This is a genomic window from Micromonospora arida, from assembly GCF_003857035.1.
Taxonomy (GTDB): domain Bacteria; phylum Actinomycetota; class Actinomycetes; order Mycobacteriales; family Micromonosporaceae; genus Micromonospora; species Micromonospora arida.
In genome coordinates this window covers 1-57671 of sequence record NZ_QGSY01000157.1, presented here as the reverse complement: position 1 = coordinate 57671, position 57671 = coordinate 1, and the positions used below count along the sequence as shown (strand labels likewise).

Annotated in this window: 44 protein-coding genes and 2 pseudogenes (1 of these 46 running past the window's edge); 20 read left to right on the top strand and 26 right to left on the bottom strand. The window is 70.1% G+C overall.

The window, feature by feature from the left end:
- The 8 genes from DLJ58_RS11540 to DLJ58_RS11505 all read right to left on the bottom strand — a co-directional run.
- Positions 1-961, bottom strand: part of the annotated coding region (locus DLJ58_RS11540; RefSeq protein WP_124855654.1) for a non-ribosomal peptide synthetase (this coding region is incomplete at its 3' end). Its footprint begins 3825 nt before the window's first position; 961 of its 4786 annotated nt are in view.
- Positions 958-5955 (bottom strand): non-ribosomal peptide synthetase, encoded by a 4998-nt coding sequence (locus tag DLJ58_RS11535; RefSeq protein WP_124855652.1) that lies wholly within the window; start codon positions 5953-5955, stop codon positions 958-960. The genes DLJ58_RS11540 and DLJ58_RS11535, both read right to left, overlap by 4 nt.
- Before the next feature lie 48 nt (positions 5956-6003).
- Positions 6004-6210, bottom strand: a complete 207-nt coding sequence (locus DLJ58_RS11530) for an MbtH family protein (protein ID WP_124855650.1) — start codon at positions 6208-6210, stop codon at positions 6004-6006.
- Between the two features lie 10 nt (positions 6211-6220).
- Positions 6221-7243: a 2,3-diaminopropionate biosynthesis protein SbnB gene (sbnB, locus tag DLJ58_RS11525; RefSeq protein ID WP_124855648.1), complete on the bottom strand. Its 1023-nt coding sequence runs from the start codon at positions 7241-7243 to the stop codon at positions 6221-6223.
- Positions 7237-8205, bottom strand: coding sequence for a 2,3-diaminopropionate biosynthesis protein SbnA (gene sbnA, locus DLJ58_RS11520; protein ID WP_208741032.1), 969 nt, complete (start codon positions 8203-8205; stop codon positions 7237-7239). The genes sbnB and sbnA overlap by 7 nt, the downstream gene beginning before the upstream one ends.
- A 212-nt stretch (positions 8206-8417) precedes the next feature.
- Entirely contained in the window at positions 8418-9773 is a 1356-nt protein-coding gene (locus tag DLJ58_RS11515; protein ID WP_124855644.1) for a condensation domain-containing protein, read from the bottom strand.
- Positions 9770-10024, bottom strand: coding sequence for an acyl carrier protein (locus DLJ58_RS11510; RefSeq protein ID WP_124855642.1), 255 nt, complete (start codon positions 10022-10024; stop codon positions 9770-9772). Before DLJ58_RS11510 ends, DLJ58_RS11515 begins: the two co-directional genes overlap by 4 nt.
- Before the next feature lie 41 nt (positions 10025-10065).
- Entirely contained in the window at positions 10066-11022 is a 957-nt protein-coding gene (locus tag DLJ58_RS11505) for a beta-ketoacyl-ACP synthase III (protein WP_124855640.1), read from the bottom strand.
- Positions 11023-11201: 179 nt separating this feature from the next.
- On the opposite strand from DLJ58_RS11505, the gene DLJ58_RS11500 reads away from it, so the two are divergent.
- Entirely contained in the window at positions 11202-12089 is an 888-nt protein-coding gene (locus DLJ58_RS11500; protein ID WP_124855638.1) for an SDR family NAD(P)-dependent oxidoreductase, read from the top strand.
- Here DLJ58_RS11500 and fabG read toward each other — a convergent pair.
- From fabG to DLJ58_RS11480, 4 genes are all read right to left on the bottom strand, one after another.
- Positions 12061-12807, bottom strand: a complete 747-nt coding sequence (gene fabG / locus DLJ58_RS11495) for a 3-oxoacyl-ACP reductase FabG (protein WP_124855636.1) — start codon at positions 12805-12807, stop codon at positions 12061-12063. The genes DLJ58_RS11500 and fabG overlap by 29 nt on opposite strands.
- Complete coding sequence (locus DLJ58_RS11490; RefSeq protein WP_124855634.1) at positions 12804-13268, bottom strand: 3-hydroxyacyl-ACP dehydratase FabZ family protein; 465 nt, start codon at positions 13266-13268, stop codon at positions 12804-12806. The genes fabG and DLJ58_RS11490 overlap by 4 nt, the downstream gene beginning before the upstream one ends.
- Positions 13268-13636, bottom strand: coding sequence for an ApeI family dehydratase (locus tag DLJ58_RS11485; RefSeq protein ID WP_124855632.1), 369 nt, complete (start codon positions 13634-13636; stop codon positions 13268-13270). The genes DLJ58_RS11490 and DLJ58_RS11485 overlap by 1 nt, the downstream gene beginning before the upstream one ends.
- Before the next feature lie 68 nt (positions 13637-13704).
- Positions 13705-15525, bottom strand: coding sequence for an AfsR/SARP family transcriptional regulator (locus DLJ58_RS11480; protein WP_158629571.1), 1821 nt, complete (start codon positions 15523-15525; stop codon positions 13705-13707).
- A gap of 280 nt (positions 15526-15805) precedes the next feature.
- Between DLJ58_RS11480 and DLJ58_RS11475 the strand changes: the two genes are divergently transcribed.
- From DLJ58_RS11475 to DLJ58_RS11465, 3 genes are all read left to right on the top strand, one after another.
- Positions 15806-18985, top strand: coding sequence for a type 2 lanthipeptide synthetase LanM family protein (locus tag DLJ58_RS11475; protein ID WP_124855628.1), 3180 nt, complete (start codon positions 15806-15808; stop codon positions 18983-18985).
- Positions 18982-19236 (top strand): hypothetical protein, encoded by a 255-nt coding sequence (locus DLJ58_RS11470; RefSeq protein WP_124855626.1) that lies wholly within the window; start codon positions 18982-18984, stop codon positions 19234-19236. Before DLJ58_RS11475 ends, DLJ58_RS11470 begins: the two co-directional genes overlap by 4 nt.
- Before the next feature lie 123 nt (positions 19237-19359).
- On the top strand, positions 19360-22263 hold the full coding sequence (locus DLJ58_RS11465; RefSeq protein ID WP_244218893.1) for a LuxR family transcriptional regulator: 2904 nt from the start codon (positions 19360-19362) through the stop codon (positions 22261-22263).
- A 459-nt stretch (positions 22264-22722) separates the two neighbouring features.
- Here the strand turns inward: DLJ58_RS11465 and DLJ58_RS11460 are convergent.
- Positions 22723-22983 (bottom strand): annotated as a pseudogene (locus tag DLJ58_RS11460) (hypothetical protein); the annotation flags it as partial.
- A 273-nt stretch (positions 22984-23256) separates the two neighbouring features.
- Here DLJ58_RS11460 and DLJ58_RS11455 point away from each other — a divergent pair.
- On the top strand, positions 23257-23820 hold the full coding sequence (locus tag DLJ58_RS11455; RefSeq protein WP_124855622.1) for a GNAT family N-acetyltransferase: 564 nt from the start codon (positions 23257-23259) through the stop codon (positions 23818-23820).
- A gap of 461 nt (positions 23821-24281) precedes the next feature.
- Here the strand turns inward: DLJ58_RS11455 and DLJ58_RS11445 are convergent, their stop codons facing one another.
- Positions 24282-24605 carry a cupin domain-containing protein gene (locus tag DLJ58_RS11445; protein WP_124855618.1) on the bottom strand — a complete coding sequence of 108 codons (324 nt, stop codon included), beginning with the start codon at positions 24603-24605 and terminating at the stop codon, positions 24282-24284.
- Positions 24606-24676: 71 nt separating this feature from the next.
- Between DLJ58_RS11445 and DLJ58_RS11440 the strand changes: the two genes are divergently transcribed.
- Positions 24677-25636, top strand: coding sequence for a helix-turn-helix domain-containing protein (locus tag DLJ58_RS11440; RefSeq protein WP_124855616.1), 960 nt, complete (start codon positions 24677-24679; stop codon positions 25634-25636).
- A 109-nt stretch (positions 25637-25745) separates the two neighbouring features.
- Here the strand turns inward: DLJ58_RS11440 and DLJ58_RS11435 are convergent, their stop codons facing one another.
- Positions 25746-26309, bottom strand: coding sequence for a CGNR zinc finger domain-containing protein (locus DLJ58_RS11435; protein ID WP_124855614.1), 564 nt, complete (start codon positions 26307-26309; stop codon positions 25746-25748).
- 89 nt (positions 26310-26398) lie between these two features.
- Between DLJ58_RS11435 and DLJ58_RS11430 the strand changes: the two genes are divergently transcribed.
- Together DLJ58_RS11430 and DLJ58_RS11425 are read left to right on the top strand one after the other, a co-directional pair.
- Positions 26399-26848, top strand: a complete 450-nt coding sequence (locus DLJ58_RS11430) for a VOC family protein (protein WP_124855612.1) — start codon at positions 26399-26401, stop codon at positions 26846-26848.
- 91 nt (positions 26849-26939) lie between these two features.
- On the top strand, positions 26940-27719 hold the full coding sequence (locus tag DLJ58_RS11425; RefSeq protein WP_158629570.1) for a pyridoxamine 5'-phosphate oxidase family protein: 780 nt from the start codon (positions 26940-26942) through the stop codon (positions 27717-27719).
- Here the strand turns inward: DLJ58_RS11425 and DLJ58_RS11420 are convergent.
- Positions 27714-28643 carry a LysR family transcriptional regulator gene (locus DLJ58_RS11420; RefSeq protein WP_124855608.1) on the bottom strand — a complete coding sequence of 310 codons (930 nt, stop codon included), beginning with the start codon at positions 28641-28643 and terminating at the stop codon, positions 27714-27716. The genes DLJ58_RS11425 and DLJ58_RS11420 overlap by 6 nt on opposite strands.
- A 79-nt stretch (positions 28644-28722) precedes the next feature.
- Here DLJ58_RS11420 and DLJ58_RS11415 point away from each other — a divergent pair, with 79 nt between their 5' ends.
- Positions 28723-29679, top strand: coding sequence for an EamA family transporter (locus DLJ58_RS11415; RefSeq protein ID WP_124855606.1), 957 nt, complete (start codon positions 28723-28725; stop codon positions 29677-29679).
- Between the two features lie 134 nt (positions 29680-29813).
- On the opposite strand, the gene DLJ58_RS11410 is transcribed toward DLJ58_RS11415, so the two are convergent.
- Complete coding sequence (locus DLJ58_RS11410; protein ID WP_208741026.1) at positions 29814-30707, bottom strand: LysR substrate-binding domain-containing protein; 894 nt, start codon at positions 30705-30707, stop codon at positions 29814-29816.
- A 172-nt stretch (positions 30708-30879) separates the two neighbouring features.
- Here DLJ58_RS11410 and DLJ58_RS11405 point away from each other — a divergent pair, with 172 nt between their 5' ends.
- A complete protein-coding gene (locus DLJ58_RS11405; RefSeq protein ID WP_124855602.1) occupies positions 30880-32094 on the top strand; it encodes an MFS transporter in 1215 nt (404 codons plus the stop codon).
- A gap of 85 nt (positions 32095-32179) precedes the next feature.
- On the opposite strand, the gene DLJ58_RS11400 is transcribed toward DLJ58_RS11405, so the two are convergent.
- Positions 32180-33625 (bottom strand): MFS transporter, encoded by a 1446-nt coding sequence (locus DLJ58_RS11400; RefSeq protein ID WP_124855600.1) that lies wholly within the window; start codon positions 33623-33625, stop codon positions 32180-32182.
- 29 nt (positions 33626-33654) lie between these two features.
- Positions 33655-34299, bottom strand: coding sequence for a hemerythrin domain-containing protein (locus tag DLJ58_RS11395; protein ID WP_124855598.1), 645 nt, complete (start codon positions 34297-34299; stop codon positions 33655-33657).
- 163 nt (positions 34300-34462) lie between these two features.
- On the opposite strand from DLJ58_RS11395, the gene DLJ58_RS11390 reads away from it, so the two are divergent.
- Together DLJ58_RS11390 and DLJ58_RS11385 are read left to right on the top strand one after the other, a co-directional pair.
- Positions 34463-34873, top strand: a complete 411-nt coding sequence (locus tag DLJ58_RS11390) for a MarR family winged helix-turn-helix transcriptional regulator (protein WP_124855596.1) — start codon at positions 34463-34465, stop codon at positions 34871-34873.
- 228 nt (positions 34874-35101) lie between these two features.
- Complete coding sequence (locus tag DLJ58_RS11385) at positions 35102-35458, top strand: nuclear transport factor 2 family protein (protein WP_124855594.1); 357 nt, start codon at positions 35102-35104, stop codon at positions 35456-35458.
- A gap of 150 nt (positions 35459-35608) precedes the next feature.
- Here the strand turns inward: DLJ58_RS11385 and DLJ58_RS11380 are convergent, their stop codons facing one another.
- From DLJ58_RS11380 to DLJ58_RS11370, 3 genes are all read right to left on the bottom strand, one after another.
- Positions 35609-36505 carry an NAD(P)-dependent oxidoreductase gene (locus tag DLJ58_RS11380; RefSeq protein WP_124855592.1) on the bottom strand — a complete coding sequence of 299 codons (897 nt, stop codon included), beginning with the start codon at positions 36503-36505 and terminating at the stop codon, positions 35609-35611.
- Between the two features lie 118 nt (positions 36506-36623).
- Positions 36624-37256, bottom strand: coding sequence for an NAD(P)H:quinone oxidoreductase (gene wrbA / locus DLJ58_RS11375; RefSeq protein WP_124855590.1), 633 nt, complete (start codon positions 37254-37256; stop codon positions 36624-36626).
- 50 nt (positions 37257-37306) lie between these two features.
- On the bottom strand, positions 37307-40579 hold the full coding sequence (locus DLJ58_RS11370) for an AfsR/SARP family transcriptional regulator (protein ID WP_244218892.1): 3273 nt from the start codon (positions 40577-40579) through the stop codon (positions 37307-37309).
- A 168-nt stretch (positions 40580-40747) separates the two neighbouring features.
- Here DLJ58_RS11370 and DLJ58_RS11365 point away from each other — a divergent pair, with 168 nt between their 5' ends.
- Complete coding sequence (locus tag DLJ58_RS11365; RefSeq protein ID WP_124855588.1) at positions 40748-41971, top strand: MFS transporter; 1224 nt, start codon at positions 40748-40750, stop codon at positions 41969-41971.
- Positions 41972-42072: 101 nt separating this feature from the next.
- Here DLJ58_RS11365 and DLJ58_RS11360 read toward each other — a convergent pair whose 3' ends face one another.
- Positions 42073-43047 carry a zinc-binding dehydrogenase gene (locus DLJ58_RS11360; RefSeq protein ID WP_124855586.1) on the bottom strand — a complete coding sequence of 325 codons (975 nt, stop codon included), beginning with the start codon at positions 43045-43047 and terminating at the stop codon, positions 42073-42075.
- On the opposite strand from DLJ58_RS11360, the pseudogene DLJ58_RS35125 reads away from it, so the two are divergent.
- The 3 genes and pseudogenes from DLJ58_RS35125 (at position 43046) to DLJ58_RS11340 (ending at position 45154) form a co-directional block, all read left to right on the top strand.
- A pseudogene (locus DLJ58_RS35125) lies at positions 43046-43815 on the top strand (aldo/keto reductase). The gene DLJ58_RS11360 and the pseudogene DLJ58_RS35125 overlap by 2 nt on opposite strands.
- A gap of 163 nt (positions 43816-43978) precedes the next feature.
- Positions 43979-44938, top strand: a complete 960-nt coding sequence (locus DLJ58_RS11345) for an arginase family protein (protein ID WP_208741024.1) — start codon at positions 43979-43981, stop codon at positions 44936-44938.
- A 45-nt stretch (positions 44939-44983) separates the two neighbouring features.
- Positions 44984-45154, top strand: a complete 171-nt coding sequence (locus DLJ58_RS11340; protein WP_208741022.1) for a hypothetical protein — start codon at positions 44984-44986, stop codon at positions 45152-45154.
- A gap of 344 nt (positions 45155-45498) precedes the next feature.
- Here DLJ58_RS11340 and DLJ58_RS11330 read toward each other — a convergent pair whose 3' ends face one another.
- Complete coding sequence (locus DLJ58_RS11330) at positions 45499-48609, bottom strand: AfsR/SARP family transcriptional regulator (RefSeq protein ID WP_244218891.1); 3111 nt, start codon at positions 48607-48609, stop codon at positions 45499-45501.
- Between the two features lie 420 nt (positions 48610-49029).
- Between DLJ58_RS11330 and DLJ58_RS11325 the strand changes: the two genes are divergently transcribed.
- Positions 49030-49584: a hypothetical protein gene (locus DLJ58_RS11325; protein ID WP_124855580.1), complete on the top strand. Its 555-nt coding sequence runs from the start codon at positions 49030-49032 to the stop codon at positions 49582-49584.
- A 91-nt stretch (positions 49585-49675) separates the two neighbouring features.
- Positions 49676-50896: an AfsR/SARP family transcriptional regulator gene (locus DLJ58_RS11320; RefSeq protein ID WP_124855578.1), complete on the top strand. Its 1221-nt coding sequence runs from the start codon at positions 49676-49678 to the stop codon at positions 50894-50896.
- A gap of 377 nt (positions 50897-51273) precedes the next feature.
- Here DLJ58_RS11320 and DLJ58_RS11315 read toward each other — a convergent pair whose 3' ends face one another.
- Complete coding sequence (locus DLJ58_RS11315) at positions 51274-52044, bottom strand: SDR family NAD(P)-dependent oxidoreductase (RefSeq protein WP_208741020.1); 771 nt, start codon at positions 52042-52044, stop codon at positions 51274-51276.
- 225 nt (positions 52045-52269) lie between these two features.
- Here DLJ58_RS11315 and DLJ58_RS34525 point away from each other — a divergent pair, with 225 nt between their 5' ends.
- The gene (locus DLJ58_RS34525; RefSeq protein WP_124855574.1) at positions 52270-53454 is read left to right on the top strand and encodes an MFS transporter; all 1185 of its coding nucleotides are present in this window, start codon (positions 52270-52272) and stop codon (positions 53452-53454) included.
- A complete protein-coding gene (locus tag DLJ58_RS11305; protein ID WP_244218894.1) occupies positions 53346-55940 on the top strand; it encodes a BTAD domain-containing putative transcriptional regulator in 2595 nt (864 codons plus the stop codon). The genes DLJ58_RS34525 and DLJ58_RS11305 overlap by 109 nt, the downstream gene beginning before the upstream one ends.
- Here DLJ58_RS11305 and DLJ58_RS11300 read toward each other — a convergent pair.
- The coding region (locus DLJ58_RS11300; RefSeq protein WP_148097985.1) for an ABC transporter ATP-binding protein at positions 55904-57671 on the bottom strand (1768 nt) is incomplete at its 5' end. The genes DLJ58_RS11305 and DLJ58_RS11300 overlap by 37 nt on opposite strands.

Here is a 57671-nt window from a genome sequence, read left to right as displayed (position 1 = left end):
TGTGCAGCTCCGCGCGGCTGCGCGCGGACGACACCGTACCCACGGCGAGGTCGGTCCGGCCGGTGTAGCGCGACAGCAGCACCTGGAAGGCGCTGAGCAGGGTGACGAAGACGGTGGTGCCGGCGTCGCGGGCGACGCCGCGCAGCGCGGCGGACAGATCGGCGCTCAGGGTGAACGGCACCGACGAGCCCCGCCAGTCCCGGCTCTTCGGCCGGGTCCGGTCGGCCGGCAGCTCCACCGGCGTCAGCCCGGCGAGCTGGTCGCGCCAGTAGTCGAGCGACCGGGCCACCGACTCGGCGCGCGACCGGCCGCGCTGCCAGGCGGCGAAGTCGGCGTACTGCACGGGGGGCACCGGCAACCAGGGCTCGACGCCGGCCCGCAGGGCGGCGTACAGCTCGGCCAGCTCCCCGGTGAGCACCGCGACCGACGGCGCGTCACAGGCGATGTGGTGCAGCACCAGGGCCAGGACGTGCTCGTCGGTGTCCAGCCGGACCAGCACGGCCCGCACCGGCCACTCCCGGGCCAGGTCGAACCCGTTGCGCGCGCTGTCGGCGAGCACAGCGTCGAGCGCCGCCTCCCGCTCGGCGCGGGGCCGGTCGGTCAGGTCCACCACCGGCAGGTCGCGGTGCGCCGGCGGGTCGATCACCTGGACCGGAGAGGTGCCGGCGAGGGCGTAGCGGGTGCGAAGGATCTCGTGCCGGGCGACCAGGGCGTCGAGTGCACGGCCCAACGCGTCGGCGTCCAACTGCCCGTGCAGCCGCAGCGCGGAGGAGACGAGGTACTCGGCGCTGGTGGGGTCCATCCGGTTGAGGAACCACATCTGCTGCTGGCCGTACGACAGCGGCAGCTCCCCGGACCGGTCGACGGTGGGAATCCGGTCCCGGCGGCCGGTACGACGGCCGGCCAGGCGACGCTGGACGAGTTCTTCACGCAGGTTCGGCTCGTTGGCGATGCTGGTCATGCCGGGTACTCCTCGGATCGCGAAAGGTCGTGGGTGAGGTCGGCGGCGTCCAGCGCGTCGACCTCCGCTCGGATCAGGTCTTCGATGGCGATCGCCTGGGCGCGCACCGTGGGGTGCTCGAACACCAGCCGGATCGGCAGGTCGAGGTCGAACTCCTCCTGCAATCCGGCGATCAGCCGGGCGGCGAGCACCGAGTGGCCGCCCAGGAGGAAGAAGTCGGTGGTCGCGCCGATCCGCGCGTCGAGCAGCTCCGCCCAGTTCGCGGCGACCCGCTTCTCGACCACGCTCTGCGGTGCGACGAATTCGGTGGGGTCGGCGGTGCCGTCGGCGAGTGCCGCGTCGAGCCGGTTGCGGAGGGCGTCCCGGTCCACCTTGCCGTTGGCGTTGAGCGGGATCCGCTCCACCGGCACGAAGAGACTCGGCACCATGAAGTCGGGCAACTGCCTGGCGCAGTACGCGGCCAGGTCGGTGGCCTCGCCGCAGTAGAAGGCGACCAGGCGGTCCTGGTGGGCGAGGACCACGCAGTCGCGTACCCGGGGATGTTGGGCGACGACAGCGCCGATCTCGCCGGGTTCGATGCGGTAGCCGCGGACCTTGACCTGGTCGTCCGCCCGGCCGACGAACGCCATCGTGCCGTCGGGTCGCCAGTGGCCCAGGTCGCCGCTGCGGTAGAGGCGGGCGCCCGGCGGGCCGAAGGGGTCGGGCACGAAGCGGTCGGCGGTCAGCCCGGGCCGCCCGACGTAGCCGGTGGCCAGGCACTCGCCGCCGATGTACAGCTCGCCGACGGCGCCGACCGGCAGCAGCCGCATCGCGTCGTCCAGGATCCGCACCACGGTGTTCGCCATCGGTCGGCCGATCGACACGATCTCGCTGGTCTGTGGTGCGACGACCGGGTACGCCGACATGATCACGGTGGTCTCGGTCGGACCATAGGAGTTGATCAGGCCGCCGGGGCCAAGCCTGTCGAGCCACTGGTTCGCCACCGACCCGCGCAGCACCCCACCGGCCACCCAGAGCTGACCGGCCAGCCGCTGCGCCTGCGCGGCGTCGACCTGCGCGGCCAGCAGCTCCAGGTGCGGCGGCGTCATGATGAACCGGTCGTACGGGCCGGCGGCCAGCAGCAGTGCGCCGAGTTGGGTGAGGTCGAACTCCTGCGGAAGCAGGGTCACCGGCTGCCCGGCCACCAGCGGCCCCCAGAGGTTGGAGATCGACAGGTCGAAGGCGATGGTGGAGAACAGCGGAGCCCCGCCGCCGGCCGGGCGGCCGCCCCGGTCGCCGAGCGCCTCGGTCTCGGTGGCGCAGGCCAGGAAGTTCGTCACCGCGGCGTGGGAGAGCAGCACCCCCTTGGGGCGGCCGGTCGATCCGGAGGTGAACAGCACGTACGCCGTCTGCGCCGGGTCGAGATCGCGGGCCGGCGCGGTGTGCGGTTCGGCGCTGACCATCAGCCGGTGGGTGTCCACCTGGAGGGTGGGCACCCCGAACCGGTCGGCGTATCGCGAGTCGGTGATGGCGAGGCCGACGCCGGCGGTGTCGAGCAGGTAGCCGATCCGCTCGGCCGGGTACGACGGATCCAGCGGAAGGCATGCCGCACCCGCCTTCCAGCACCCGAGAATCGCGGCGACCAGGTCCGGTCCCCGCGCCAGCAGTACGGCGATTGTCGCGCCCGACCCGGCGTCGGAGCGGCGCAGATGGTTCGCGAACTGGTTGGCCCGGTCGTCCAACTCGGCGTAGCTGGTGCGCGCGTCGCCGTGGCGCAACGCCACGGCCTGCGGTGTCGCCGCGCGGCGCGCCTCGAACAGGTCGACCACTGTGGTGGCCGGCCGGGGCACCGTCGGCCCGTTCCACTCGTGCAGCAGGCGCTGCCGCTCCTCGGCCGAGAACGGGTCGAGCTGGTCCAGGCGGGCGTCCGGCTCGTCGGCGGCGGCGCGCAGCAGCCGGACGAAGTGGTCGGCCAGTCGTCGCACGGTCGCGTCGTCGAACAGCGCGGTGGCGTACTCCACGGCGCCGGCGAGGGAGCCGTCCGGCTGCGGCCACAGGTGCACGGTCAGGTCGGTCTTGGCCACTGTGGACGCCTGTCGCAGCGCCTCGATCGTGATCGGGTCGTCGGCCACCAGGCCGGTGATCCCGCCCTCCTGGTAGTTCAGCGCCACCTGGTAGAGGGGGGTGCGGGACAGGTCCCGCTCGCCGACCAGGTCGTACACCACGCGGTCGAAGGGCAGGTCCTGGTGGGCCAGGGCAGCGACGGTACGGTCGCGGACTCGCCTGACCGCCTGAGTGAAGCCGGACGCCGGGCCCAGGGTGCAGCGCAGCACCACCGGGTTGAGGAAGATCCCGGCCGCCTGGTCCAGCTCGGTGGGCCGGTGCCCGGAGGTGGGGGTGCCGATCGGCACGTCCCACTGCCCGGTATAGCGGGCGAGAAGCGTGGCGAAGCCGGTGAGCAGGGTCATGAACGGGCTGGCCGCGCAGCGCCGGCCCACCTCGGTCAGGGCGCCCGCGACCTCCGCGTCGACGGTGAAGCCGAGCATCCTGCCCTGCGCGTCCCGCCGGGCCGGACGCGGACGGTCCAGCGGCAACTCCAGCTGGGGCATCCCGGCCAGCGTCTCCCGCCAGTACGCCAGCTCCCGCCCGACGACCTCGTCGGTGAGGTGCCGCTGCTGCCAGACCGCGTAGTCGGCGTACTGCACCCGCAGCTTTGCCAGGTCGGCCGGCCGTCCCTGCGCGGCGGCGTCGCACAGCTCCCGCAGGTCCCGTTCGAGGACGTCGGCGCTGCCGGCGTCGGACGCGATGTGGTGCACGGCCAGCACCAGCAGGTGATCCCGGCCGGCGGCGACGGCGAGCCCGGCCCGCCACAGCGGACCGGTGTGCAGGTCGAAACCCCGGCCGAGCTGGTCGGTGATCAGTTCGGCCAACCCGCCGTGGCTGACGTCGCGCACCTCCAGGTCGACATCTCCCGGCGGTACGACCTGCTGGCGGGCCACGCCGTCGACGACCAGGTAGCGGGTGCGCAACGGCTCGTGCCGTGCCTCGAGCGCGTGCAGGGCCACCCGGACGTGGTCGGGGTGGATGGCGGCGGGCAGCCGTACGTGCACGGGGACGACCCACTCCTTGCTGCGCGGGTCGAGCTGGTCGAGCATCCAGAGCCGGTGCTGGGCGGCGGAGAGCGGCAGCGGCCGGTCACGACCCACGGGCAGCACCGGTGGAGCCGCCGGGGTGGCCGCCTCCACCAGCCGGGCCTGTGCGGCCACGGTGGTGTGGGTGAGCAGGTCGCGCAGCGTCACCGCGCCGCCCGCCCCGCTGAGCCGGCTCTCCAGCGCCAGCGTCACCAGTGAGGAGCCGCCGAGCTGGTAGAAGTCGTCGTCGACGCCGACCTCGTCGACGCCGAGCAGGTCCCGCCAGATGGCCGCGACAGTCTGTTCGGCGGCGGTCCGCGGCGACCGGAGCGCCGGGCGGTCGAGAGGGTCGATCGCCGGCAGGGCGGACCGGTCGATCTTGCCGCTGGCGGTGAGCGGAAACTCCGCCACCGGCTGGAACACGGCAGGCACGAGCGCCTCGGGCAGTCGACCGACGCAGAACGCGCGCAGGGCCGCCGGGTCTAGTGACCGGCGACCGGCGACGTACGCGGCGAGCTGCCGGCGACCGGCCGGGTCGGTGTGCCCCACCACCACCGCCGACTGGACGTCCGGGTGCGCGGCGAGCACCGCCTCCACCTCGGCCGGTTCGATCCGTACCCCGTTGACCTTGAGTTGGTGATCGGTCCGACCGACGAACTCCAGGCTCCGGTCGGCGCGCCACCGGACCTGGTCGCCGGTGCGGTAGAGGCGCTCGCCGGGCGGCCCGTACTCGTCGGGCACGAACCGTTCGGCGGTCAGATCCGGCCGGTGCAGATAGCCCCGGCCCAGGTTGGCCCCACCGATGTAGAGCTCGCCGACCACACCCACCGGCACCGGCCGACGGTCGGCGTCGAGGACCTGGACGCGGACGCCGGGCAGCGGGCGCCCGATCGGCACCGGTCCGGCCGGCTGGGCCGGGTCCACCGGGTGGGCGGTCACGTCGATGGCGCACTCGGTGGGGCCGTAGGTGTTCCACACCCGCACCTCGGGCGTGACCGTCAGCCGCCGGCACAGGTCGGCGTGCAACGGCTCACCCGCCGAGAAGATCAGCCGCAGGCTGGTGCAGTCGGCCCAACCGGGCTGGTCGACCAGCCGACCGAACACCGACGGCACTCCCTGCAGGACGGTGATCCCGTGCCGGACGACCGCCGCGACGAGGGCGGCGGGATCCCGGTGTGCCCCATCCGGGGCGAGCACCACGGTGCCGCCACTGGCCAGCGGGGCGAAGAACTCCCAGCCCGCCGCGTCGAAACTGACCGAGGTCTTCTGCAACACCCGGTCGCCGGGGCCCAGGCCGTGCTCCCGGATCGTCCAGGTCACCCGGTTGCCGATACCGCGATGGGTGATCAGCACTCCCTTGGGTTCGCCGGTGGACCCGGAGGTGTAGATGGCGTACGCCACCGAGTCCGGGTCGGGTGACGGCACCGCCGGGGTGTCCGTGCAGGCCGCGATCCGCGCCCGGTCGGTGTCCAGGCAGACCACGCGACAGGGCGCCGCCTCGTCGCGCAGCGCGTCACGGGTGAGCAGCACTCCGGCCCCGCTGCCGGCGAGGAGACGCCGCCGCCGCTCGGCGGGGTGGGTCGGGTCCAGCGGCAGGTACGCGGCACCGGCGCGCCACACTCCCAGCAGCGCGACCACGAGGTCGACGCCGCGGTCCAGGTTGACCGCGACAAGCGATTCCGGGCCGACGCCCAGCTCGGCCAGGTACCGACCGAGTTGATTGACCCGCCGGTCCAGTCCGGCGTAGTCCAGCTGCTCGGACTCGCCGCTCACCGCGATGGCGCTGGGGGTCAGCGCGGCCTGCCGGGCGATCAGCTCGGACAGGGTGCCCGCCCCCTGGGTGGCGGCTGCGGCTGCGGGCGCCGCTGGCGGAACGATACTCATGGTGCTCCTCCAAGGGACCGGGCGCGGGCGCGGGATCGGGTCAGGTGGTCAGGCCGTGGCCTGGGACTCCATGCGCTGGCGCAGGCTCAGCGGCCGCATGTCGGTCCAGATCTCGTCGATCCGGGCCAGGCATTCGTCGCGGCTGCCCTCGGTGCCCTCGGCACGCCAGCCGGCGGGCAGGTCCCGGTCGGTCCACCAGACCGAGTACTGCTCCTCGTCGTTGAGCACCACGCGGTAGCTGCGGTTGTCGGTCATTGCCACTCCTTCAGAGAGATCCGGCGAACGCCCCGGTGGCGTCCCCCACGGGTAGGAAGTCGTCAACGCGTACGCCCAGGCGTCGCTGGTCGGCGGTGGCGCGGACGTGCTCGGCGAGCACGAGGTCCAGCACGCCCAGGCCGAACGGGGACACCACCACTGGCACGTCGTCGGCGGGCAGTCGCACCTCGCCGCCGGCCAGCGCGCCGATGGTGGCGTGAATGAAGTCCCGGCCACCGGTGAGCTGCTCGGCCAACTGCAACGAGGTGCCCTCACGGCAGGCGTGATCGGCGTCGTCGACCACGTTGCGCGCGGCCAGCAGCCCTTCGGGGAGCAGGTCGCGCAGGGACAGGTGCAGCACCACCGCGCCGGGCCGGCAGGCGGCCAGGTCGAGGTGGGGCTCGGTGGCGGTGGTGGCGATCGAGACCAGCCGGTGCGCGGCCATCGCCTCCTCGGCGGTCCCGGCCAGCGTCGTCGGCATTCCCGGCAGCAGGGTTCGGGCGGTCTCGGCGAACGCCTCGGCCCGACGCCGGTCGGTGTCGAATACCGTCAGCGCCGGCGGCGCGGCGAGAGTGCCCGCCACGAACCGCAGCACCTGCTGGTTGATCAGCCCGCAGCCGATCAGGGCCAGGCCGTCGGGGCGGCGGTCCGCGGTGAGCAGGCCGGCCGCGAGCGCGGCGCTCGCCGCGGTACGTCGGGCCGAGATGACCGAACCCTCGACCAGGGCCACCGGGTGGCCGGTACGCATCGAGTTCAGCAGGATCGCCGCGCTGGCCCGTTCCAGGCCCATGGCCAGGTTGCCCGGGAAGGAGGAGATCCACTTGATCCCGCTCACCGGCGGGTCGCCGCCGAGGTGGGCGGGCAGGCCGATGATGCGGTCGCGGGGTCGCTGCGGGAAGCGCAGGAAGACCGAGTGCGGCAGGCTCGTACGGCCCTGCTCGTGCAGCAGGTACGCGTGGCGGATCAGATCCACCACCCGGGCGTCGTCGCCGTCGAGGATGTCCCGCACAACAGCCCGACCGATGATCAGCACGTGGCGTCCTTCCACAGGTGGGTGATCTCCCCGAAATGCTGGGAAACCCATAGATCCGAATAGATGGTGTCGAGGTAGCGGTCGCCGTTGTCGGGCAGGATCAGCACGGCCGTGGCACCAGCCGGGATGTCCGCCATCCGTCGGCGTAGGGCGGCCACGGTGGCGCCGGACGACCCTCCGGCGAGGATGGCCTCCCGGTGCAGCAGCAGCCGGCAACCGACCACGCAGTCCAGGTCGGAGACGTGCATGATCTCGTCGGGTGTGGCATCGGCGGCCAGGGGCGGCACTATTGAGGCGCCGTGCCCGGGGATCAGCCGGGTCGCTGGCTCGTCGCCGAAGATGGCACTGCCGACCGCGTCCACCGCCACCACCCGCGTGGACAGCCCCTGCTCGCGCAGGTAGCCGACGCAGCCGACCAGCGTCCCGCAGGTGCCGGTGGAACAGAACAGATAGTCGATCTGCCCGTCGAGCGCGGTCACGATCTCGGCCATCGTCTGCCGTTGCGCCGCGGCGTTGAGCGGGTTGGCGTACTGGTCCGGGCGGTAGGCGTACGGGACCTGCTCGCACAGCTCGCGGACGCGGCGCTGCCGGGCCGGCAGGTATTCGCCGGTGACCGGGTCGGGGTGCTCGACCATCTCGATCTCCGCGTGGTACGCGGTCAGGATCGCGAGGTTCTGCCGGGTGGTCTTCGGGTCGACCACGCAGATGAACCGGATCGCGTAATACGCGCAGAACTGCGCGAGGCCGATGGCCAGATTGCCCGAGCTGGACTCGACGACCACCGATCGGCCGGGCACCAGCTCCCCGGATTCGACCTTGGCGCGCAACATGCTCAGCGCGGTGCGGTCCTTGATGCTGCCGCCGGGATTGAACCGTTCGAGCTTCACGAACAATCGGGAGGGGAACTCCGGAAACAACCGGACCAGCTGTACCAGCGGTGTGTTCCCGACCGTCGAGAGGATGCCCTCGCGCACCGTTCCTCCCTCCACAAGTGATCCACCAACGCCACGACGTTGTCAATCGGCGCTATACCGGCCCTATACCGGTGCTCGGGCGGTCAGTGCCGGGCCTGGACCCGGCCGGCGACGGGGGTCGCGCCGGCCGGACCCGGCCCGTACGGCGGGCACACCGCCCCGGTGGCACCAGAGGCGCCACGGGGCCACGCCGCGCCGGTCTATGAGGTGCCGAGCGCCAGGAGTTCGCGCAGTTCCGCCTGGTCGACCATCGGCGCCTGGGACACCACCGTCTCCGGCGTCGTGCAGGCAACCCGCAGCATCTGGAGGAAGTGCCCGGCCAGCCGCTGCACGGTCGCCTCGTCGAACAGGTCGGTGTCGTAACCGAACTCCGCCTGGAGCCGGCCGTCCTGGTACTGGGTGAGGGTCGTCGACAGGTCGAACTGGCCCTCGTCGTACGGGATGTCCAGCAGCCGGATCTGGTGCCCGGCGAACGCGTGCCGCTGGCTTGTGTAGTTGTCGCCGTGCTGGTGAGCCAGCAGGGTGACGGTCACCCGCACCGGCGGATCCTGGTTACGTCGGCCCGATCGGAGCAGCGGGAACGGGTAGGCGGCGTGGGCCACGGCGTCGGTCAACTGTCGGCCGGCCGCGGTGATCGCCGTAGCGAACGTGGTGTCCGCGTCGAACGACCCCCGCAACGCGATCGTGTTGATCAACATGCCGACCACCCCGCGCAGCGCCCGTCCCCGGCGCAGCGACGCCGGACAACCGACGGTGAACTCCCCCAGACCGGTGTAGCGGTACATCGTCGCCTGAAACGCGGCGAGCACGACCGCGTACGGCGTCACCCCGGCCGCCGCCGCGGTCTCCCGCAGCCGGGCGGCGAGGTCGTCCGGGAGTTCCTGGCTGAATGCGCCGCCACGGAACGAACGCACCGGCGGACGAGGCCGGTCGGTCGGAAGGGTGGCCGCCGTGGCACCGTCGCAGACCCGATCCCAGTACGCGCGCAGCCGCTCGCCGCGCTCGCCGGCCAGCGCCGCCCGCTCCCGGGCCAGGAAGTCGTCGTAGCTGCCGGAGGCCGGCGGCAACTCCACCGGCCGCCCGGCCTGCAACGCCCCGTACGCGGCGTCCAACTCCTGCCAGACGATCCGCTGCGAGTGGAAGTCGGTGGCGATGTGGTGGATGACCACCACCAGCACGCAGTCGGTACGCCGCCGCAGCAGCGCCACCCGCATCGGACCGTCCCGCTCGAGCCGGAGCGGCCGGTCGCCGAACTCCTGGCAGCGGCGCAACAGCCCGTCGTCGTCCAGGTCGGGAACATCGTGGACCTCGACCTCGCACCCGAGGTCGGGATCGACGACCCGCACCGGCCCCTGCTCGGTCTGCACGAACCGGGACCGGAGCAGGTCGTGGCGCGATCGCACCGCCGCCACCGCCCGGCGTACCACGTCCGGGTCGAGCAGGGGTTCGACGTGCAGCCCGTGGACCACGTTGCTGGCCGGGCTGTCCGGGGCCAGCCGGTGGACCAGCCACAGCGCCCGCTGCCCTACCGACAACTCCCGGACGTCCTCGGTCACACCGCAGACCGGGCGGAGAGGACGAAGTCGCTGAGATCCTGGACCTTGGCGAAGCTGCCGACCATCTCGTCCGGCACCTCGATGTCGAAGTGGGTCTCCACGGCGGCGAGCAGGTCGACGAGCTTGAGGCTGTCCAGACCGAGCTCGACGAAGGTGTCGCCTACGTTGATCTCCCGGTCGACGTTCTCGGTCATCAGCTTGCGGGTGAGCGATACGACGTCGAGGGACACCTGGTTCACGGTCAGCGTCATGGTGCTTGTCCTTTCGAAGGAAGGGGTCGTGATCGGAGTGGTCAGGGCATCCGGATGAGCTGACCGGCGTAGGCCAGTCCCGCCCCGAAGCCCAGCAGCATCACGCGGTCGCCGGGGGTGGTCTGACCGCTCTCGTACAGACGGCTGAGCGCCAGCGGCACCGACGCGGCTGAGGTGTTGCCGGTGTCGATGATGTCCTTGGCGACCTTCTCGTCCGGGATCTGGAGGATCTCGGCCAACTGGTCGACGATGCGGAGGTTCGCCTGGTGCGGCACGAACCAGTCGATGTCCGAGAGCTCGACACCGGCCAGGGCGCACACCTTGCGGGCCACCCTCGGCACGTTCTTGGTCGACCACCGGTAGACCAGGGGGCCGTCCATCTTGGCGAACTCGCGGCCGTTGGCGTCCCACTTGGTGCCGAGGATGTCGGACCGCGCGCCGTCGCTGCCCCACACTGTCGGGCTGATGCCGTCGACCTCCGCGGGGGAGACCACCGCGGCACCCGCACCGTCACCGAAGATGACGTACGTCGCCGGGTCCTCCGGGTCGATGAACCTGCTCAGTTGTTCCGCTCCGACGACCAGCACGTTGCGGGCGCTGCCCATCCGGATCTCGTTGGCCGCGATGCCGATCGAGTAGGCGAAGCCGGCGCAGGCGGCGTTCAGGTCGAACGCGCCGGTGGCGGTGATGCCGATACGGCTGGCCACCTCGGGCGCCCCGCCCGGGATGCGGTCCTTCTTCGTCGCCGAGGCGAGGATGACCAGGTCCACGTCGGCCGGGTCGACGTTCGCCATGGCCAACGCCTTCCCGCCGGCCTCGGCGGCCATCATTGTCACGGATTCCTCCGGCCCGGACCGGTAGCGCGACCGGATGCCGGTCCGCTCCTCGATCCACTCCGGAGTCACCCCGGCTTCCTCGGCGATCTCCTCGTTGGTGATCAGCCTGCTCGGCCGGTACGCCCCCAGCCCGGTGATTGCCGCACCTGTCATCTGTGCCATCGCCTCCTCCGCACCACGCCTGGTCGGCGTCCTGGTGGCACCGTCCGGAGGCAGTGTTCGGCGGGGCTCTCATAACTTCTCTACATCGCGCCCGGTATGGAAAAGAGATAGCCCGGCACCGGACCGTTCGGGGGACGTGTGTCGCCGCGGGCGGGCACGCCCATTCCGAGGGAGCGCGCATGGAGGAGTTCCGAACAAAGGTCGCGGTCGTCACCGGAGCCGGTTCGGGCATCGGCCGGGCACTGGCGGTCGAACTGGCCGCCCAGGGCGCCCGGTTGGCCCTCTCCGACGCGGCGGAGGAGGGCCTGGCGCAGACCGCGGCGAGCTGCGCCGAGCGGGGAGCCGAGGTCCGCACCTACCGGTTGGACGTCACCGACCGGCTGGCGGTGCAGGCCCACGCCAAGGAGGTACGCGCCGACTTCGGCGGCGCCGACCTGGTGATCAACAATGCCGGGGTGACTCTGCTGGCCTCGATCACCGAGGCCGAGTGGGACGACATGCGGTGGGTGCTGGACGTCGACTTCTGGGGCGTGGTGCACGGCACCCGGGCTTTTCTGCCGCTACTCGTCGCCTCGCAGGGCCACCTGGTGAACATCTCCAGCATGTACGGGTTGACCGCGGCACCTGCGCAGAGCGCGTACAACGCGGCCAAGTTCGCCGTCCGGGGTTTCACCGAGGCGGTGTTGCAGGAGATGCGGGTCGGCGACGTGCCGGTGAAGGTCAGCTGCGTCTACCCGGGCAAGGTGCGGACCGACATCTTCAGCAACGCCCGGGCCGCGAAGGGGCTCGGCTACGGCGGGATCCGGGAGCGCTTCGCCCGCGAGGCGACGACCTCGGCCGAGCAGGCCGCACGGCTCATCCTGCGCGGGGTCCGGCGCAACCGGGTGAAGATCATCGTCGGGGCGGACGCGCGACGGGTCGACCTGCTCACCCGGTTGCTCGGCACGGCCTATCCCCGGATCACGGCGCGTCGGGCCCGGACGCAGGCGAGCCAGGTCCGCCTGGAGGCCATGCGGACCCGGCTCGCGGCGCAGCGGGTCAGAACGTCAGACCACCGTCAACTGTGACGACCTGCCCGGTCAGGTAGGAGGCCCGCTCCGACAGCAGGAACGTCACCACCGGGGCGATCTCCTCCGCCTGGCCCAGCCGGCCGAGGGCGGTCCGCTGCTGGACGCCCACGGCCAGGCCGGCCGGCAGGTCGTTCAGCATGTCGGTCTCGATGAAGCCCGGGGCCACGGCGTTGACCCGGATCCCGTACGAGCCGACCTCCTTCGACAGCGCCTTCGTGAAGCCGATGATGCCGGCCTTCGAGGCCGAGTAGTTGGTCTGGCCCGGGCTGCCGGTGATGCCGGCCACCGAGGACACCGTGACGATGGCGCCACCACGACGCCGCATCATCCGGCGGATCGCCGCCCGGCACACGTTGTGGACACCCCCGAGGTTGACGTCGATCACCGACTGCCAGTCCTCGTCGGCCATCATCGCCAACGGCCGGTCACGGATGATCCCGGCGACGGTCACCAGTGCCGCGATCTCGCCCAGGTCCTGCTCCGCCCCCGTGACGAAGTCGCGCACCTGCGCGGCATCGGCGACGTCCACCTGCCGGGCCAGCACCCGGGCACCGGTCTCCAGCGCCTCTGCGGCCACCTTCTCGGCGGCCTCCCGGTTGCTCTGATAACAGAAGGCCACGTCGTACCCGTCTGCGGCGAGCTGCCGGACCACGGCCCGACCGATCCCTCGGGATCCGCCACTGACGAGGGCGACCGGTCGTCGAATGTCACTCATGTCGACTCCTTGACGTCGGGGACCCCGGCCGGGACGGCGGGGCGAAGCGCAGCGGCCGGGCGTACCGCGCCGACCAGACGACCGACCTGCATGACCACCTCGGTACCGACCACGCTCTCGCCCCGCACGAAACCCGTGTCGGCGATCAGCCGGATCAGCTCGACCCGGTGCTCGACCGTCTCACCGGGCAGCACCGGCCGGCCGAAGCGGATCCCCTCGAATGCACCCGCGATCGGCACTCCGTCGGTCAGTACGGTGGGCATCGGCCGGTCGTGCCTGATCAGCACCAATGCCGCCTGGCCCCACGACTCCAACAGCAGCACGGTCGGCAGCGGCCGGGTCCCGGTCACCGTGTAACTGCCCACCAGCCGACTTCGGGGTACCAGTTCGCTGACTCCGTCGACCAGGAGCATCGGTGGTCGGTGCGGGATGAGCCGTCGAATGTCGTCGCGGTCGAGCATCAAGGGTTTCCTTCCTGATAGCGCAACACCACCTCGGCGGCCGGTACACCGGACACGGCGACCGTGCCCCGGCGTAGCCCGCCGTCGCGCCGGATGGTGATGACCAGCTCGTCGTCGAGATCGATCGTTCGGAGGAACCGGCAGGACACCAGCTCGGCGAGGATCTCCGACGGCATCGCCGCGAGGACGGCGCGGTGCACGTACTCGACGATGTAGACACCGGGCAGCAGGGGGAAGCCGGGATAGTGCCCGGCGAAGACCGGGTCGTCCCGGTCGGGCCGAACTCGGCCGACGATCTCGTCCCCGCTGGCGTGGTCGAGGTCGATCCGCGCGTTGGTCGCGCACTCGGGCGGGATCAGGATGGTCACTCACTGACCGTGCTGGCACCGGCTATATCTTCTCCATACGCCGGGAGCACGCGGAGGCGCAGGCGCGGCTACACCGGCAACGCTGATCGGGCGGTCACCACGCGGTGGTCCACCGGGTCGGCCTTCTCCCGCGCGAAGACCCGCACCAGGTCGTGGAAGCGGTGTCGCTGCCGCCGCCCGCCGTCCGAGCCCGCGATTTCCAGCAGCCGGGCGTCGACCAGGCTCTCGGCCACCTCCTCCCCCACCCGGGGCGTCACGCCGAGCACCCGGGCGGCGGCGCCGATCGGGAAGTCGGCAGTGTTCAGCAGTGCCAGCCGGCGCAGCGCGACCTGGCTCTCGACCTCCAGTTCCTGGTAGCTGCCCTCGATGCGGGCCCGCACGTCCAGCGTCCCCAGCCGTAGTTCGTTGAGACGGAACCGTTCGTCGGCCAGCCGCTGCGCGAGGTAGCCCAGCGACCAGTGCGGCCGAGCGATGAGTCGCGCCGCAGCCACCCGGATGCCGATCGAGAGCCGCCCACACAGCTGCACGATCCGGTGTGCGGCACCGGGCTCGGCGGCCACCCGCGGCGAGCCGACGATCGTGGCGAACAGCTCCAGCGCCTGCGCCGGGTCGAGGATGCCCACTTCGACGCGGGTGACACCGGGCAACTCGGAGAGGCGGCCACGACAGGTCAGGATCACCCGACAGGACGGGTCACCGGGCAACAGCGGGCGGACCTGCGGATAGCTGGCGGAGTTGTCGAGTACCACCAGGACCCGCCGGCCGGCCAACTGGCTGCGGTAGAGGCACTCGCGTTCGTCGAGGCGCCTCGGGATGGCCTCCTCGGCATTGCCGAGGCTCCGGAGGAACCAGCCCAGCACGTCGCCCGGGTCGATGGCGTTGCCCCGGGTGCCGCCGAGGTCGGCGTAGAGCTGCCCGTCCGGGAAGTCGCTGCTGCACAGGTGCGCGGCCCGCAGCGCCAGCGCCGACTTGCCGACGCCGGCCATCCCGGTCAGCAGCGTCCGTTGCGGAGCGGACGGCGACGTCTCGGCGAGCAGCCCGGCCAGCGCCCGCAGCTCCTGCTTCCGGCCGCAGAAGTCCTGCGCCCCGGGCGGCAGCATCGCCGGTCGGACGTCGCGCCAGCCCGGTCCGGGCCGCAGTGCGACAGCGGCGTCGGGCGTCCCGGGGCCGGCCAGCACCGTCTGGTACGCCTCGGCGAGGGCCAGGCCCGGATCGGCACCCAACTCGTCGGCGAGGACCCGCCGGCCCTGGTGGTAGACGGCCAGCGCGTCGGCCTGGCGGTCACATCGCAGCAGCGCCGTGATCAGATGGCTGCGCAGCAACTCGTGCAGCGGCTGCGCGGCGACCAGATCGCTCAGTTCCACCACCAGGTCGGCCTGTCGGCCCAGCATCAGGTCGGCCGTGATGCGATCCTCCAGGGCCGCCATCCGCACCTCGGCCATCCGGGGCGACTCCGCCTCGATGAGGTGGTCGGTGACGTTGCTGAGCGTCGCTCCGCTCCACAGCGCGAGCGCCTCGTGCAGGTGCCGCGCGGCCTCCTCGTGCCGGCCGGAGCGCAGTGCGTCCCGACCCAGCCCGGCCAGCCGTTCGAACTCCTCGATGTCGAGTCGGCTGTCGCGCATCCGCAGCAGGTACCCGGACCACTGCCGGACGATCTCCACGTCGTCGCCGAGATACTTCCGCAGCCGGGAGACGTAGTTGTAGAGCTGGGCGGCGAATGTCGCCGGCGGCTTCTCGTCCCACAGCAGCTGGCAGAGACGCGTGTCGGAGACTGTTCGCCCTCGGGCGAGCAACAGGACGGCCAGGACGGTGCGCTGCTTGGCGCCGTCCAGCGGGACCTCGCCGCCGTCGCGCCAGGCGCTCACCGGCCCCAGTACGCGAAACTCCACAGTCGCTCCGATCGGGTCAGCCCAACGAACAGTCGGAGAGTCGACCACCGCCGCGCATCGACACATCTGTGCCCGCCACCCAAGTTCCGTCGTCCGCACCCACGTGTTGTCGCCACACCACCGACACCGGCCTCCGGTCCCCACCCTCCGGGCGGTCATCACCGACTGTCGTCCGGACCGCACCGGACAGTGCGCAAACTGCGGCGACCAGCCGGACCGACAAGAATTTGGGTGGATCCCACGCATGAGATACCCGTCGTCGCTTGGCACCCTCAACTCGATGAACACCACGGACGTCGACGGCCCACCCAGCCTCGCTCCGGCCGAGTCGCCCCGACTCCGCCGCGGCTGGTGGATGCGGGGCCTGGCGCTGCACGAGCGGGTGACCGCCGGCGGCGGCACCGACCCGGTAGACAGCGAGCGGTTCGGGCACGCACGGTCGCGGCTGGATCTGTGGCGGGCCGACCGTGGGCCGGAGCTGGACGTCCGGCTGGGCGAGCTGGGCGTCGACGAGGACCGGTTGCTCACCTTCCTCGCCGAGGACGACGAGCACCTCGCCGCGCGAGTCGACCCACCGCCCTGGGCGGTCCTGATCGAGTCCGCGGTGCACGCCGCCGCACCGCCTCCGCCGGTGCCGGTCCCAGCGGACTGGAGGGCGGCGTTCGCCCTGCCGTTGCGCCCGTTGGTCGACGAGGCGAGGGCTCGCTTCCGCCGGGGCTCCGGCCCGGTGACCGACGCCCAGGTCGACCTGGGCGCGCTGGACGCCGCGTTGGGGGCCGCCCTGGAACGGCGTCTGGCCGCGCTGGCCGCCCGTACCTTCGTCGAGGAGCTGCACCGCCGCAGGATCGCCGGCCTCCTCCAGGGTGCCGACAGTCGCGCCCGATTCATCGGCTTCGTCCGCCAGCTTGCCACCCCGGCAGGGCTGGCTGCGCTGTTCACCGATCTTCCGGTCCTGGCCAGGCTGCTTGGGCAGGCCACCGCGCACGCCACCGACGCGATGCTGGAGCTGCTCGCCCGGTACACCGCCGACCGGGACTGCCTGGTCGACAACCTCCTGGGCGGCGTGGACCCCGGCCCACTGGTGGCCGTCGACGACAGGCGGGGTGACCCACACCGGGCCGGCCGGACCACCACCGTGGTCCAGTTCGCCGACGGCCGGCGGTTGGTCTACAAGCCCCGGGATCTCACCTACGACGACCGGTTGGCGGCCTTCGTCGGCTGGATGAACCGGATGGTGCCCACCGTCGGCATGCGGACGGCCGCCTGCCTGGTCCGCCCGGAGTACGGCTGGACCGAGTTCGTGACCGCGGCACCGCTGGCCGACCCGGACGGCGCGGACCGCTTCTATCGACGACAGGGTGCACTGCTGGCGCTCGCCCACGCCCTCAACACCACCGATCTGCACTACGAGAACGTGATCGCCAGCGGCGAGGACCCCGTCGCCATCGACGCCGAGACGTTGTTCAGCCCCAGTTGGCGGCCCGCAACCCAGAGCGGCGATCCAGCCGCCGACCTGCTCGCCGCCTCGGTGCACCGAACCGCGTTGCTGCCGCTGATCGTCGTCGGTGAGCAGGGCATCATGGACCTGTCCGGCGCCGGCGGCGACGAGGGCCGGCAGAGCCCGGTCAGTCAGATCGACTGGGCTGACCCGGGCACAGACCAGATGCGCCTGGTACGTCGCGCGTCCACCTTCGACGGCGCCTCGAACCGGCCCCGGCTCGGCGACCGGGTGATCGATCCGGAGGACCACGAGGCGGCGATGCTGGCGGGTTTCCGGCTCGGCTACGAAGCAATCGAGGCCCATCGCGAGGACTTCGCCCAGCTGGTCAAGGCGTCGTCGGCCATGACGGTGCGACTCGTCGTGCGGCCCACCTGGGCCTACCGGACGCTGCTCGACGAGGCCACCCATCCGAGCCTGCTGCGCGACGGTCTGGACCGGGATCGCTTCCTCGGGCGGCTCTGCGGCCGGACCACACTGCCCGGCGACCCAATGTTCGCCCGCCACGAGATCGCGGCCCTGTGGCGCGGTGACGTGCCGTACTTCCACGCCCGGGCCGACAGCCCCCAGCTGGCAGCCGACGGGGAGCCGACCGCGGTGCCGCTGTACCGCAGCGGCGTCGACGCGGCACTGGACCGGATCGCCGGGCTCGGCGAGGCCGACCGGCAGGACCAGGAGTGGGTCATCATGGCCAGCCTGGCCACCCGCCGGCCGGTCGGCGCGCATGGCGACACGGCGCCAATGGAGGGCGCGTCGCACGGAATCGCCGCCCCACCCGAACGGCTGGTCTCGGCAGCCTGTGCGATCGCCGACCAGATCGTCGCCCGTGGCGCACCGGGCCGGGACCGCGTGAACTGGCTCGGCCTGGAGCTCGTCGACAACCGGCAGTGGCTGCTGCTCCCGATGGGGGCCGGCCTGGCCAACGGGTACCTCGGCGTGGCGCTCTTCCTCGGCCAGCTCGCTCACATCAGCGGCGTGGCCCGCTACGGCGACGTGGCCCGGCGGGCGGTCGCCGCGACGCCGGGGCTACTGCGCCTGCTCTCGGATCGACCCGAGCTGGTCAGGGCGATCGGCTGTGGCGGGCTCCACGGCCTCGGCGGACTGGCCTACGGGCTGGCTCGGCTGGCCGTGCTGCTCGACGACCCGGAGATCGGTCGGTGGGTCGACACGGCTGTCGAACTCGCCGAGGTCGCGGTCGCCGGCTCCACCACCGACGACTGGGCCACCGGCAGGGCCGGCTGCCTGGCCGCGATGACATCGATCCACGCCGAGCTGGGTCTCGATCGGGCGGCGGCGCTGGCCCGGACCTGCGCCGACCAGCTGGCCGGTACGACCGTGTCCGATCACCCCGCCAGTCCAGCTGGCTTCGCCGATGGCACCGCCGGCATCGCGTACGCCCTGCAACGGTTCGTCGACGTCGGCGGCGGCTCACCGCAGCATGCGGACGCGGCAGACAAAGCCCTGCGGCACGCCCGGCAGACCCCGACCAGCTCGTCCGGGTGGTGTGCCGGCACCGCCGGCCTGGCACTCGCCCTCGCCGGTCGACACGACGCGGACACCTCGCCCACAGACCTGGACGCGCTGGCTCACCTCGTCCGGCGCTTGGCCGATCGGCCGCTGTCCCGCGACCTGAGTATCTGCCACGGCGAGTCCGGTATCGGTGAGGCGCTGACCGTGCTGGCCGCGGGGCCGGCTGGCCCTGCGGCCGCCGCCGCGCTACGGCAGCGGACCACCCTGCTCCTCAACTCCCTGCAATGGCAGACGCGCTACTGCGGCACACCCGACGGAGTGCTCACACCGGGACTGCTGACCGGCCTCGCCGGCATCGGCTACGGACTGCTGCGCTCCGCCCTGGCCGCACGGATTCCGTCCGCGTTGCTCCTGGAACCCACCCCACAGCCAACCGGACCCGACTGGCTGTCGCTCACCAACCCGTTCACCACGAGGAGAGAAGAACAATGATGTCTCAACAGCTCACCGCCGACGTCACCCACGTCGAGACCGCCCACGTCGAGACCGCCCACTTTGAGGACCCGAACCCCGCCGGGGAGCCAAAGGTCAGCCCGATGGTGGCCTTCGGCCTGCGTACTGCGGCCCTGGCCGGTCTGGCCATCCCGGTGGGCCTCCTGGTGGGACACCTGGTCGCTGGCGACGCCGGAACCGTCGACGCCGCCGCCCCGCTCACCACCTGCTGCCCCACCTTCGCTCTGTGACCCTGGGCGGAAACCACCCGGTCAGCGCGGCGATCAGTCCGGTCGGACGATAATCCCGCCAGGCTCGGTGCGCCTGCTGTCTGACCCTGGTCATCGATGAAGTGCCTCGCTATCGTTGCCGCCGTGCAACGATCACGCGTCCTGGTCGGCCGAGATGCGGAATTCGGTGTGCTGATCGGCATGATCGAGGCTGCCCGCGTCGGGCGCGGGGGCGCGGTCTTCATCGTCGGAGAGGCCGGCGTCGGCAAGTCGCGGCTCGCCGCGGCGGCCGCCGAGTCCGCCTACACCGCCGAAATGAGTCTGCTGCGGGGGCGGGCCAGCGCACTCGGCACCGGAGTGCCGCTGCGCCCGCTCACCGAGGCGGTTCTCTCCCTGCTCCGATCGTCCACTGTGGACATCGCGGCGCTCGGCCCGTACGGGCCGATCCTCGGCCGGTTGGTGCCCGACTGGGGCACCCCTCTCGCCGACCAGGAGACCGCTTCGGTGGTGATCCTGGCCGAGGCGGTGCTCCGGCTGACCGGTCTCGCCGGCCAGGACCGCGGGTGCCTGATGGTCCTGGACGATCTCCAGGACGCCGACGCCGAGACGCTCATGGTGGTCGAATACCTGATCGACAACCTCGACCAGCAGCCCACCCTGCTGGTCGGCGTCCTCCGGGCGGACGACTCCCCCGCGCTGGAGGTCGCTCGGGCAGCAGCCCGCCGCGGCCGGTGCACCGTGATCGAGTTGGGCGGTCTCGGGCCCGAGGACCTGCGCGCCATGGCCGGGGCCTGCCTCGGCGTGGCGGCGGATGAGCTGCCCACGGCCGCGGCCGAGCTGCTCTGGGGCGGCAGCGGCGGCAACCCGTTCCTCATCGAGGAGATCCTCGCGGCGATGGTGGAGAACGGATTGCTCCGGCACGGTCCACAGGGGTGGCTCGTCACTCCAGAGGCGCCCACCACGCTGCCCACCGCCTTCGCCAGAAGCATGGCGCACCGGATCGAGAAGCTGAGCCCGCAGGCCCGGGAGCTGCTGTCCTGCGGCGCCCTGATCGGGCAACGCTTCTCGGTGGCCGTGGTGCAGTCGGCGACAGGGCTCAGCGACCGCGACCTGTTCAACCATCTGCACGGCGACATCGTCGCCCAGCTGGTGGCACCGGACGACCAGTTGACCGACTGGTACACCTTCCGGCACCGCGTCACCCGCGAGTCGCTGCTCGCCCTGGTCGAGCCGGCCAACCGACGGACGTTGGCCCACACCGTCGCCGAGGCCGTCGCGAAGGTCCACCCGGAGTTGCCCGGTGAGTGGTGCCAGATCTCCGCCACCCTGCGCGTCGAGACCGGCGACGCCCTGTTGGCCGGTCGGCTCTTCGCCGAAGCCGGCCGGAGGGCCCTCGCGCAGGGTGCCGCCACCTCGGCCGTCGCCCTCCTCGACAGGGCCTGGGAGCTCCAGGCCGACGGGCCGGCCGAGGCCCGCGCCGACACCCTGGAGACACTCCTGCAGTCACTCGGCGAGGCTGGCCTGGTCCGGCGGGCACTGGAGCTGGTCAACAGTCCGGACCAGGTGGCCGGTCTCCCCGCTCGACGGCAGGCCAGGCTGCACACCCGGCTGGCCTGGACCGCGGTGTTGGCCGGGGAGCTGACCGACGCGCTGGCCCAGGTGGAGATTGCCCGTGAGCTGCTCGGCCCGGACCCCGCGGCGGAGGACGAAGCCCCGATCGACGTCGTCGCCGCACACCTGGCCCTGGACACGCCAGGGCGGGACCAGATGGAGGTCGCCGAGACCCTGGCCCGCCGGGCCGCCACGGTCGGCGCCGCCGTGCCGCTGCCGGTGGTGGCCTGTCAGGCCTGGCAGTTGCTCGGTGCGCTCGTCCGGCATCGCGACCCGGCCGAGGCTACCCGCTGCCTGGAGCAGGCACGGTCCATCGCCGCCGAGCACGGCCTGCCGATCTGGGAGGTCCACGCGCTGATCCGGCTCGGCAACGACGACGCGTTGCTACACGGCACACTGGACCGGCTGGAACAAGCCCGGGAACGAGCGCTGCGAGCCGGGGCGGTGACTGCCCGCCAGCAGGCCGAGGCGAGCATCGCGCTGCACCTGATCATGCGCGGCGAGTACCCGGCCGCACAGAACCTGATCGACCAGGTCCTCACCGCGACGACCCGCCTGAAGCTGATGGAGACCACCCAGTACGTGCTGCTGCTCAGCGCGGTGCTCGCCGCCCACCAGGGCCGGCGGGTGGAGATGCAGGACGCGCTCGCCGAGTTCCGGCGCTGGGGCGGTGACGAGAGCCTGCACACGCAGCGGGTCCACGGGCTGGCCGGCACGTTCTGCGCGCTGCTGGAAGAGAACCGCCCGCGGGCGCTGGACGAGCTGTCCCTGGCGGTACGGGCGGAGGAGACAAACCCGACCGTGTTCCACCTGGGTGGACGGCTCGGCCTCCAGTTGCTGTTGCGGGCGATGGCCGGCGAGGTCAGCTTTTCGGCGTACGAGGCGATCGTCGGCACACCGGCGAGCCAGCTCCGGTGGGACCGACAGTTCGCTCTCTTCGCCCGGGCGGTCCTGCTTGGCCGCGCGGGTCAGCACGACGCCGCGACCGCCACCCTGGCCGAGGCCCTGGAGGTCGGCGCGCTGTACGCGATGGGGCGACACCTCGCCCTGCGGCTGGTCGCCGAGTCGGCGCTCGCCGATGGCTGGGGCACCCCCGTCGAGTGGCTGCGTGCCGCCGAAAACTACTTCCACCAGGCGAAGGTCGCGCCGGTCGCCGGGGCGTGTCGCACGCTGCTGCGCCAAGCTGGCGCGCGGGTCACCCAACGTCGGCGCGGTGCCGCAGAGATCCCACCCGAGCTGCGGGCGGCGGGCGTGACGGTACGGGAGTGGGAGGTGCTGCAGCTGCTCACCGGCCGGCTGAGCAATCGCGAAATCGCCGAGCGACTACACCTGTCACCGCGCACGGTGGAGCGGCACGTCTCCAGCCTCATCACCAAGACCGGCGGGCCAAACCGGATCGCATTGAGCGATATCGCGACCGATTTCGACACTGGCTGACCACTCCCTGAGCTTCCTGGCGCTGGCCACGTCGGCAGCCGTTGACGCCGATGCTGGTCATTCGAGCGGCATCCTGGCAGACAGCTCGTAGTGTCTGCTGCCGGCCTGACGGACCAGCCTCACTTCAGGTGCGGGCGAAGAACCGGTTCCCATCGTCTCCTTGAACGACGAACCTGGTTGCCGACCCGGTAGATGGGGAGTTTCCGGGGGGCGGTTCAAAACCCCATAGACAAACTTAAACCCTGACCAGCATTTCCGCTGGTCAGGGATTTTTGTCTGTCGGGACGGCCGGACTCGAACCGACGACCCCTTGGCCCCCCAGGCAACCATCAACGGGCCGTGACCTGCCGTCACATCGAGGTTGAATTGCCGCAACGGTCCTTCGGCGTCCGTAGGCGTTCATGATTGCCTGCACCGATCGTCACCCAGTTAGTCACCCGCCAACGGACAGCACTGTGCCTAGCCGGCCAACCGTGGATCGGCCAGCAGCACGACACGGTCGGCGTCGACATCAAAGCCGAGCACCGGATGCTGGTAGTCACCCTCGGAAGCCATCAAGACCGGCTTGTCCAGCCTGCGCCCGATCAATGCAAAGAACCCGCACAGCATGTCCAGCCGCTGCTGACCTTGCAGCTCCCGCAGGTCGATGTCGAAGTCGATCTCGACCGCCGAGTATGGCCAGAAGTTAATCAGAACACCAGGAGCCAGCCACACGCGCAAGATCGGCAGCATGGAACGGCGGCGGAGAGCGCTCTTTCGTGATTTGAGTGTGAGCAAAACATCAACTCTCGTCAATTAGATGTCGTCGCGGCAGCGATTGGGAAACCTTCCAGACCTGCCACAACGCCTTCCGGCGCTGCCCGTTGCGTATGGATCGCGGTTCAGCTCCGGCCCTGCGGATGATCGAGCACCCGGGATGGCCAGGCGCTGCCCCTGGCTATGAGACGTAAGGGCCTCGGGAGGCACCGAACAGGGAGGTTGATACTGGGCGCCATGGCCGAACTGGCACTGCCGATCCGTACCGAAAGACTGGTCCTGCGCGCGTATCGCCCCGACGACGCGGAGGCCCTGCTCGCGTATTACAGCGATCCGCTCGTCGCTCGGTACATCCCGTGGGAGCCGTGGTCGCGGGAGTTCGCCGACAAGGTGGTTACCCGGCGGCTCGTCAGCACCGCGATCACCGGCCCGGAAGCCCGCTTCGCGGTCGTGGCGGAGCATGCGGGCAAGGTCGTCGGCGACGTGATCCTCTGGCCGGCCGACGACACGCTCTCGCGCGGCGAGTTGGGATGGGCCTTCCACCCGGCAGTCGCCGGTCATGGGTTCGCCACCGAGGCGGTCCGCGCGGTCATCGGTGTGGCGTTCGCGCACTACGGCATGCACCGCGTCATCGCCCGCGTCGACGGGCGCAACAAGGCATCGGCGCGGCTCTGCGAGCGGGTGGGCATGATCCGGGAGGCACATCTGCGCCGCGACGAGTGGGCGAAGGGCGAATGGACCGACACCCTGATTTATGGACTGCTCAAGGAGGAATGGCCGGCTTCCACGGAGCAAGCCTGATCACAAGGCCCGAAAATCTACGGTTGCGGCTGGCCGGTGACAGCATCGGCGCGAACGACCACAGAGGTGGTTCGCCCCGTCGCCGGCTTCGACCCCACACGGGAGCGAGTTCCTTCCAGGCGGTGCCGATCCCGTCCCGCCACGCTGCGCACCGACAGCGGGCGCAGCACGCATGAGCGGCCGGTGAGTGGCAGCACGCTCAGGCCGCCGGCTTCGGGGTAGAGCACGGTCTGGATGCTCGGGTACTTCGCCAGCGTGCCAGTGCTGCCGGTCGGTGACCAGATAGTGACCGCGTACCAGCGGGCGGTCCACCGTCGGGGCGGGGGCGGCCTGCACGTGCGGCTTGAAGAAGCCTTGCGATGACACTGTGAATCTTTCGACCCGATGTGGGCCGATACTCTGCCCTTGAGTCGCCGGAAGATCACGAGCCCGGTCTGCGACAACGTGTTCGGCATTGCCGGCTACGTCGCGACGATGCTGATGCCGATCATGCGTGCGCCGGTTTCGGTACGCGGGCGGTGCGTGCTGCCCGGAGCAAACACCACGTAACTGCCCGGGCCCAGACGGTGGCCTCGATCGATGAACTCACCCGACACCACGTAGTAGCGTTCCTCGCCCTCGTGCACGTCCACCTCTGGCCACTCCGTTCCCGGGGCGAAGTCGTACATCCAGCCACGGGCCCGCTCGGTCGCCGGCAGGCGCCGCCGGATGATGCCGGGCACGACCTCGACGGGTTCCACCTCGTCGACCTGCAAGATCTGTACATCATCGGACGCATTAGTCATGCAGCCATGATCGTCGTGTCCGGGTCGCACCGGCCAGTGTCTGCAATGACGTTGACAGGTACATTCCTGCCATGATCATTCATCGGGTGGTCGCCCTGGTTCTGCCGCCGCAGTCCACCTTCGAACTGGCCTGCGTCGCCGAGGTGTTCGGCGTGCGGCGCCCCGGTCTACCAGTCAATTACCGGTTCGACGTGTGTGCCGAGCAGCCGGGCATCGTGCCCACCATGGCTGGCTACGACATGGCGGTCACCAGCGGGCTGCACGCGCTCGAGACCGCGGACACTGTGGTGCTTCCGGGTTGGCAACGCCGCGAGCAGCCCGCGCCGGCCGCCGTGATCGATGCGCTGCGGCGCGCTCACCGGCGCGGTGCCCGCATCGTCGCCATCTGCTCCGGCGCTTTCCTGCTCGCCCACGCCGGCCTGCTCGATCAGCGCAGGGCGACCACTCACTGGCGGATGGCCACCGAGTTCGCCGCCCGATTTCCAGACGTGCATGTCGAAGCCGACAGGCTGTACATCGACCTCGGCGACGTCGCGACAAGCGCGGGTACCGCGGCCGGCATCGACCTGTGCCTGCACCTGGTCCGCAATGACCACGGCGCCGCTCACGCCGACCAGATCGCCCGGCACATGGTCATGCCGCCACATCGCGAGGGCGGGCAGCTGCAGTACGCGGCAGCACCCCTGACCGCGCACACTCCGATGTCCCTGGGCCCAGTGCTCGACTGGGCCACGAAGAGACTGCAGGATCCGCTGACCGTCAACGACCTCGCCACACAGGCCAGATTGTCCCCGCGTACGTTCGCCCGCAGATTCACCGCGCAACTGGGTACCAGCCCAGGACAGTGGCTGCTCCAGCAACGAATCACGGCCGCACAAGCGCTGTTGGAGGAGACCGATCTGCCGGTCGAGACGATCGCGACCAGAGTCGGCCTGTCCACGGCCACCAACCTGCGCCGCCGTTTCCGCACCACGCTGAAAACCACACCAGCCGCCTACCGCCGCTCCTTCGGCCGCGCCGGGAGCACCTAGACCGCACGCCACCACATGGCCCAAGCTTCCCGTTCGGCACGTGGAGAGCGGGGGGCCCTCGCGCCCGTGGTCCCGGTCCGGCACCACGATTTCGCCAGGCCCTGGCGTCTCAGACCGCCTCGCCATCCGAAGCGGCGTGCCTACGGCGGTCGTAGTGGCGCGCCACTCGCACCCGGTTTCCGCAGGAGTTGCCGCACCATTCGCGGTTGGGCCGATCACGGAGGAACAGCAGTACGCATCCGGGTGCCGCACACGTACCCAGGTGGCCGGCGGCGACGAGGGCGACAGCGTCGGCGGCAACCTCGGCGATGGCACCGGTCATGACCGGTGCTCCGTGTCGCGTCGTCAGTCGTGGCTCCGTATCGGCAAAGGCGAGCTCCTGCCAGCGCGGTGCCATTCGGGCGGCGGCGTTCAGGCTCTCGACGTCCGCCGCGGCGGGAGTCTGGCTGGCCGAGACGGCACCAGCGATGGCACGGATGGCAGTTCGGATGCCTCGGGCGGCAGCCAGCTCGGCGGAACCTACGGTGCTCAGCGCCTCGTCGTCGACCGGCACGGCGCACAGGAAGCGGACGCGGCCAAGCCAAGCGGCGAGATCCGCAGGCGTCTGAAGCTCGTCACAGACCGCGCCCCGACGAGCGCGGACGGTATTGGCGAGCTCGATCGCAAGATGCACGAACTAATGATACCTGCCGCCTGTGGCCATTAGTTCACCATGTTAACTTCTAACGGCCACCAGGGGAGCAACCATTAGGAGGGCTGCGAATGACCGATCAGAGCATCACCACGGGCCACGTCGGGTTGAACGTCACGGACCTTGACCGCTCGCTCGACTTCTACAGGCAGGCGCTCGACATCGAGGTCATCGGCCGCTCAGATGTCGACGGTCGGCGCTACGGCTTCCTCGGCCGCGACGACCTGCTCATGATCACACTCTGGCAGCAGAGTGGCGCGCCGTTCGCGGCTGACCGCGCCGGCCTGCATCACCTCTCGTTCCAGGTCGCCGACGTCCCGGCCCTGAACGAGGTCGAGCGCCGGCTGCGCGGGCTGGGTGCCGACATCCGCGACGACAACGGTGTGCCGGGTGAGCTGGCCGCCGCCGGGCAGCTGTTCTGCTACGACCCTGACGGCATCCGCCTTGAGGTGTACGCCGTCCAGCGTCCGCCCCGGCCGGCGACCGCCACCGGCGACGGCCCGCCGTGCGGCTTCTTCTAGGGGGTTTGGTATGAGAAGTCATCCAGGCGAGGTGTACGTCCAACGCAGGTCCGGATACACACGCGAAGGGCTCGGCTCGGCCAGCATCGGCGTGCGCCTTCCGGAGATCGCGCGCCAGTTCCTCGTCCGCCAGCGCATGGTGGTGATCGGCGGACACGACACGGCCGGGGCGTTATGGGCGAGCCCGTTGTATGGACCACCCGGCTTCCTGCGTGCCAGCGGCGAGCGCGGTGTGATCGCGGACGCCGCGCCCGCCGCAGGCGACCCACTGGAAGCGGCGTTCGCCGCCCCAGCTCCTCTCGGTGCGCTCGCCATCGAGCCGGCCACCCGCCACCGCATGCGCATCAACGGCACAGGTCACATCCAAGGGGGTCGGCTGATCATCACGGCCGACCAGATCTTTGCGAACTGCCCGAGGCACATCACCCGCCGGGAAGCCCACGGCGACGTCACCACAGGTACCTTTGCGGCCCCCAGCGACCGGCTCTCCGACGAGCAACTGCGCGTCGTGGCCGGTGCCGACACCTTTTTCATAGCCACCAGCGCCGACGGCCAAGGAGCGGATGTCTCGCACCGCGGCGGCAGCCCCGGGTTTGTCGTCGGCCGCAGCGCCACGACGGTGTCCTGGCCGGAATACCGCGGCAACGCCATGTACATGACCCTCGGCAATATCCAGGTACAACCGCGTTGCGGCCTGCTGTTCATCGACTGGACCGGCTCCCGACCTGCCCTACAGGTGACGGGCAGTGCCTCCATTGACTGGGACCCCGGCCGGCTGGCAGATCACCCGGGCGCCGAGCGCATGGTCGATGTCGTCATCGACAGTGTCGTCGAGACGCCGGGACACGCGCTGATGTGGCGCTCGCTATGAGTTGGCCCGCAAACCTTCCATGCCCGACCGGGATGCCGTGCCGATCGGCGACCCGGGCGGGATCTTCAGAACATCGAGAAAAGCCTCTACCGCGGGGGTTCGACCCAGGTGGCTCCAGACGAGGTACTCGACACGGGCCGGCGCATCGGCCACCTCAACGGTGCTCACGCCGCTGAGCCGTGGCACGTAGGCAGAGGGGAGCATGGCGACGCCCAGACCCGCGGCGACGAGCTCAGCCATCAGGTCGGCGGCGGTCACCTCGAACGCGACGTCGCGGACAAGGTTGGCGGCAGCGAACGCATGATCGGTCTGGGCCCGCCCCGCGCTCCCGGCCGGAAAGTCGACGAAAACCTCGGCAGCGAGCCGGTGGAGGTCGACTGCCGGTTCGCGCGTTAGCGGATGATCGGGGGCGATCACGGCGACGAGCCGGTCCCGGGCGAGTTCGTGAACGTCAACGCCCTTCGGCGGAACCCCTCCCGGCAGTCCCACGAACGCGATGTCGATGACGCCCTGCGTGATGTGCTCCACGAGTTCGTCACTCCCGCCGACACGCAGTCTGACGCGCACGTGTGGGTACCGCTCCCGGAACGCGCGGAGCGTGGCCGGAATGTCGACGGCCGCGACCGTGGGGATCAGACCCACGGTCACTCGTCCCCGCACCTCCCCCACCGCCGCCGCGACCTCGGCGGCCGCGCGCTCGGCGGCGTCCAGACACTGGCGGGCGGCGGGGAGAAAAGCCATCCCCGCCGGGGTCAGCCGCACCCGGCGGCTGGTCCGCTCGAAGAGCCTCGCGCCGAGCTCCCGTTCCAGGCGCGCAATCTGGTGACTCAACGCGGACTGGACGACCAGGCACCGTTCGGCGGCCCGGGTGAAATTGCTCGTCTCGGCGACGGCGAGAACGTACCGCAACTGATGGAACTCCATTGATCCATCTTTCCTGTTGATCGATCGGATGACAAACATGTGTTGGAGTCATCGATAGGCACGTGATCAGACTTTCGACATGACAAGTTCCGGAGCGGAGATACTCCCCCGCGCAGCCGGCGGCGGCACGTTGCCCAGCAACCTGCCGCGCACTGCCCTGACCGCGCTCGCCCCGCTGGCCTGGGGCACCACCTACGTCGTCACCACCGAGCTTCTCCCGCCCAACCACCCGCTGTTCGCGGGACTCCTGCGCGCATTGCCCGCCGGTCTGGTGGCGCTGGCGGTGACCCGCACGCTGCCGAAAGGTGCGTGGTGGGGAAAAGCAGCCGCGCTCGGTGTACTGAACATCGGACTCTTCTTCCCGCTGCTCTTCGTCGCAGCCGAGCGGCTGCCGGGAGGCGTCGCGGCGACCCTCGGCGCGGTGCAGCCGCTCATCGTCGCCGTCATGGCCACGGCGGTCCTACAGGAGCGACTCTCCGTCTGGCGTGCCGTCTGGGGCGCGACCGGGGTGTTGGGGGTCGGCCTCGTGGTGATCGGGCCAGATGCCGCACTCGACCTGGTGGGGATCGTGGCCGGCCTCGTCGGCGCGGCCACGATGGCGCTCGGGGTGACGCTCACCAGGCGCTGGGGACGTCCCGCCGGGGTGAGCCCGATGGCCTTCGCCGGCTGGCAGCTCAGCGCGGGCGGTCTCTTCCTGACGCCCATCACCTTCCTCATCGAGGGGGCGCCACCAGTGATCGACCCGCCCGCCGTACTCGGCTACCTCTGGCTGGGCGTGGTGGGCGGTCTGGCCGCGTATGTCCTGTGGTTCCGCGGCGTCACCACGCTGCCCGTGACCGCCGTCGCCGTTCTCGGTCTCCTCTCGCCCCTGGTCGCCGCGCTGCTCGGCGCCGTCCTGCTCGATCAGACGCTCGGCCCAATCCAGCTTTGCGGGCTCGGGCTCTCGCTCGCCGCAATCGTCGCGGGACAGCTTCCCACGCCAGCCGGCCCACGCCAGACGGGCGTGCAGGTTGGACCGGACGGGGCAGCTCGATGAAGATCGCCCCAGTCGGAGCCGCGAAAGCTCGTCGAGGGTGAGTTGCGGCTGACGGCTCGTCGCAGGCCCGTGCTGGCACCCGTCGCGTCCGGTGCGCGGGCGATGGCAATGCCTACGGCGGTGCCCAGCGAGCGTCACGCGTGGCTTCCGGTGCCCTTGCCCTGGATGTCGAGGAGTGCGAGGAATGCCTTCGCCGCGGGCGTGAGCTCGGCCCGGCTCCAAATGACGTGCTCGACGCGGGTCGGCGCGTCCGTGACCTGGATGGTGGTGACGCCGGTGAGCTGCGGCGCGTAGGCGGACGGAAGCATCGCCACGGCAAGCCCCTGCTCGACCAGCCGGGACGTGAGGTAGGCGTTGGTCACCTCGAAGGCGACGTCGCGACTGAGACCGGCGGCTGCGAATGCCTGATCGGACTGGATTCGCCCGGCAGTCCTGGCCGGCAGGTCGACGAACACTTCGGTGGAGAGCCGACGCAGGCTGACCGCTGACTCTGCGGCGAGGGGATGGTCCGGGGCGACCACGGCGACGAGCCGGTCGCGGGCGAGCTCCCGGGCGTTGACGCCGTCGGGGCGCGCGGTGGTGGGCAGGCCGAGGAAGGCCGCCTCGACGGTGCCCTGCTTGACCTGCTCGATGAGTTCTTCGCTGGCACCCGCGCGGAGGTTGATCCGGACGGAGGGGTACCGCTGACGAAAGTCTCGCAGGACGCCGGGAAGGTCGACTGCGGCGACGGTGGAGATCAGGCCGATCACGAGCCGTCCGCGTACCTCACCGACGACCCCCGCGACCTCGGCGGAAGCCCGCTCTGCGGCGTCCACGCACTGACGGGCGGCTGGCAGGAACGCGGCGCCGGCTTGGGTCAACCGGACACGTCGGCTGGTGCGCTCGAAGAGCTTCGCGCCCAGTTCCCGTTCCAGGCGCGCGATCTGGTGACTGAGCGCGGACTGCACCACCAGGCAGCGCTCGGCGGCCCGGGTGAAGCTGCTCGTCTCGGCGACCGCGATCACGTAGCGCATCTGCTGTAGCTCCACCGATCCATCTTCTTTCACGATCGATGAGGTGACAAGCATGTGTTGGACTCATTGATTCATTCGGGTGAGGCTTCGAGGAGAACCGACACGGCACAGCCGGCCGTCAGCGGAAGCCGGCCGATTTCACACGCGCCATCGCCGACCGCTGTCCCCTCCCGACAAGAAAGAAGACATGACCACAATCGATGAGCACCCGTACTCGACCCGGAGGTCATGGCTGGGTGTAGCCGTCATCACCGCCAGCCTGTTCACCTTCGTCACCACCGAACTGATGCCCGTCGGCCTGCTCACCCCGGTGAGCGCGAACCTGGATGTGTCCGCGGGCGTCGCCGGATTGATGGTCACCCTGTACGGCATCTCCGCCGGCCTCGGCGTGCCGTTCATCGTCGCGTGGACCAGGCGCATCAACCGGCGCATCCTGCTGTCGGTACTCCTGGCGATCCTGGCGTTGGGTAACCTGCTCACCGCCGCCGCACCGAACTTCGCCCTGGTCCTCACCACCCGGCTCGTCATGGGATTCGCCAATGGCGTCTTCTGGGCCATCGGTGTGAGCATGGCGATGCGCCTCGTACCCGGACGTCTCGCCCCCCGAGCCTCGGCGGTCGCGCTGTCCGGCATCTCGACCGCCGCCGTGGTGGGTATTCCACTCGGCACCTTCCTGGATAGCCTCACCAACTGGCGAGCCACATTCCTCATCTGGGCCGGCCTCAGCGCGCTGATGTTCCTCGCGGTCACCGTGGCGATTCCCTCGCTGCCCTCGCAGAACGCCGTCCCGGTCCGGGATGTCTTCCGACTCCCTTTCCAGTACCCGCAACTGCGCCTGGTGATGGTCGCCGTGACGCTGTACGTGCTCGGCCACTTCGGCGCGTACACCTACATCCGGCCCTTCGCGGAGGAACAGGCGTCGGCGTCGGCCGCCTTCATCACCGTGTTGCTCGTGATCTACGGTGTCGGCGGTACGGCCGGCAACTTCATCGCCGGCCACACGGTGACCAAGAATCTCTGGGTCAGCTTCGTCCTTGCCTGTGCAGGACTCGTGACGGCGATGTTGCTGCTGCTCACAATCGGGCACACACGGCCCGGACTGATCCTCGCCGTTGCCCTCTGGGGAGCGTCCTTCGGCGCCGCGAACCTGTGCCAGATCAACCTGATGCTCGGCGCCGCACCCGGGAAGTTCGAGGCAGCCATGTCCATCAACACCATGGGCTACAACACGTCCATCGCGCTGGGCGCGCTGTTTGGTGGATGGTTCGCCGACAGTCTTGGCGTCGACAGCGCCCTCTGGTTCGGTGTGGCGCTGACGGCCGCCGCGTTGCTCGTCACCGTCGCCATCCGTCGGACGACCAGTGCGACGGTCTCCGAGGACGAGTTGGCCACCACCGGGTGACATGTTGACCGGCAGAAGGGCCAGCCCGCCCTCACCAGCGGAGCTGCCGCCCGGAAGAGGGAAACCGGGCGGCAGCCGCGTGGTGTCAGTGCGATGCCACCACGCGTGCGTTCATCGTCACGGCCGCGACGATCGCGGCCACCAGGAAGACCGCTCCGCCGAGCAGCAGCCCGTCGACGTACCCGCTGGTAAGTGCGTCCGGGAGGGCGGTGCCCGAGGGCTGGGCAGCGGTCACTGCGGCGGCCACGCCGCTGAGCAGCGCAAGGCCGAGTGCGCCGCCGATCTGTTGACTGGTGTTGACCACGCCAGAGGCGATACCGGTGTCCTGCGGAGTCACCCCGTTGATCGCGACCACTGTGGTGGCCACGAAGGTAAGTCCCAATCCGAAGCCGGCGACCAGCTGAGCTGGCAGCAACGCGGTAAGGGCGCTCGACGTCGGGCCGAGCGCCCCGAACCAGCCCATGCCGATGGCCGCCAGCACCAGGCCGCCCACCGTCAGGGCGCGGGCCGTCAGCCGGGACAGCAACTGGGGACCGACGCCGCCAGCCGCCACCGCGATGCCGACGGTGAACGGCAGGTAGGCCAGGCCGGTCCGCATCGGGGGGTAGCCCTTGACCACCTGCATATAGAGAGTGAGGAAATAGAACAGGGCGAACATGCCGCCGCCTACCAGGAACATGGTGACGTACGCGCCGGTCCGTGCCCGGTCGCTGAGGATCCGGCCGGGCAGCATGGGCGCCGCTGCGGAGCGCTGGACGAGGACGAAAGCAATCAGCAGAACCGCGGCAGCGATCAGAAAGCCCAGGGTGACGGTGTCACGCCAGCCGTGCAGGGCCGCGTGGTTGATGGCGAACACCAGTGCGGCGAGCCCGGCGGTGGCGGTGGCGGCACCGGAGAGGTCCGCCCGACCACGCTCGCGCTCTCCCCGTGGCAGCACCGACGTGCCGAGCAGCACGAGCACGGCGATGGGCACGTTGACGAACAGGACCCACCGCCAGCTGACGTACTGGGTGAGGGCGCCGCCGAGCAGGAGGCCGACCACCGAGCCCAGGCCGCCCATCGCCCCGTAGACACCCAGCGCCTTGTTCCGTGCCGGCCCGGCGGGGAACGTCGTGGCCAGCAGCGACAGCGCGGTAGGCGCCGCGATGGCGGCGCCGACGCCCTGCAGCACCCGGGCGGCGATGAGGACGGTGCCGGACCAGGCGAAGCCACCCAGCAGTGAGGCGACGGTGAACAGGACCAGGCCGATCCGGAAGACCCGCCGTCGACCGAACAGGTCACCGGCTCGGCCACCGGCTAGCAGGAGACCGCCGAAGGCGAGCGCGTACGCGGTGATCACCCAGTTGAGGTCGGCGGTGGCCATCCCCAGTGCCCGCTGAATGCTCGGCAGGGCCACGTTCGTAATGGTGTTGTCCAGCACGAGCATGAGCTGGGCGGCCGCGATGACCAGCAGTGCGAGGCCGAGTCGTGGTGGTGGGCCCGTTTCCGGCGCCACCGCCAGCGAGGCCTTCGATTCTTCGTAGACAGGCATTGATTTTCTCCAGAGTCGGCGTTTGCGGATCAGCGAATGCGGGGGTTCCAGGGGCGGACGTCGAGGTACTCGGCCCGCCACTCGGTGGCGTACGCCCTCTTGATCTCCTCCGGCATGCGGCCGAGGATGGCGGCGACGGTCTCCGGCGACGCTCCCTGGAGCAGCCAGGGCAGGTAACGCGCGGAGTCCGCGCCGACGCGGTTCCGGTGGTCCTGACCGAACGCCGCCCACTGCCCCGGCGTGAGCACCGACTCGACGAGGCGCAGGCCCTCGTCCTCCTCGTGCCGCAGGTGCCCGGCGACGCTCAGATAAAGGGCGTCGACCACGTCGCCGAGGCGCTGCGGCCCGGACTCCCGGTCGGCGATGGCGGCGTCCACGGCGTCGAGCAGCGGATCGATCGCCGCGTGTTCCGCCTCCATGGCGTCGAGCAGTGCCCTGTCCGGCTGGTCGGCCAGCCGGGTCTTCATCGGGCCCCAGACCGCGACGTCCTCGGAGGTGTGGTGCACCCGCAGGAACGACTTGAACATCTCCCAGCCGACCGCCGCACGCAGGATCTGCCGTGGATCGTCGTCGGTGGTGGCGGAGACCCGGGCCAGCTGGGCCAGGTCTCGGCGCAGGGCGTCGTGCACCGCGAACATCATGGTCATGTCGAGGGTGTGGGTGGCCTCGCTCATGGTTCGTCACCTCACGATCAGTTAATTCATTGGTTGGCCAAACGTTAGGGCGCCCAACGGTATCAAACCGTAGGTGGCACCAACAGACTGGTAGGGTGGGTCCGTGGATCCATCCGTCCAGGACGAGACGCCGGCCCGACTCAGCGGACTCACCAGCTGGTTGATGACGCAGACCGCCGCTCACGCGGGGCGGCTGGTCGCGGACGGGTTCGCCCGGGCCGGCGCGCGGGGCTACCACTATCGGGTGCTGGCCTCGCTGGACGAGTTTGGTCCGGCCAGCCAGGCCGCGCTGGGGCGGCGAAGCGGCATCCACGTCAGCGACATCGTGGCGACGATCAATGAGCTGGCCCAGACCGGGCTGGTGGAGCGCACGCCTGACCATGCCGACCGACGGCGCAACGTCATCACCGTCACGCCGGCCGGCCGCCAGCGGCTGCGCTGGCTCGACGAGCAGGTCCTCGACATCCAGAACGATCTGCTGGCGCCATTGTCCGAAAACGAGCGCACGGAGCTGCGGCGGCTGCTCGGTCGATTACTGAGCCACCACCGGGCTGAAGCGAAGCAGGAGCCCTGAGCCCAACCCATCGGTCCAGGCTGGTCCCCGGACGGCGCGAGCGCACGCCGCGACCGCCGACGCCATCCGGAACGACAGTGGGCCGGTACTGCGATGCACGGACCAGTCGTACGGTTTCACTGATTCGGGCACCTGCGGAGAGACTCACGCCACTACCGGGCTGCCGTCGCCGTTCTGCCGCAAGCGAACCCGCTTGTCTTGTTGGGGCCCGCTGCGGAGGATCGGTGGATGGATCTCCTCACCGCCGAACGGCAACTTCAAGCCGCCCAGCGCGCCGCTGACGTCGAGTCCCTCGACGCGCTACTGCACCCGCAGGTCGTGGGTGCCGGACCGGACGGCACGGTCTTTACCAAGGAAGACGACCTGGCCGGCTACCGCTCCGGTGCACTGCGGATCACCGGCCTGGTGGAGGAGTCACTCGACATCCAGGAAGACGGCCAGACCGGGGTGACTCGCATGGTCGCTGCGGTGGATGCCGTTCAGGGCGGTTCCGCTGTGTCCGCGCGGTTGCGCTACACCCGACTCTGGGTGCGTGAGGACGACAACTGGCGGGTGTTGGCCGCCACCTTCGTCCCGGTCCAGTGAGTCCGTCCACGAAGGACGATGAAGGAGTGCACGATCGCGGTGGCGAGGCGTAGTCAGCAACGCAGTTGAACGACCGGGCGCGGGGCGCATGCCGGATGGCACGCGCCCAGCCCCAGTCAACGTCTCAGAACGGGTGCTGAGAGACCGCCCTCAGGGCTTTGTCAGCAGCTCGAACAAGCTCGAGAACCCCTGAGCGCCGAAGCCGTCAGCGATCCGGCGGTTCATCAGGTCCCTGACCTCTCGCATCCGCACGGCTTCCACGCCGATGGATTCCCGATGGCTGATCATGTCGTCCATCAGGGCGGCCTGGACGTTGAGCGGGCCGAGATCCGGCGGGTATTCGCCGGCCTTGACCGCGTTGCCGATCGAGGTCAACAGCGGGGGCAGCGCGGCGACGGAGCTGGCGGCACGCTCGGCGAACTCCGCTACGTCGACTCCTTCTGCCTGCACCAGCCTCAGGGTGTGCAGGAACCCGATCAGGATCTCGTAGCCCATCGCGACCTGCGCCATGAACTCAATGGCAGCCAAGCCGGCTTCTTCCCCGTGGTAGGTGACGGTGCCCAACTCCCCCAGCGTTGACCCGTGCACATCGATGGCCTTGCGGGAACCACTGAACGACAACATGACCTGCGGCGTACCGACGTCTGCCGGATCTCCCATGATCTTGCCATCGAGGTATGTGGCCCCGCGCTCTCTCGCCCAGCGATCGTTGGCCCGTGCCTGATGGGGAGAGCTACTGGTCAGGTTCACCAAGACCTTGCCCGCGACTGCGGCGTCCACGGAAGCGAGCACCTCGTCGACCGCCGCACCGTCGAGCAGACACACCACGACGAGCGGGCTGGCGGCCGCAGCCTCCGCGGCGCTCGCGGCAGCCGTGGCGCCAGAGTCGACCATCGGCAGGGCCTTGCTCACGGTCCGGTTCCAGACCGTCGTACGGTGTCCGCGATCGATGAACGTCTTGGCGATCGCCGAGCCCATGTCACCAAGACCGAGCACGGTGACCCGGCTGGCCTGTTCGGTCGGATCAGCGGCGGTTGTTGTCAGCATGATTTCTCTCGTTTCTACTCCGTGATTCGATGCGTCAGGTGGCGGGAACAGGCATCCGTCGCCCGGAGGCGACTACTCGTGATCTCGCCCGGATGCCACACCGCTCGTCGCCGGGCTTCTACCCGAGGTGGCTCTCCAAGCGGACGGCGGCTGTCAGGCGGGTGAGGCGTGCGCCCTGAAAGCGGGCCGTCTCGAGGACGGCTCTGGCGTACTCCGGATCCCGGCCGGCGCGACTCTCCACGAGGCTGACGCCGTACGGGTTCCCGCCGGCGGCGTGCGCGGTGTCGTAGTTCAGGTAGCCCGTGGGCAGGATGACCGCCCCCCAATGATGGAACGTCTGGTAAAGGCTGAGCAGGGTCGACTCTTGGCCGCCGTGCTCCTCGTAACTGGCCGTGAAGCCGGTCGCCGGCTTGTCGGCCAGTTCCTCTGCCTGCCAGGGGGCGGTCGTGGTGTCGATGAATTGGCGCAGTTGGGAGCAGACGTTGCCGAAACGTGTCGGTGTGCCGAAGGCGTACCCGTCCGCCCACCGCAGGTCGTCCAGGGTGGCGAGCGCAACATCGGCGGTGGCGTCGAGGTGGGCCCGCCACTGCGGCCTGGCATCGACGACGTGATCCGGTGCCAACTCCGCCACCCGGCGCAAGCGGACCTCCGCGCCGGCGTCGGCCGCTCCGTCCCTGAATGCCTGCGCGAGCCGGTGCACACTGCCGGTGGCGGAGTAGTAGATGACGGCGATCCTGGCAGCGGTCTGCACGGTTACCTCCTGGGTCGGGCTCGGTTCTCGGTCAACCGTGCCGAGCAGGCTTACCGTTCGCTGACCATCCCCTTACCGATGCCGCTGAAATCCTCTTTGTCCAGGTCGAGCTGTACGCCGCGGCTCATCTCGGCAGCGAGTTCCTCGCTGCCCAGCGCCGTGCGGAGGCGAGAGGTGATGCGCTGGACGTCATGCTGCTCACCGGGGGGCAACGGCGCTCCGGCACCCGCGCGAAGCGTGCGGGCCGCGCCAAGCAACCGTGCGGCGAGGCGATGGTCACCGCCGAGGCTGGTCGCACCGGCCAGGCCCTCAAGGGCCAGGGCGACAGCCCTGGTATCCCCGGTGGCGTGCGCCGCGTCGAGCGACTCGCGGTGGTGGCGCTCGGCGAGGACCGCATCGTCGCGGTGCTCCGCGATGAACCCTAATTCGGCAAGGGCAAGCGCGTAGCCGGGCAGGTAACCGGCGTGCCGGTTCCAGTCGAGTAGGTCCCGCTGCTGGGTCTCGGCGGCGTCGAGGTCACCCCGGCGGCGAGCGATCATCGCCAGGCCCGTGCCGGCGAAGGCGGCGGCGGACCGGCTCGACTGTTCCCGCGCGACCTGTAGCGCGCGGTCGTGGCAGGCGGCCGCCTCGTCGAGGTCGCCGCGCAACAGGGCGATCCGTCCGATACACGCCAACTGCCGGGACACCGACGTCCACAGCCGCAGATGTTCGGCGATGCGCAACGCCTCCCGGTACCGCGTGGCTGCGCTGTCGTAGTCGCCGTTGATCTCGGCCAGGGTGCCCAACAGGCTCGTCGGATGCACCTGCCCCCAGCAGTCGCCCAGTTGCACGAACAGCATCCGGCTGGTCTCGCAGTCACGCAGCACACCGGGCAGGTCGCTGCGGTGTACGAGCGCGAGGTCCGCCCGAGTGGCGCAGGCGGCAGCGATGCCCCACTGGTCCCCGTTGGCGCGGAACGTCGTCAGCGCCGCGTCGACCAGGGCGGCAGCCTCAGCCGGATCTCCGGAACCGAGCATCATGGAGGCGAACAACCACTGCGCGAACGCCTTCTCCGGCCCGTCGGCGTCCTGGTGGCATTCGAGGATCCGTTGCCGGGGAGCGTTCGGGTCACCGTCACGGGTGGCCAGGGCGGTCAGCCACACATCCGCACGTCGTCGCAGGGCGTCCGGCGCGACGTCGTCCGCACTCTTCGGGGCGATGTCCAACGCCGTTCGCAGCGACCGGCGCATCTCCCCGAGCCGACCCCGGAGCAGCCGGTACCAGGCCAACGAGGTCGCGAGCGCCAGGCCCACGCGAGACTGACCGTCGGTGGCGGCGACGTCGAGTGCCGCCCGCAGGTTCGCATTTTCGGCGTCGAGTTCCCGTAGCGCGCGACTCTGGTCATGACCCCGTAGCCGCCCCGCGGCCTGCTCGGCGAGACGGACGAAACACGCGGCGTGACGGCGACGGGTCGCCGGGAGTTCGCCGGCACTGTCGAGCTGTTCGAGACCGTAGGCAGCCACCGTCTCCGCGAGCCGATAGCGTCGTGGACTCTCGCCGTGGCGCGTCAGGACCAGCGATCGGTCGATCAGTCGTGCCAACACATCGAGCACCTCGTCGGACGCCACGTGTCCGCCCGCGCACACCTGCTCGGCGGTAGCCAGGGTGGCACCGTCGGCGAAGACCGCCAGCCGGCGCAGCACCGCCCGTTCGCCGGGCGACAGCAACTCCCAACTCCAGTCGATCATGGCGCGAAGCCCCTGCTGGCGAGGGGGCGCGGTACGCCGACCGGATGACAGCAGTCGGAAGCGATCGTCGAGCCGTGCCGCCAACTCGCCCGGGTCGAGAACGGGCAGCCGGGACGCGGCCAGTTCCAACGCCAGCGGTACGCCATCGAGACGCCGGCAGATGGTGGCGATTGTGTCCGTGTTCCGCTGATCGACGATGAAGCCCGGCTCGACGGCGCGGGCACGGATCTCGAAGAGCCGAACCGCCGGGGCTGCGGCGATCTGTTCCGCGGTCGCTCCCGGCTTCGGCAGCTCCAGCGGCGGCACCGGCAAGACGACCTCGCCTGGGATCCCCAGCGGTTCACGGCTCGTCGCCAGGATGCGCAGGTCGGCCGCGGCGCCGAGAAGGCTCTCGGTCAGTTCAGCGATGGGCGTCACCACGTGGTCGCAGTTGTCGAGCAGCAGCAGCATCCGCCGCTCCCGCAGCGCGGCGAGCAGCCGATCCATCGGCTTACCTGGCCGATCACCAGGCAGGCCGGCCGGGGCGTCGTCGCGGATCTCAAGAGTCGCCGCCACTACGTCGACAACCTCGGTAGAGGCCGCTTGGCCGTCGCAGTGCGGCTGGCCCGCCAGCTCAACGAGCCACACTCCGGCGGGGAACGTGTCGGCCAGCAGACGAGCGGCCTCGAGCGCCAACCTGCTCTTACCCACCCCACCCATTCCGGTAAGGGTCACCAGCCGCCCGTTCGCCAGCCGCTCCCGTACCGCCTCGACGGCCTCGTCACGCCCGATCAATCCGCCGTACGGACCAGGTGACAGAGGCACCGGCAGGTTGGTTCGGACCGGAGACGACGGCGGTGCCGGCGGCTGCAGCGCGCGGTCCTGGCGCAGGATAGCCCGATGCAGCTCGGCCAACTCCTGGCCGGGATCGATGCCGAGTTCATCACGCATCTGCCGACGGAACTGCTCGTAGGCGGACAGGGCTTCACGCTGGCGTCCCGAGCCGTACAGGGCGCGCAGGTGCGCGGCCCGTAGCCGCTCGCGCCACGGGTGACGGGTGACCAGGTCGGCCAGCTCACCGGCGAGCAAGTGATGCTCACCGAGATCGAGCCGGGCCTCGGCCAACTCCTCCAACGCCGCCAGGCGCTGGTCGTCGAGCCGCTCGACCGCCTGACGGACGAATCGCTCGTCACCAAAGTCGGCGTACGGGGAGCCACGCCACAGCGACAGGGCCTCCGTCAGCTCCGCGGCCCGGCCCACTGGCTCCCGCTGCGCCCGCGAGCGCGCCAACAGAGCCGCGAAGCGGCCAGCGTCGACCGATTCCGGCGAAATCCGCAGCCGGTAGCCGGCATCACCGGACTCGACAAGCGCACGGCCACCCGCCTCACCCGACTCCAACGCGCGGCGCAACTGCGACACCTTGGCCTGGAGCGCACCGAGCGGGTTGCCCGGCGTCCGGTCACCCCAGAGATCCTCGATGAGCCGGTCGGAGGACACCGGATGCCCCTCATGGACCAGCAGGTCAGCCAGGAGAGCCCGAACCTTCAGGCCGGGTACGGCGACGGGTTCGCCGTCGGGCGCCCACACCGCGATCTCGCCCAGCACCCCGAACCTCACCGCTTCACACTAGCCAGTCGGCTGTCCCGCCCGCGAAACGTCGATCGACAGTCGGCCCCGCTCACCGGGACGCGACGCCGACGCCACCGAGGCGAACGTCAGCCGACGAGCAGTCGGCGGTAAGTGACCCCGGCGAGGCTGAAACCGAGCCGACACCGGAGGAATGACATGGACTATCTAGAGCGGCACCGAACCGCCAACGGTCACGGACAGGTCGCACCACGGCGGGTGGCCACGCCCTGGCTTGCCCTGCTGGCCGGTCCGCTGTCGTACGGGATCGCCGCGCCGGCCCTGCTGCTCGACGAGCTGGCGCGCGCGACGGGCACCGGGGAACGGGCCGCGGCGGCCGGCGTGACCGCCTTCGGCTGGGGGATCGCGTTGGGTACGCCACTGCTGGCGGCGCTACTGGCCCGCTGCGGCGTACGGACGGCCCTGACCGCCTCGGCCGCGCTGCTGGCCGCGGGGACGATCCTCCTCGTGCTGGTGCCGACACTGCCGGCGTTGGTGGCCGGCGCGGCGGTGCAGGCACTGGGGTCCGCCGGCCTCAGCGTGACGGCCATGAAACTGGCCGATTCGCCTCGGCGGATGGGGGTGGTCGCCGCGTCGCTGGCGGTCGTGGGGGCCACCGGTCCGCTGACCGGTGCACTGGTAGCCGACCTCCTTTCGTGGCAGGCGGCGCTGGCGTTGCCCCTGCTGGCGGTGGCCGCCGTGCCTGCGGCCCGCCGCGACGCCACACCGCCGGACGCGATGCCGGCGTCGTTCGATCCGCTCGGCATGGCTCTCCTTGCCATGCTGGTCACCTCGGCAGTTCTCACTCCGCACCGTCCGCTGGTGGCCGGCCCGGTCACCGTCGCGCTGCTGGTGTTGCTCGTGGTCCGGACGAACGTTCGCCCCGACGGCTTTCTGCCCGCCGCAGTGGCGCGTAACGGCCGGTTCCTCACGGCGTGCGTGCTGGTCTTCACTGTGGGCCTGGTGAACTTCACCCTGCTCTACGCCGCACCGGATCTGCTGCGAGAGCACGCGGGCTGGGACAGCACCCGCAGCGGAGTCGTACTACTGGCGCCGTACCTGCTCGGCGGCCTCTGCTCGGGGTTCCTGATCGCGGCGTCCGTGCGGGTGCCACACCGCGTGACGGCCGCCGCATTGCTCGGCGGAGCCGTCGCCGCGCCGCTGCTGGCTGCGGTCGCCTCCGCCGTCCCGCTACTGCTGGCGGCGATGGCACTCGCGTCCCTTGCCGCCGCGACCGGCCAAGGCGTACTCGCCCTGCGAGCGACCGGCGTCGTGCCCGGCTCTCACAAGGCCGAAGCCCTGGGCCTGTTCAACCTTGCCTATCTGCTCAGTGTCGCGTTCGGTCCAGCGATCGCCGTGACGCTCTCGCATCAGACCGGCTGAGATCGAGCCGCCGTGTCCGGCGCGGTGCCGGCAGGCCGCCACGGCGAAGACCGCCTGCTGCCGAACCTCCGCCGCCATGGGCGCCGTTCTCGGTTCCCCCTTCAGGCGTCGGGGACGAGAACGACCTTGCCCGTCGTTGCCCGCGCCTGCAGGGCGGCGTGAGCCGTGGCGGCCTGCGACAGGGGGAAGGTCTGGAAGGCGGGCACCAGACGACCGGCGGCGGCCTCCGCAAGGGCGCGGGCCTCGTCAACGGGGGCGTCCTGGCCCTCCAACAGCAGGGCCAGTGCGTCGGTGAAACGCACGCCGCGCTCCTTCAGCTGCGCCTCCTCGGGACGGAACTCGTCCCGGGAGGCCGCGCCGATCGTGATGTAGCGCCCACCCTCGGCCAGCAGCCTGAAGGCGGCCCGCCCCTTGTCGCCCTCGACACCGTCCAGAACGACGGTAACGCTGCGTCCGCCCAGGGCGTCGCGGACGGTGCCCGCCCAGTCCGGCAGGTTGTAGTCGACAGCGAGATTGGCGCCCAACTCTCGCACCGCCGCCGTCTTGGCCGGTCCGCCTGCCGCGCCGATGACCGTGGCGCCCAGGCGGCGGGCGAACTGGACGACCAAACGGCCGATCCCACCGGCTGCGGACGTGACCAGGACGACGTCGCCGGAGGTGAGCTCCGCGATGTCGAGCAGGCCGATTGCGGTGGTGCCGGTCACCACCATCGTCACGGCTGCCTCGTACCCCAGTCCGGTTGGGATCCGGTGCAGAGACGAGACGTCGGCGACGGCGAGCTCGGCGTAGCCCCCCGGCCTGCCGTGCGCGGTTACCACCTCGGTGCCAACCCAGGCCCCGTCCACGTCTGGCCCGATCGACTCGACGACGCCGGCCACCTCTGCTCCGAAAATGGCCGGCAGCCCGGGAAGCGGTGGTCCGATGTCCAGCCCTTCCCGCATCGCCGCCTCGATCTGATGGACTCCCGCGGCCCTCACCGACACACGGACCTCACCCGGCCCTGGCACGGGATCAGGCACTGTCTCATAGCGGAGGTTCTCAGCGGGCCCGAACTCGTGCAGGACGACGGCGCGCATGACCGTTCCTTCCAGTAGATTTGCAGAAGAACACCACCTTCCGACCTCTACTGCACTTGAGGTCAAGCATCTTGCCGATGGGCCTCAGGTCCACCGCCCCGACGACTCGACCGACGTCGAGGAGACGCTCTCGGTGCTCAGCGACCTCGTGCAGCAGGGGAAAATCCGCGCCTTCGGCTGCTCGACGTTCCCGGCCGAGGAGATCGTCGAGGCGCACAACGTCTCCGAGCGTCGCGGTCTCGGACGCTTCCGCACCGAGCAGCCGCCGTATTCGATCCTGGCCCGCGCGGGATCGAGGCCTCGCTCCTGCCCGTCTGCCAGCGCTGCGGGATGGGTGTGCTGGTACTGGAGCCCACTGGCCCTCGGATTCCTGACCGGCAAGTACCGCAAGAACCAGCCCATCGACCTGTCAACCGGCCGGAACGATTCGATCCCACGATCGCGGAAAACGCCACCAAGATCGACGTCGTCGAGCAACTCGTCGAACTCGCGGACAGCATCGGCTGCACTTTCCCGCAGCTCGCCATCGCGTTCACCGTGGCCCACCCGGCCGTCACGTCGGCGATCATCGGACCGCGGACCATGCCGCAGCTGGAGGATCTCCTCAAGGGCGCCGCGCTAACCCTGGACGACGCGGCCCTCGACCGAATCGACGAGATCGTGCCGCCCGGGACCAACCTGTACGACCCCAACGCTCCCCTGCCCCCGCGTTCACTGACCGACACCGCATTACGTCGCCGCCCACTCACCGACCGCGCCGCGGCCTGAGCAGGCTGATTGTGGTCGGTCAGTTGCTGGATCGTGGGAGGCGGGCGTCCCCCCGTCTCCTCGCGCCCTCCGAGTCCTCTGGCTCGGTGAAGCCGCCAGCCGCCCGCTGCCCGGCAGTTAGATCGCCGGAATACGCGAGGAGACCTCACGAAAACCGGTTGCCATGATCACGATAGCGATCCACGACGTGATCATGCGACGAATCATGGTGCTGGATGCGGCCTCGAACCTTGGCCTGGCGCCGCCGAGGGACGGGCATGAACCCGGCGTACGCATGATGCCCGCCGCGCTTCGGGACAAAGGAATCGTGCTGCGGCTGTCAGCCGAGGACGCCGGTCGATTGGAGCCACCGCCCTACTCGTTCGACTTGGAGCCCGTTACCGGCTACCGCAACGGCTCGGCGATCGCCCAGTTCGCGGCCGAGCTGGCGGATCGACTCAGCGTCCTTCTCGACAGCGGCGGGTTCCCCTTGGTGCTGGGCGGTGACTGCAGCATCGTGCTCGGCCCGACACTGGCGCTGCGCCGCCGCGGAAGCTATGGACTGGCTTTTCTCGACGGACACGACGACTACTCGCCGCCGCGTCACCCGCCGAAGATCCCGGGCCGCTACACCGCGGCCGGACTCGATCTGGGCCTCGCCACCGGGCACGGCCCGGACCTACTGACCAACCACGACGGCCTGCGGCCCTACGTCGAGGAACGGCACGTCGTGCACATCGGGCTGGACCGGGAACCCGAGGACGAATCGATCCTCCGCGTCGAGGACTTTTCCGCTTCGGCCATCCGCAGCTACCCCATCGAGCACATCCACGCCCACGGCGCGTCGACCACCGCCTCCCAAGCCCTCGCCGATCTCAACACGATGCCCATCGAGGGATTCTGGATCCACCTCGACGCCGACGTTCTGGACAAGTCCGTCATGCCGGCGGTCGACTCCCCGAACCCGGACGGTCTGTCGGTCACCGAACTGACCAGGATATTGGCGACCCTGTTGGCATCACCGAACGCGGTCGGCATGCACGTGGGAATCTACGATCCCGAGCTCGATCCCACGGGCCAGGCCGCGACGGCGCTGGTCGACGCCATCGTCAGCGCGTTCGAGACCGCCAACAAGCACAATTGATTACGCGCATCTCTCGCCCCGCTGCTCGCCGACTGGCTCGTCGCGATGGCCCCGGCAGTTCACCAGAGCGCCGACCACCTGCGGAACGGCGACTACCCCAAAGGCGTCGTCTCCAACCTCGCCATGCAGGTGGCCGGCACGGCGACCCTCCTGAGCACCGCCGAGCAGCAGGCGCCCGCTACCTGGACGGCGGGATCATGGCGGTCCCACCGATGATCGGCGTCTCGGAAGCCGGTGGCTACGTCTTTTACAGCGGCTCGCGAGAACTGTTCGAGCAGCACGAGAAGAGCTGCGACCAGCACGTGCCTTCGCTGGCGGCGAGTGGCTTGGGCGTCCGAGGGGCCTGCGGCTGGTCGCGTTCGATCCGTCTACAACCTCCTGCCTCGAAACATCTAGGCTCCCCTCTGGCCGCCGCCAGAAAGGGCGACCTGGCTGCCCCCTGGGCGGATATCATTACCACGATCGCTTGGCGCAGCTTCATCGGATCCAAGTGCATCTGCTACGCCGGTGCTGCCCGTCCTCGAGTCCGCAGGACCCGCCTACGCCGCTGGTCCGGCCTGTCATTCGCCGACATCGCCATGCCGAGTCCGTGCCTTGGTACCAAGGGCAACCGGATCCCCGCCTGATCTTGCGTCCACGAGCTCGGTTTCGTCCTGTCTCGCCCGAATCTCGGCGAGCGTGCGCGAAGCGCGGGCCTCGACGAGCCGGTACCCGGCTTGTCGAGCGAGATCGATCGCATGCGTGGCTCGGGCCTCGGCCTCGTCGAGATCGTCGAGGTTCAGCAGTGCTGCGGCCGAGCCTCGCAAGGCGTCGGCCTCGCACCAGCGGAAGCTTGTCGAGCGCGCGATCTCCAGGGCTCGGTCGTGGTGGGCCGCGGCTTGGGCGGGCAGGCCCAACCGCAGCGAGACGTCGCCGAGCGCGTTGAGCGTCCACGCCTCGGTACCGCGGTCACTGATCTTCCTGGTCAGCTCGACCGCCGACCGGGCGTCTTCCAGGGTCTGCTCAGAAGGGCCGGTCTGGCAGTGCAGCAGTGCACGCCCGGACAGCGCGGTCGCTTCGCCGTAGTGATATCCGAGTTGGCGGTTGGCAGCCAGCGCCTGGGCGTAGAACGCCTCGGCCGTGTCCCGGTTGCCGAGGTCTCGGTGCACGTTCCCGAGGTCAACGAGCAGGACGGCAACGCTGAAGCGGGCGCCTTGCCGCTCCCCCAGCTCCAGCGCCCGGCCGAAGTGTTCGAGCGCTTGGTTGAGCAGGCCCAACTGCCAGTAGGCGAAGCCGATATTCGCCAGGGTCATGGCGCTCCCGGCGCCGTTCCCCAACTTGTGTTGAAGGTGCAGCGATTCCAGACCGCAGTCAATCGACGCGTGGGGGTTGCCGAGGCGCTGGTGTACCGCGCTGAGATTGTTCAGCATGGCGGCACGGCCTTCGTGCCAACCATCGGCCGCGTTTCGTCGTAGTGCGCTGTTCAGGTGCTCTTGTGCCTCGGCGTAGTGGCCCATGTTGACGTAGGCGAGCGCAAGGCTCTGGTGCATCGCAGCTTGCGCTCGTTCGTCGCCCTCACCACGCGCGGCTTCGAGCGCCACCGAGGCCACCTCGATCCATTCCGTGCGGTGACCGCGCTGGTGGAAGTAGGCGCGGAGGGCGTCGGCGATGTGCCAGGCCAACGGTCGTGGACCTCGTGTCGCTGCGTGGCCGATCGCGGCGGCGAGGGTCGGCCACTCGGCGTCGAGCCAGGCGAGCGCGCTGTTGTTGTCCGGGAAGCTGATCCCGCCCTCTACTCTTCTTGGCAGCCGAAGGAAGTGTGGGATGAGCTGCCTGCCCGCCGCGTCGGCCATGTGCAGGTAGTGTTCCAGGACAAGTTTGCCGGCGTGTTCGCGCTCGCGGGCCGTGTCTTCGGCCAGCGACCGGTCAACCGCATACCGTCGGAGCAGGTCGTGAAGTCGGAAGCGCCCGCGTGTGTACTGCTCGATCAGGTTTGCCGCAGCCAACGCCTTCATCAGCCGGTCAGTCCGAGCCGGAGGTAGCCCGGCGGCCACGCTCGCTGGCAGCGCGGTTATCGTCGGCCCAGGTAGCAGCCCGAGGCGACGGAAGAGTAGCCGATGCTCTGCCGGAAGCGCGTTGTAGGACGAAGCGAACGCCTTCGTGATGGCACTTTCCTCGGCGCCATCCACAGTGAAGCCGGCCAACCGGTCGCCCTCGGAGAGTTCCTGCACCAACCCGGCGATCTCGGACGTTGGGAGAGCGACGATGTTGGCCACCGCGATCCGCAGCGCGAGCGGCAGGTGACCGCAGAGATCCGCTAGCTTGCCGGCTGCGGCTGCCTCGGTAGCGACTTGGTCAGCGCCGAGTGCGGCCTCCAGCAGCCGGCGAGAGTCGGCGGCGGTAAGCACGGACAGCGACAGCGCTTGCGCACCGGTGCGGGCGATCAGGTCGCCGAGCCGATGCCTACTGGTGAGGAGTACCGTGCCCGCCGGTGGAATCAGCGCCTTTATCTGGGCGGCATCACGCACGTTGTCCAGCACCAGCAGGACACGTTTATCGGCCAGCAGCGAGCGGAACAAGGCAGCCCGGCCAGCCACATCCGCCGGGATCAGTCGGGGGTCGGCGCCGAGGCTGCTGAGCAGCTGAAGAAGGCCGGCGGATTCGCTGAGCGGGTTCTGCTCGGCGTCGAAGCCACGGAGGTCCAGGTAGAGCTGCCCACCCGGGAACTTTCCACGATTGCGGTGGGCCCAGTGCAGGGCGAGGGCCGTCTTGCCGACGCCGGCGGTGCCACTGATCACCCAGATTCTCGTGCCCGAAGTGGGCTCCAGTCCGGCGTCGAGCCGGGCGAGTTCTTCCGTGCGTCCGACAAATCCGTGGGCGTCGTGCGGCAACTGCGCCGGTCGTACCGGCTCGGCTGGTGATGTGTCCCTGGTCCTCACGACCGGCTCCAGGGCCGGGTCCACACGCAGGATCGCGGACTCCATCCGCACCAGTTCTGGTGCCGGGTCGAGACCGAGGTCGCCGGCCAGTCGTGTCCGAAGGGTGCTATAGACGTTGAGTGCGGCGGCGGTGCGGCCGTCGCGATACAGCGCCAACATGAGTTGGCCCACGAGCCGCTGCCGCAACGGGTGTTCGGTCACGAGCCTGGTGAGCTCGGCGAGCAGTCCCCGGCCCTCGCCCAGCCGCAGTTGGGCGTCCAGGCGGTCTTCCAGCGCGGTCCATCGGGCTTCACGCAGGTGGCCGCAGAGACGTTCTGCGATTTCCGTGGGCGCCACATCTTCGAGGGCCTCGCCGTGCCAGAGAGCGAGCGCCTGGTCGAACAGCTCGACGGCGCACTCGTCGTCCGACGAGCCGGCCTTGCGAACCAGGTCCGTGAAGCGATGTGCGTCGATCATGAGCGGATCCACATGTACGGCGTAGCCGGCTCCTCTGCCGACGATCGCGGGACCGTCACCGGCCTGTCGAAGCGCCGCACGTAGGCGGGAAACGAGCGTCTGGATCGAGGCTCGCGCGGACGCCGGCACCTCCTCGCCCCAGACGAGGTCGACCAGCCGGTCCAGCGGCACCAGTCGGTTGGGCTCCAGCAGCAACACCGCGAGCACGAGGCGCTGCTTACGCGAACCGAGATTGATCCGTTCCCCGCCCGCCCATGCCTCGACCGTGCCCAGGATCCGGAACTCCACCGGCGTCACCCCCCGATTGTCCGCGGTTCGCCATTATGCAACAGCCGATCAGTCGTGGTCGATTCGCGGGCCGAAACGGGCGGCTACGTGAAGCACGTCTCCGGCAACCCAGTCAAGATTGACGGGGTTCAGAGTACGACCTCGTTGACGAAGGGCATCGCCATGAAAATCTTCTGACCACAACTCAGCTCCGCAAGGAGGCTGCAAGCGTCTTGCAAGCGCACGACGCGACGGTACTCACGATCTACTCCTCCGTCTCCGTCATCGACCAGGGAGCCCCATGCGCCGACGTACTGCGCTCAGCAGTTGCGTACTCGTAGAGGTACGTCTCGACGAGCTGGCCGAGCAGATTGTCATCGACGCCGCCGGTGAGGCGGAGAACCTGCCGCGGCGGCGATCCGAGCCACCGGAATCAAGCCCAGGGTCACCGTGTCGCGGACCGGTCCGGCCCAGCAGAGCCGCCGATCGGATACGGCGCCGTTCTACGGCGGCCTCGCGATCTGGACGGGCAGCACCGGCAGCCCGTCCACGGCGGACGCCGACTGCACGACCGGGTTCCGGATGACTCCCGGCGGAACCAACAGGTACTTCAGCTTTTACTCGTCGTTCGGGGAAAGGAACACCTCGACCGCGAATCCGGTTTCCGGGAAGAACACCGACTGGCCTGCTGTCGGCTCAGGGCTCTACGTCTCCGGGGCGGACGGCGGGCTGGTCTACGGGCGGGTGACGTCGATCAACGGCAGTTGCGGCGGTGAACGAATGGTCACCGCCGACACCGACACCGGTCACAGTCAGGACGGCGCCACCCTCGCCGGTGACTCGGGGGCCCCGGTGACCCGTTGGAACACCGCCACCTCGGCCACCAATGATCTCTCGGCGGTAGGCAGCCACTCCTGCGGCAACTCCGTCAACACGTCATGGTTCGTACCAATTCACCGTGTCGAGGCGGCGACCGGCGCAGTCGTGGCGGTCGGCGGCACCTGACAGCTCCCGGCACGCGGGCGACCACAGGCCGCCGCGCGCCGGAGGCCGTCGTGGTTTCGTCGTACGCTCCCGTCGTCATCGAGGAGGCTTCGTGTCACACTCATCCGTTGATCTGCATGTGCTCGGGCCTGTCACCGCGACCAACAACGGTGCCGAGGTGCTGCTGGGACCGCCGCAGCAACGCACGGTCCTGGCCGCGCTGATGCTCCGTCCGGGGCGGGTGGTGGCGGTTGACGAGCTGGTCGACGCTGTCTGGGGAGAGCACTCACCAGCCACGGCCCGCAAGGCCATCCAGGTCTACGTGTCACGGTTACGCCGAGCGCTGCCCTGGCTCGACCTGCGCAGCTTTTCGCCAGGCTACCGACTCGACATAGGTCCGGAGCAGATCGATCTGCACCGGTTCCGCGTCCTCGTCCGCGAGGCCGGCGCGGCGACCGGCGACGATGCTCGGGAGCTGCTCCGTCAGGCGCTGGCGCAGTGGCAGGGTGACGTGCCGCTGGCATGCCTGGGCGACACCCCTCTGGCCAGGACCGTCAGACCAGTGCTCGGCGAGGAGCGGCTCGCTGCGCTGCAGAGGAGGATCGGTCTCGACATGGACGCCGGTCGGCACCTGGAGTCGGTGAGCGAGTTGCTCTCGTTGACCAGCACACAGCCGTACCGGGAGTCGGTGCACGCCCTGCTGATGCGAGCTCTGTACCGCGCGGGCCGCTCCGCCGAGGCCGTGGCGGCCTACCATGACTTGGAAGCGCGGCTGGAGCGAGACCTCGGAACGGAGCCCGGCGCGGAGCTCCGCCGGCTGCACGCGCAGATCCTTCAGCGGCACACTCCGGTCGAACCATCGCGGGGCGGCGCAGACGTGGCCGACATCGAGCGGATCAACGACGTTGGTCAGGTTACCGAGCTGCTCAGGAAGCTAGCGCGAGACGCACGCGAGGTCCTCGCGGTGCATCCCGACCGGCAGGGTTCCCTGGCCGTACTGCCCTACTACCTGGGTGAGCTCAGACGCGGCCGGACGACCTGGCGCACGATCGTGCACCGGCGCTGCCTGTCCCGCCCGGACCAGATCCGATATGCCACGCGTCTGCACCAGGCAGGTGATCGGCACCGCGTCACCGACCGGCCGGTGCAGCGAATGGTGCTTCTGGACCGACGAGTCGCGTTCGTGCCCTGCTCACCCGGCCAGCGCGACAGCGGCGCGTTGGTGATCCGCAACGCTGCGGTGACAGCCACCCTCGCCGAACTCTTCGAACACACCTGGGCCAACACCATCGATATCACGCCCGACACCACGACCGTGAGCGGATTGTCCTGACTGCTCGCGTCGGCGGGCCTAACGCGCTCCCAGCCGGTGGGTGATGCTGGCAGGGAGCTTCATCGCAGTGCTCGCCAGGGCTCGGCGCCTTCGCGACCCGCGCCGGATGGGAGACCGCCCAGCCGCTGCCGCGGGCCGCTGAGGCACTGGCGATGCTCTCCGAGATCCTGCCTGGGCACGAGTTCACCGGCATCCAGGACGCGCCCGCCTTGTTCACCATGTACGGGCAGCCGCTGAGTAGGAAGTCGGCAGGACCAGATGGACCCCGGCGGCCGGTGAGCCGCCGGGGTCCGGTGCTGCGGGTGGCAACCCGCCCTGCTGGTGAGCGCGCACGGTGACTCCGACCGGTCATGGTCGGTCGAATTCCGCGCGTGGAACTAGAAACTCTTGTGGAATCCGGCGTCGACCGGGTAATCCGCCGTAGTGCTTGCCGAACGCGGAGAGGCCAACAACAAGACCGCGTCGGCGACCTCCTGCGGGTCGATGAGGCGACCGGTGACATGGCCCATCATCTGCGGGGCAATGCTCTCCATGGCGCTGTCCCGGTCGGCGTTCGCCATGCCGGCGATGACGTCGGCCGCCCCGCCCTCCTCGGTCCACCAGGCGGCGAGCACGGCACCCGGAGAGACGGTGTTGATACGGATTCCCTTGGGGCCGAACTCCTCCGACAATGCCTTGGTCAGGTTGGACAGTCCCGCTTTCGCAGCCCCGTACTCGACGTTGACCGATGCGGGCTGCCGGGCCATACCGGTGGAGATGTTGATGATGGAGCCACCACCGCACTCGATCATCTGCGGGATAGCGGCCCGGATAGCGCGGACGGCCGAGAACAGGTTGAACTCGAAGATCGAGCGCCACTGCTCGTCGTTGCTGTCGAAGAATCCGGTACGCGGCATGGTGACGCCGGGCGGCGGGCCACCCGCGTTGTTCACCAAGACGTCCAGGCCACCGAACTGCTCGACCGCGTACGAGATGACCTGACCAGGTGCGGCCGGATCCATCAGGTCGGCTGAGACGTGCCGAAGGTTCGGACCCGCCAGCCGCTCCAACTCGGGCGTGACCTTTCTGGAGACCGCGACGACGTTGGCGCCCTCCTCAAGCAGTGAACGGGTCACGGACAGCCCGATGCCCTTGGAGGCGCCGGTCACCACGGCGACGCGACGGGACGGGACGGGACGGGACGGGAGAGGTTGAGATCCATGTCAGTCCTTAAGTCAAGGCCCCAGCCCGAGGTGGGATGAAGCTCTGCGGTGCGCTGTCGTCGGTTTGAACACCGGTGTGAGCGAACGGGTTGCACGATCCGCGGCGGCAACTGCCTGTCGAGGCGCGGGGTTTCCACGGCGACGAACCCTCGCCATCCCCAGGAGTTACACATGCTCGACACCGTGGCCCGTCCGCGCAGATGCCTGGTGCTGCTGGTCTGCGTCGCACCGCTGATGGCCAACGCCGATGCCGGGCTCGTCGTCCTCGCCTTACCGGAGATCCAGCGTGATCTGTCCATGAGCCTGACCACGGCGCATTGGGTGATCAACGTGTACGCGGTACTGGTCGGTGGACTGCAAATGCTCGGCGGTCGACTGAGCGACCGCTACGGCGCGCGCCGGCTGCTGCTCGGCTCCCTCATGGCGTTCGCCGTCACGTCGACGATGCGCGCCCTGGCACCCAGCGCTTGGGTGCTTCTGCCGGCTCGGGCGGGCCAGGCGGCGGCGGCGGTGGCGATGTTGGTGCCGGTGGCCATGGGCCTGTTGTTGACCATGACACCCAGGCAGGCGCAGCGCCGCAATGGCCTGGCACTGTGGGCCGCCTGCGGAGGAATTGGGTCGGTTGCCGGGGTGCTGGCGGGCGGCTTGGCAGCGACGTACCTGAGCTGGCGCTGGGCGTTCCTGCTTAATGTGCCCCTCGCACTGGGTGCCTTCGTGGCAAATCGACGGCTGAAACCTGGCGAGAAACGGTGCGCCGGCAATAGCGCGGTTGGCGTGCCTGGTGCGCTGCTCCTGGCCGGCACGATGCTGGCCCTGGTGTACGCGTTGGTGAGCGTCGCCGGTCAAAGATCCGGAACCTCCGCTTGGGCGCTGCTGGCCGTCGCGGTGGTGCTGGGCGGATTGTTCTTGGCAACTGAGGCGCGATCTCGTGACCCGCTCATTCCGTCGGCGTTGCTCAGAAGCCGCTTCCTTGTAGTGGGCGCCCTGGGCATCCTGTTCGTCGCCGCGGCAACCGGTCCGGTCGTGTTCGTGGGCAGCATGTACCTCAGGGACGTACACGGATACAGCGCCTGGACCGCAGGATGCGCGCTGCTGCCGGTCGTAGGCGGAGTGGTCGTGGTCGTGGTCGGAAGATGGTCATCCCGCCTGTTGGGTCGGTACGGGCCGCGCCTGTCTTGTTTGGTCGGCTGCGGGCTGACCGGCTCCGGCCTGCGGGGTGACTGGTGCGAACAGGGTTCCGCGAGGCGCTGGATCTGTGGCGGGGTCGGCCGGCCGAAGACGTACGACCGGGGCCTGAACTCGCCGCCCGGATCACCCTGCTCGAGGAGCAACACCTGTCCCTGGCCGAGGAATTGATCCAGGCGCGCCTCGCGCTCGGTGAGCACGCCGCAGTGACCGGCGAGCTGCGACTGCTGATCGCCGCACACCCGTACCGGGAGCGACTGCGTTCCCAGCTCATGCTGGCGCTGTACCGGTCCGGCGATTTACCGGCGGCCCTGTCCACGTATGCGGAGACCCGAGCGGTCTTCGTCGACCAGCTCGGTCTCGACTCCGGAGCGGACCTGTCCCGGCTGCATCAGGCGATCCTGCGCCGTGCCCCGGAACTGTCCCTACCCGACACCGATGATGATCCGGTTGACCGGCACCCGGCGTCCGCGCCCGGTCTACTGTCCAAGCCGGCCGAACCGCCGCGGCAACTGCCGCCGGACCCGGCGGCGTTCGTCGGCCGCGTCGGTGAGATGCGCACCATCGAGCAGGCATGCATCGCCCCGACCGAGCCGAGGACGGGCCCGGTGGTGGTCGTGCTACGTGGCCCCGGAGGGGTGGGAAAGACCACCCTGGCGGTGCGCGCCGCGCACCGGCTCGCGAGCCACTATCCCGACGGGCAGCTCTACCTCGACCTGCACGGCGGGGCTCCCGGCGTGCCCAGCGTCGAACCGCTGGCGGCGCTCGGTCAGCTGCTGCGCGCGCTCGGTGTACCGGCCGGGGACGTGCCGGTCGAGCTGGCTGAGGCCGCCGCGCGGTTCCGGTCGGAGACCGCCGGCCGCCGACTGCTCATCGTCCTGGACGGCGCAGCCGGCGCCGAGCAGATCCGGCCCCTGCTACCGGCCGGCTCGCACTGCGCGGTCCTCGTCACCAGCCGTCGGCCGACGAGCACCCTCGATGCGCTCCGGCTTTGGCTGGACCGGCTCAGCGACGCCGAAGGGTGCCAGCTTCTCGACACCCTCAGCGGCGACGGACGGGCAGCGGCCGACCCCGACGCGGCTGCCCGCCTGGTGCTGCTGTGCGGCGGGTACCCACTGGCGCTGCGCATCGCCGGAGCCCGTTTGGCGGCCCGCCCCGACTGGTCGGTCGGAGTACTGGCGGACCGACTGGACAACGAGCGGGAACGCCTCGACGAATTGCGCGCGGACGACCTCGCCATCCGATCCAGCTTCTGGAATACCTACCGCCAACTGCTTGACAGCGCCGATCCGGACGACCGCGCGGCCGCGGCCGCCTTCCGGGCTCTGTCGCTGCTGCGTGTGCCGGAGATATCGGCGCAGCTCGCCGCGGTGATGATCGGTGCGCCGCAACGGCGCGCACTGACACTGCTGGACCGGCTCACCGACATGCACCTGATGCACGCGATCGGTCCGACCCGTTTCCGGTTTCACGACCTGCTTCGGCTCTACGGCGCGGAGCTGGCCGAGGAGACAGACACGGCCGCCGACCGCGAGGACGCGGTACACCGAGGACTCACCGCGTACCTGACCACGGTACTGCGCGCTGGCCAGTTGTTGCGCCCGCACCGGGCGGCCGATCTCGCCACCGGACCGACCGTCGTGGAGCTGCGCACGCTCAACGACGCCGTGGGCTGGGTCGACGGCGAGCTGACCGGGATCATCGCGGCTGCCCGCCAGGCATCCGACGCGGCCCCGCTACTGAGCCGGCTGTGCGTGGAGGCCATTCCGTCCGTTGCCGTCTGGCTGCAGAAGCGGAGCCGTTGGGCGGAGTCCGATGCCCTGGTCGCGGTCTGCGAACGGGCGGCGACAGCCATCGACGATCGCGCCGCCCAAGCCACGGTGCTCGCGCTGCGGGCGACGCTGCACTGGCGTACGGGATCGCCGGAGGCGGCGTGCCGCGCCCTGGAGTTCGCGCTCGAGCTGTGGCGTCGGCTCGGCGATCGCGAAGGTGAGGGGCGGGCACTGCAGAACCTCGGTTGGTTCCACCACCGTACGGGTTGCCCTCGTCAGGCCGCGGACCTGGTCCGGGCGGCGGTTGGGCTCCTCGCCGGCGGGAAACCGGTGTGGATCGCGATGGCCCTGCACAACCTGGCCGAGATCGAGTTCGAGCTGGGCAACTTCCCGGCCGCCAGTGAACATCTGACCCGCTGCCTGACGATGCGACGCGAGCACGAGGACGCCGTCGGGGAGGCGATCACGTTGGTCGCCCTCGGCCGCACGCACAGCCAACTCGGACGGCACCCGGACGCCTTGATGGCTCTCACCGTCGGCCTGCGTCTGTGCCGGCGGACCGGCAACCGGGAGGACGAGTGGGAGGCGCTGCTCAGCCGTTCGGAGGTGCACCTGCGGCTCGGCGACGTGGCGTCGGCCCAGCGGGACGGCGAGGAGGCGCTGAGCCTGGTCCGCGTGGTCGGCGAGCGGTACGGCGAGGCAGTGGCGCTTCGCCAGCTCGGCCGGATCCAGGACGTGCGTGGCGAGCGCGCGGCGGCGGTCCGGCACGCGCGGCGGGCCAGCCTGCTCTTCGCCGGGCTGCCCGGCCGGCGGGACGGCGTGTTGGAGACGTTCCTTGCCGGCGTCGATCAGCCTCCCTGCGCTGTTTCCTCGGCCAGAACGTAGCCGGCGGCCTGCATCCGGAACAGCGTGGCGTAGACGCCGTTGACCGCCAGCAGCTCCTCATGCCGGCCCGTCTCGACAACCCGCCCACCTGACAGCGCCACGATCAGGTCGGCGTCGCGCAGCGTGCCCAGCCGGTGCGAGATCAGGACACTGGTCCGGATGGCCCGATACTCGCGCAGCCGGAGCTGGATGTCGCGCTCGGCCGCGGCGTCCAGGCCGGCACTCGGCTCGTCGAGAATGAGCAGGTCCCGTGCCGTGGGCAGCACCGACCGGGCGAGCGCCAGCCGTTGCCACTGCCCGCCGGAGAGCAACACGCCGGCATCCGCCGGGTCGCCGTCGAGTTCGAACACCCGCGACAGCATCGTGTCGTACCCGCGCGGCAGGTTGTCGATGGTCTCGTGGATGCCGGCGCGGCTCGCGGCGTCCGCGATCCGGGTGGTGTCCTCCGGGCGTACGTGGTCCGGGCCCGCCGGGTCGACATCACCGAGCCAGATGTTCTCCGCCGCCGTCAGGTCGTACGTCATATAGTCCTGGAACACGGCGCCGATCCGGGCCCGAAAATCGTTGACGGGCAGCTCGCGCAGGTCGACGCCGTCCCACAGGATCGCGCCCCGGGTCGGGTCGTAGAACCTGCACAGCAGCTTGACCAGGGTGCTCTTGCCGGCACCATTGTGGCCGACCAGGGCCACCGCCTGCCCATGCGGAATGAACAGATCCACGCCCCGCAGTACCCACGGGTGCTCCGGACCGTAGCGGAACCAGACATCGCGGAACTCGATACCTCGTCGCAGCGGGGCGACCGGCCGTGGTCGGGCCGGCTCCGGTAGATCCGGTGCGCAGGTGACAACCTGCTCGTAGTGCACCAGCAGCAGCATCGCTTGGTGGATGTTGGCAAGATGGTCGATCAGGGCGGCCAGGCTGCTCTGCACCCCGGCGACGGCACCGACGAAGATGGCCACGTCGCCTACCGTGAGCCCACCGGATCGGGCGGTCGCGACGACCCACACCAGGCCGCCACCGGACAGCGCCGCGCTCAGCACCGCGAGCACTCCCTGGGCGCGCACCTCCCGGCGCTCCTGGGCACGTCGTGCCGCACCCGCCGCACCCAACTCGGCGAGCATCCGGCGGCGGAACAGCCCGCCCAGCCGCAGCAGACGAACTTCCTTCGCCGCGGACAAATTGGTCAACAGGTTGGCGTAGAACATCTCGCGCCGCTCCCCCGGCCCGATCTCCCATAGCATCCTCGCCCGTCGCCGGCTCAATCGGAGCTCCGCAACCAGCACCGGTACGCCGCCTGCCGCCACCACCGCGGCCATCATCGGGCTGATCACCACAAGGGTGCCGAGGAAGCCGGCCAGCAGAACCGCCCCCTGCACCAGGCCGAGCAGGCCGTCAACGCAGCGGCCGGGCCCATCCCGCCCAGCCTGCTCGGCCAAACGCAGCGTGTCCTGGAACGCCGGCTCTTCGAGCCGGCGCAACCCGGCGAGGCGATCGGTCGCCGCGTACAACTCGTCGAGCGCGACCACGGCCGACGAGCGACCGAGGTCCGCCCGCAGATAATTCGTCAGGTGCGGCATCAGGGCAAGGCCGACGGAGACCCCCGCCAGCGCGCTCGCGACCCCGAGAATCCCGCCGCCCGACTCGTTCACCAGACGGTCGAGGACGAGTTTGGTGAGCCAGGCAGCCAGCACCGGGAGAACGCCCGCGATGGGCGCGAGCACGACGTACCCC

Coding starts and splice junctions, on each gene's coding strand:
- DLJ58_RS11535 (WP_124855652.1), bottom strand. CDS start 5,955: ATGAGTATCGTTCCGCCAGCGGCGCCCGCAGCCGCAGCCGCCACCCAG.
- DLJ58_RS11530 (WP_124855650.1), bottom strand. CDS start 6,210: ATGACCGACAACCGCAGCTACCGCGTGGTGCTCAACGACGAGGAGCAG.
- DLJ58_RS11510 (WP_124855642.1), bottom strand. CDS start 10,024: ATGACGCTGACCGTGAACCAGGTGTCCCTCGACGTCGTATCGCTCACC.
- DLJ58_RS11505 (WP_124855640.1), bottom strand. CDS start 11,022: ATGGCACAGATGACAGGTGCGGCAATCACCGGGCTGGGGGCGTACCGG.
- DLJ58_RS11500 (WP_124855638.1), top strand. CDS start 11,202: ATGGAGGAGTTCCGAACAAAGGTCGCGGTCGTCACCGGAGCCGGTTCG.
- fabG (WP_124855636.1), bottom strand. CDS start 12,807: ATGAGTGACATTCGACGACCGGTCGCCCTCGTCAGTGGCGGATCCCGA.
- DLJ58_RS11490 (WP_124855634.1), bottom strand. CDS start 13,268: ATGCTCGACCGCGACGACATTCGACGGCTCATCCCGCACCGACCACCG.
- DLJ58_RS11475 (WP_124855628.1), top strand. CDS start 15,806: ATGAACACCACGGACGTCGACGGCCCACCCAGCCTCGCTCCGGCCGAG.
- DLJ58_RS11470 (WP_124855626.1), top strand. CDS start 18,982: ATGATGTCTCAACAGCTCACCGCCGACGTCACCCACGTCGAGACCGCC.
- DLJ58_RS11455 (WP_124855622.1), top strand. CDS start 23,257: ATGGCCGAACTGGCACTGCCGATCCGTACCGAAAGACTGGTCCTGCGC.
- DLJ58_RS11445 (WP_124855618.1), bottom strand. CDS start 24,605: ATGACTAATGCGTCCGATGATGTACAGATCTTGCAGGTCGACGAGGTG.
- DLJ58_RS11440 (WP_124855616.1), top strand. CDS start 24,677: ATGATCATTCATCGGGTGGTCGCCCTGGTTCTGCCGCCGCAGTCCACC.
- DLJ58_RS11430 (WP_124855612.1), top strand. CDS start 26,399: ATGACCGATCAGAGCATCACCACGGGCCACGTCGGGTTGAACGTCACG.
- DLJ58_RS11420 (WP_124855608.1), bottom strand. CDS start 28,643: ATGGAGTTCCATCAGTTGCGGTACGTTCTCGCCGTCGCCGAGACGAGC.
- DLJ58_RS11415 (WP_124855606.1), top strand. CDS start 28,723: ATGACAAGTTCCGGAGCGGAGATACTCCCCCGCGCAGCCGGCGGCGGC.
- DLJ58_RS11405 (WP_124855602.1), top strand. CDS start 30,880: ATGACCACAATCGATGAGCACCCGTACTCGACCCGGAGGTCATGGCTG.
- DLJ58_RS11400 (WP_124855600.1), bottom strand. CDS start 33,625: ATGCCTGTCTACGAAGAATCGAAGGCCTCGCTGGCGGTGGCGCCGGAA.
- DLJ58_RS11395 (WP_124855598.1), bottom strand. CDS start 34,299: ATGAGCGAGGCCACCCACACCCTCGACATGACCATGATGTTCGCGGTG.
- DLJ58_RS11390 (WP_124855596.1), top strand. CDS start 34,463: ATGACGCAGACCGCCGCTCACGCGGGGCGGCTGGTCGCGGACGGGTTC.
- DLJ58_RS11385 (WP_124855594.1), top strand. CDS start 35,102: ATGGATCTCCTCACCGCCGAACGGCAACTTCAAGCCGCCCAGCGCGCC.
- DLJ58_RS11380 (WP_124855592.1), bottom strand. CDS start 36,505: ATGCTGACAACAACCGCCGCTGATCCGACCGAACAGGCCAGCCGGGTC.
- DLJ58_RS11365 (WP_124855588.1), top strand. CDS start 40,748: ATGGACTATCTAGAGCGGCACCGAACCGCCAACGGTCACGGACAGGTC.
- DLJ58_RS11360 (WP_124855586.1), bottom strand. CDS start 43,047: ATGCGCGCCGTCGTCCTGCACGAGTTCGGGCCCGCTGAGAACCTCCGC.
- DLJ58_RS11345 (WP_208741024.1), top strand. CDS start 43,979: ATGATCACGATAGCGATCCACGACGTGATCATGCGACGAATCATGGTG.
- DLJ58_RS11340 (WP_208741022.1), top strand. CDS start 44,984: ATGGCCCCGGCAGTTCACCAGAGCGCCGACCACCTGCGGAACGGCGAC.
- DLJ58_RS34525 (WP_124855574.1), top strand. CDS start 52,270: ATGCTCGACACCGTGGCCCGTCCGCGCAGATGCCTGGTGCTGCTGGTC.